At 35.6% G+C, this 57,671-nt stretch carries 59 protein-coding genes and 1 tRNA gene (1 of these 60 running past the window's edge); 37 read left to right on the top strand and 23 right to left on the bottom strand.

Annotated features, from left to right (window positions below; genetic code table 11):
* Positions 1-276, bottom strand: partial view of a porin gene (locus C8D70_RS10095; RefSeq protein ID WP_110367227.1) — the 5' end (the start) only. 1,104 nt of this gene lie to the left of the window's left edge; the window shows 276 of its 1,380 coding nt (coding positions 1-276); its start codon is at positions 274-276; its stop codon lies off the left edge, out of view.
* Positions 277-513: 237 nt separating this feature from the next.
* Positions 514-930: a helix-turn-helix domain-containing protein gene (locus tag C8D70_RS10090; RefSeq protein ID WP_110367226.1), complete on the bottom strand. Its 417-nt coding sequence runs from the start codon at positions 928-930 to the stop codon at positions 514-516.
* A gap of 160 nt (positions 931-1,090) precedes the next feature.
* Here C8D70_RS10090 and C8D70_RS10085 point away from each other — a divergent pair, with 160 nt between their 5' ends.
* The 8 genes from C8D70_RS10085 (at position 1,091) to argH (ending at position 10,150) form a co-directional block, all read left to right on the top strand.
* The gene (locus C8D70_RS10085; RefSeq protein WP_076594312.1) at positions 1,091-1,756 is read left to right on the top strand and encodes a GNAT family N-acetyltransferase; all 666 of its coding nucleotides are present in this window, start codon (positions 1,091-1,093) and stop codon (positions 1,754-1,756) included.
* Positions 1,728-2,924, top strand: coding sequence for an argininosuccinate synthase (gene argG, locus C8D70_RS10080; protein WP_110367225.1), 1,197 nt, complete (start codon positions 1,728-1,730; stop codon positions 2,922-2,924). Before C8D70_RS10085 ends, argG begins: the two co-directional genes overlap by 29 nt.
* Positions 2,925-2,976: 52 nt before the next feature.
* Positions 2,977-3,942: an N-acetyl-gamma-glutamyl-phosphate reductase gene (gene argC / locus C8D70_RS10075; RefSeq protein WP_110367224.1), complete on the top strand. Its 966-nt coding sequence runs from the start codon at positions 2,977-2,979 to the stop codon at positions 3,940-3,942.
* Positions 3,943-4,203: 261 nt separating this feature from the next.
* On the top strand, positions 4,204-5,343 hold the full coding sequence (locus tag C8D70_RS10070; RefSeq protein ID WP_110367223.1) for an aspartate aminotransferase family protein: 1,140 nt from the start codon (positions 4,204-4,206) through the stop codon (positions 5,341-5,343).
* A gap of 275 nt (positions 5,344-5,618) precedes the next feature.
* Entirely contained in the window at positions 5,619-6,575 is a 957-nt protein-coding gene (locus C8D70_RS10065; RefSeq protein ID WP_110367222.1) for an N-acetylornithine carbamoyltransferase, read from the top strand.
* Positions 6,576-6,643: 68 nt separating this feature from the next.
* Entirely contained in the window at positions 6,644-7,438 is a 795-nt protein-coding gene (gene argB, locus C8D70_RS10060) for an acetylglutamate kinase (protein WP_110367221.1), read from the top strand.
* Positions 7,413-8,495 (top strand): M20 family metallo-hydrolase, encoded by a 1,083-nt coding sequence (locus C8D70_RS10055; RefSeq protein ID WP_110367220.1) that lies wholly within the window; start codon positions 7,413-7,415, stop codon positions 8,493-8,495. The genes argB and C8D70_RS10055 overlap by 26 nt, the downstream gene beginning before the upstream one ends.
* A 350-nt stretch (positions 8,496-8,845) precedes the next feature.
* Positions 8,846-10,150 carry an argininosuccinate lyase gene (argH, locus tag C8D70_RS10050; RefSeq protein WP_110367219.1) on the top strand — a complete coding sequence of 435 codons (1,305 nt, stop codon included), beginning with the start codon at positions 8,846-8,848 and terminating at the stop codon, positions 10,148-10,150.
* A 396-nt stretch (positions 10,151-10,546) separates the two neighbouring features.
* Here the strand turns inward: argH and C8D70_RS10045 are convergent, their stop codons facing one another.
* Positions 10,547-11,008: an Lrp/AsnC family transcriptional regulator gene (locus C8D70_RS10045; RefSeq protein WP_089696583.1), complete on the bottom strand. Its 462-nt coding sequence runs from the start codon at positions 11,006-11,008 to the stop codon at positions 10,547-10,549.
* A 239-nt stretch (positions 11,009-11,247) separates the two neighbouring features.
* Between C8D70_RS10045 and C8D70_RS10040 the strand changes: the two genes are divergently transcribed.
* The 11 genes from C8D70_RS10040 (at position 11,248) to C8D70_RS09990 (ending at position 24,078) form a co-directional block, all read left to right on the top strand.
* The gene (locus C8D70_RS10040; protein ID WP_110367218.1) at positions 11,248-12,138 is read left to right on the top strand and encodes an aspartate carbamoyltransferase catalytic subunit; all 891 of its coding nucleotides are present in this window, start codon (positions 11,248-11,250) and stop codon (positions 12,136-12,138) included.
* Positions 12,139-12,294: 156 nt separating this feature from the next.
* Positions 12,295-13,377 (top strand): carbamoyl phosphate synthase small subunit, encoded by a 1,083-nt coding sequence (locus C8D70_RS10035; RefSeq protein WP_110367217.1) that lies wholly within the window; start codon positions 12,295-12,297, stop codon positions 13,375-13,377.
* A gap of 11 nt (positions 13,378-13,388) precedes the next feature.
* Positions 13,389-13,751 (top strand): four helix bundle protein, encoded by a 363-nt coding sequence (locus tag C8D70_RS10030; protein WP_110367216.1) that lies wholly within the window; start codon positions 13,389-13,391, stop codon positions 13,749-13,751.
* A 46-nt stretch (positions 13,752-13,797) separates the two neighbouring features.
* On the top strand, positions 13,798-16,977 hold the full coding sequence (gene carB / locus C8D70_RS10025) for a carbamoyl-phosphate synthase large subunit (RefSeq protein ID WP_110367215.1): 3,180 nt from the start codon (positions 13,798-13,800) through the stop codon (positions 16,975-16,977).
* A 121-nt stretch (positions 16,978-17,098) separates the two neighbouring features.
* Positions 17,099-18,481 carry a hypothetical protein gene (locus C8D70_RS10020; RefSeq protein WP_228408011.1) on the top strand — a complete coding sequence of 461 codons (1,383 nt, stop codon included), beginning with the start codon at positions 17,099-17,101 and terminating at the stop codon, positions 18,479-18,481.
* A gap of 276 nt (positions 18,482-18,757) precedes the next feature.
* The gene (locus tag C8D70_RS10015) at positions 18,758-19,951 is read left to right on the top strand and encodes a hypothetical protein (RefSeq protein WP_110367214.1); all 1,194 of its coding nucleotides are present in this window, start codon (positions 18,758-18,760) and stop codon (positions 19,949-19,951) included.
* Positions 19,952-19,981: 30 nt separating this feature from the next.
* Positions 19,982-20,425 (top strand): hypothetical protein, encoded by a 444-nt coding sequence (locus C8D70_RS10010; protein ID WP_076594325.1) that lies wholly within the window; start codon positions 19,982-19,984, stop codon positions 20,423-20,425.
* A gap of 261 nt (positions 20,426-20,686) precedes the next feature.
* On the top strand, positions 20,687-21,187 hold the full coding sequence (locus tag C8D70_RS10005; protein WP_110367213.1) for a hypothetical protein: 501 nt from the start codon (positions 20,687-20,689) through the stop codon (positions 21,185-21,187).
* A 395-nt stretch (positions 21,188-21,582) separates the two neighbouring features.
* Complete coding sequence (locus tag C8D70_RS10000) at positions 21,583-22,236, top strand: hypothetical protein (protein WP_146212874.1); 654 nt, start codon at positions 21,583-21,585, stop codon at positions 22,234-22,236.
* 20 nt (positions 22,237-22,256) lie between these two features.
* Positions 22,257-23,234 carry a polymorphic toxin type 23 domain-containing protein gene (locus C8D70_RS09995; RefSeq protein WP_110367211.1) on the top strand — a complete coding sequence of 326 codons (978 nt, stop codon included), beginning with the start codon at positions 22,257-22,259 and terminating at the stop codon, positions 23,232-23,234.
* Positions 23,224-24,078: a hypothetical protein gene (locus tag C8D70_RS09990; protein WP_110367210.1), complete on the top strand. Its 855-nt coding sequence runs from the start codon at positions 23,224-23,226 to the stop codon at positions 24,076-24,078. Before C8D70_RS09995 ends, C8D70_RS09990 begins: the two co-directional genes overlap by 11 nt.
* A 49-nt stretch (positions 24,079-24,127) precedes the next feature.
* Here the strand turns inward: C8D70_RS09990 and C8D70_RS09985 are convergent, their stop codons facing one another.
* Together C8D70_RS09985 and C8D70_RS09980 are read right to left on the bottom strand one after the other, a co-directional pair.
* On the bottom strand, positions 24,128-25,171 hold the full coding sequence (locus C8D70_RS09985; RefSeq protein ID WP_146212873.1) for a hypothetical protein: 1,044 nt from the start codon (positions 25,169-25,171) through the stop codon (positions 24,128-24,130).
* A gap of 3 nt (positions 25,172-25,174) precedes the next feature.
* The gene (locus tag C8D70_RS09980) at positions 25,175-26,029 is read right to left on the bottom strand and encodes a hypothetical protein (RefSeq protein ID WP_110367208.1); all 855 of its coding nucleotides are present in this window, start codon (positions 26,027-26,029) and stop codon (positions 25,175-25,177) included.
* A 69-nt stretch (positions 26,030-26,098) separates the two neighbouring features.
* Between C8D70_RS09980 and C8D70_RS09975 the strand changes: the two genes are divergently transcribed.
* From C8D70_RS09975 to C8D70_RS09950, 6 genes are all read left to right on the top strand, one after another.
* Complete coding sequence (locus tag C8D70_RS09975; RefSeq protein ID WP_110367207.1) at positions 26,099-26,617, top strand: Crp/Fnr family transcriptional regulator; 519 nt, start codon at positions 26,099-26,101, stop codon at positions 26,615-26,617.
* A gap of 52 nt (positions 26,618-26,669) precedes the next feature.
* Positions 26,670-27,206, top strand: coding sequence for a DinB family protein (locus C8D70_RS09970; RefSeq protein ID WP_110367206.1), 537 nt, complete (start codon positions 26,670-26,672; stop codon positions 27,204-27,206).
* A gap of 47 nt (positions 27,207-27,253) precedes the next feature.
* Positions 27,254-27,766 carry a methylated-DNA--[protein]-cysteine S-methyltransferase gene (locus tag C8D70_RS09965; RefSeq protein ID WP_076594529.1) on the top strand — a complete coding sequence of 171 codons (513 nt, stop codon included), beginning with the start codon at positions 27,254-27,256 and terminating at the stop codon, positions 27,764-27,766.
* 223 nt (positions 27,767-27,989) lie between these two features.
* Positions 27,990-28,592, top strand: coding sequence for a DUF2911 domain-containing protein (locus C8D70_RS09960; RefSeq protein WP_076594530.1), 603 nt, complete (start codon positions 27,990-27,992; stop codon positions 28,590-28,592).
* 3 nt (positions 28,593-28,595) lie between these two features.
* Positions 28,596-29,123, top strand: coding sequence for a GNAT family N-acetyltransferase (locus tag C8D70_RS09955; RefSeq protein WP_110367205.1), 528 nt, complete (start codon positions 28,596-28,598; stop codon positions 29,121-29,123).
* Entirely contained in the window at positions 29,120-29,491 is a 372-nt protein-coding gene (locus C8D70_RS09950) for a cupin domain-containing protein (RefSeq protein WP_110367204.1), read from the top strand. Before C8D70_RS09955 ends, C8D70_RS09950 begins: the two co-directional genes overlap by 4 nt.
* Before the next feature lie 53 nt (positions 29,492-29,544).
* Here the strand turns inward: C8D70_RS09950 and C8D70_RS09945 are convergent, their stop codons facing one another.
* The 3 genes from C8D70_RS09945 to C8D70_RS09935 form a co-directional block, all read right to left on the bottom strand.
* A complete protein-coding gene (locus tag C8D70_RS09945; protein WP_110367203.1) occupies positions 29,545-30,288 on the bottom strand; it encodes a dienelactone hydrolase family protein in 744 nt (247 codons plus the stop codon).
* Positions 30,289-30,351: 63 nt separating this feature from the next.
* Positions 30,352-30,963 carry an HAD family hydrolase gene (locus C8D70_RS09940; RefSeq protein WP_076594337.1) on the bottom strand — a complete coding sequence of 204 codons (612 nt, stop codon included), beginning with the start codon at positions 30,961-30,963 and terminating at the stop codon, positions 30,352-30,354.
* Between the two features lie 150 nt (positions 30,964-31,113).
* A complete protein-coding gene (locus C8D70_RS09935; RefSeq protein WP_110367202.1) occupies positions 31,114-31,545 on the bottom strand; it encodes a type I restriction enzyme HsdR N-terminal domain-containing protein in 432 nt (143 codons plus the stop codon).
* Positions 31,546-31,552: 7 nt separating this feature from the next.
* Here C8D70_RS09935 and holA point away from each other — a divergent pair, with 7 nt between their 5' ends.
* From holA to C8D70_RS09920, 3 genes are all read left to right on the top strand, one after another.
* Positions 31,553-32,590: a DNA polymerase III subunit delta gene (gene holA, locus C8D70_RS09930; RefSeq protein ID WP_076594339.1), complete on the top strand. Its 1,038-nt coding sequence runs from the start codon at positions 31,553-31,555 to the stop codon at positions 32,588-32,590.
* Between the two features lie 228 nt (positions 32,591-32,818).
* Positions 32,819-33,760: a thioredoxin-disulfide reductase gene (trxB, locus tag C8D70_RS09925; RefSeq protein WP_076594340.1), complete on the top strand. Its 942-nt coding sequence runs from the start codon at positions 32,819-32,821 to the stop codon at positions 33,758-33,760.
* A gap of 431 nt (positions 33,761-34,191) precedes the next feature.
* Positions 34,192-34,368 carry a glyceraldehyde-3-phosphate dehydrogenase gene (locus C8D70_RS09920; protein WP_228408010.1) on the top strand — a complete coding sequence of 59 codons (177 nt, stop codon included), beginning with the start codon at positions 34,192-34,194 and terminating at the stop codon, positions 34,366-34,368.
* 108 nt (positions 34,369-34,476) lie between these two features.
* Here C8D70_RS09920 and C8D70_RS09915 read toward each other — a convergent pair whose 3' ends face one another.
* Positions 34,477-34,848 (bottom strand): helix-turn-helix domain-containing protein, encoded by a 372-nt coding sequence (locus C8D70_RS09915; protein WP_317047791.1) that lies wholly within the window; start codon positions 34,846-34,848, stop codon positions 34,477-34,479.
* 156 nt (positions 34,849-35,004) lie between these two features.
* Here C8D70_RS09915 and C8D70_RS09910 point away from each other — a divergent pair, with 156 nt between their 5' ends.
* The 4 genes from C8D70_RS09910 to C8D70_RS09895 all read left to right on the top strand — a co-directional run bounded on the left by C8D70_RS09910 (position 35,005) and on the right by C8D70_RS09895 (position 37,974).
* On the top strand, positions 35,005-36,279 hold the full coding sequence (locus C8D70_RS09910) for an AbiH family protein (RefSeq protein ID WP_110367200.1): 1,275 nt from the start codon (positions 35,005-35,007) through the stop codon (positions 36,277-36,279).
* 163 nt (positions 36,280-36,442) lie between these two features.
* Positions 36,443-36,527: transfer RNA gene (locus C8D70_RS09905), tRNA-Ser, on the top strand.
* 323 nt (positions 36,528-36,850) lie between these two features.
* Positions 36,851-37,054: a bacteriocin-like protein gene (locus tag C8D70_RS09900; RefSeq protein ID WP_110367199.1), complete on the top strand. Its 204-nt coding sequence runs from the start codon at positions 36,851-36,853 to the stop codon at positions 37,052-37,054.
* 68 nt (positions 37,055-37,122) lie between these two features.
* Positions 37,123-37,974 carry a GLPGLI family protein gene (locus tag C8D70_RS09895; RefSeq protein WP_110367198.1) on the top strand — a complete coding sequence of 284 codons (852 nt, stop codon included), beginning with the start codon at positions 37,123-37,125 and terminating at the stop codon, positions 37,972-37,974.
* Between the two features lie 227 nt (positions 37,975-38,201).
* Here the strand turns inward: C8D70_RS09895 and C8D70_RS09890 are convergent, their stop codons facing one another.
* Both C8D70_RS09890 and C8D70_RS09885 read right to left on the bottom strand, forming a co-directional pair.
* A complete protein-coding gene (locus C8D70_RS09890; RefSeq protein WP_110367197.1) occupies positions 38,202-39,182 on the bottom strand; it encodes a sterol desaturase family protein in 981 nt (326 codons plus the stop codon).
* 11 nt (positions 39,183-39,193) lie between these two features.
* Positions 39,194-39,844: a lysoplasmalogenase gene (locus C8D70_RS09885; RefSeq protein ID WP_110367196.1), complete on the bottom strand. Its 651-nt coding sequence runs from the start codon at positions 39,842-39,844 to the stop codon at positions 39,194-39,196.
* 490 nt (positions 39,845-40,334) lie between these two features.
* Between C8D70_RS09885 and C8D70_RS09880 the strand changes: the two genes are divergently transcribed.
* Positions 40,335-40,787, top strand: a complete 453-nt coding sequence (locus C8D70_RS09880; protein ID WP_076594531.1) for an Hsp20/alpha crystallin family protein — start codon at positions 40,335-40,337, stop codon at positions 40,785-40,787.
* A 345-nt stretch (positions 40,788-41,132) separates the two neighbouring features.
* Here C8D70_RS09880 and arsB read toward each other — a convergent pair whose 3' ends face one another.
* From arsB to C8D70_RS09845, 7 genes are all read right to left on the bottom strand, one after another.
* Positions 41,133-42,167: an ACR3 family arsenite efflux transporter gene (gene arsB / locus C8D70_RS09875; protein WP_110367195.1), complete on the bottom strand. Its 1,035-nt coding sequence runs from the start codon at positions 42,165-42,167 to the stop codon at positions 41,133-41,135.
* 2 nt (positions 42,168-42,169) lie between these two features.
* The gene (locus C8D70_RS09870; RefSeq protein ID WP_110367194.1) at positions 42,170-42,781 is read right to left on the bottom strand and encodes a low molecular weight phosphatase family protein; all 612 of its coding nucleotides are present in this window, start codon (positions 42,779-42,781) and stop codon (positions 42,170-42,172) included.
* Between the two features lie 19 nt (positions 42,782-42,800).
* Entirely contained in the window at positions 42,801-43,274 is a 474-nt protein-coding gene (locus C8D70_RS09865) for a DUF6428 family protein (protein ID WP_110367193.1), read from the bottom strand.
* Between the two features lie 77 nt (positions 43,275-43,351).
* The gene (locus tag C8D70_RS09860) at positions 43,352-43,681 is read right to left on the bottom strand and encodes an ArsR/SmtB family transcription factor (RefSeq protein ID WP_076594360.1); all 330 of its coding nucleotides are present in this window, start codon (positions 43,679-43,681) and stop codon (positions 43,352-43,354) included.
* 182 nt (positions 43,682-43,863) lie between these two features.
* Complete coding sequence (locus tag C8D70_RS09855) at positions 43,864-44,805, bottom strand: 3',5'-cyclic-nucleotide phosphodiesterase (protein ID WP_110367192.1); 942 nt, start codon at positions 44,803-44,805, stop codon at positions 43,864-43,866.
* 126 nt (positions 44,806-44,931) lie between these two features.
* On the bottom strand, positions 44,932-46,053 hold the full coding sequence (locus C8D70_RS09850) for an agmatine/peptidylarginine deiminase (RefSeq protein WP_110367191.1): 1,122 nt from the start codon (positions 46,051-46,053) through the stop codon (positions 44,932-44,934).
* A gap of 69 nt (positions 46,054-46,122) precedes the next feature.
* Positions 46,123-46,947, bottom strand: coding sequence for a GyrI-like domain-containing protein (locus C8D70_RS09845; protein WP_110367190.1), 825 nt, complete (start codon positions 46,945-46,947; stop codon positions 46,123-46,125).
* A gap of 166 nt (positions 46,948-47,113) precedes the next feature.
* Here C8D70_RS09845 and C8D70_RS09840 point away from each other — a divergent pair, with 166 nt between their 5' ends.
* Positions 47,114-47,362, top strand: a complete 249-nt coding sequence (locus tag C8D70_RS09840; RefSeq protein WP_076594363.1) for a hypothetical protein — start codon at positions 47,114-47,116, stop codon at positions 47,360-47,362.
* A 1-nt stretch (position 47,363) separates the two neighbouring features.
* Positions 47,364-47,771: a YybH family protein gene (locus tag C8D70_RS09835; protein ID WP_110367189.1), complete on the top strand. Its 408-nt coding sequence runs from the start codon at positions 47,364-47,366 to the stop codon at positions 47,769-47,771.
* A 76-nt stretch (positions 47,772-47,847) separates the two neighbouring features.
* Here the strand turns inward: C8D70_RS09835 and C8D70_RS09830 are convergent, their stop codons facing one another.
* From C8D70_RS09830 to C8D70_RS09815, 4 genes are all read right to left on the bottom strand, one after another.
* Complete coding sequence (locus C8D70_RS09830) at positions 47,848-49,302, bottom strand: sigma 54-interacting transcriptional regulator (protein WP_110367188.1); 1,455 nt, start codon at positions 49,300-49,302, stop codon at positions 47,848-47,850.
* Positions 49,303-49,364: 62 nt separating this feature from the next.
* Positions 49,365-50,504: a vWA domain-containing protein gene (locus C8D70_RS09825; protein ID WP_076594366.1), complete on the bottom strand. Its 1,140-nt coding sequence runs from the start codon at positions 50,502-50,504 to the stop codon at positions 49,365-49,367.
* Between the two features lie 301 nt (positions 50,505-50,805).
* Positions 50,806-52,578 (bottom strand): flavin monoamine oxidase family protein, encoded by a 1,773-nt coding sequence (locus C8D70_RS09820; protein WP_076594367.1) that lies wholly within the window; start codon positions 52,576-52,578, stop codon positions 50,806-50,808.
* Positions 52,579-52,591: 13 nt separating this feature from the next.
* Positions 52,592-53,779 (bottom strand): FAD-dependent oxidoreductase, encoded by a 1,188-nt coding sequence (locus tag C8D70_RS09815; protein ID WP_110367187.1) that lies wholly within the window; start codon positions 53,777-53,779, stop codon positions 52,592-52,594.
* Positions 53,780-54,462: 683 nt separating this feature from the next.
* Here C8D70_RS09815 and C8D70_RS09810 point away from each other — a divergent pair.
* Entirely contained in the window at positions 54,463-56,199 is a 1,737-nt protein-coding gene (locus C8D70_RS09810; RefSeq protein ID WP_110367186.1) for a sensor histidine kinase, read from the top strand.
* Positions 56,177-56,830, top strand: coding sequence for a response regulator (locus C8D70_RS09805; protein ID WP_076594370.1), 654 nt, complete (start codon positions 56,177-56,179; stop codon positions 56,828-56,830). The genes C8D70_RS09810 and C8D70_RS09805 overlap by 23 nt, the downstream gene beginning before the upstream one ends.
* A gap of 661 nt (positions 56,831-57,491) precedes the next feature.
* Here C8D70_RS09805 and C8D70_RS09800 read toward each other — a convergent pair.
* Positions 57,492-57,671 (bottom strand): transposase (locus C8D70_RS09800; RefSeq protein WP_146212872.1); only part of this gene is annotated, 180 nt, incomplete at its 5' end.

Genomic DNA, 57,671 nt, shown 5'->3' with positions numbered 1-57,671 from the left:
AATCATATATCTTTTTGAGATCTGTGCATAGGCTAAAGCACGTAATCTTCTGTTTCCCAGACTCCATGAATTATCGGTGGGTTCACCGCCTACCATAGTTCCGGGGTTCATGGAAGTATTTCTTACCCAAAACTGGTCCCATAAAATAAATCTGACGAATTTATCACCGTTGGGGTTGAGGTTGAGTTTTAAGCCACTGCCATAATCAGGAGAACCTTGTGAGTATACGGAACTGCTGATTAAAGCTAATCCAATGAATGTAAGTAATTTTTTCATAAATTATCAATTTTTGGCGTTGTTTTTTGTGAATACCAAATTGTAATTAATAATTTATTTATGAAAATTTAATATATATTAGTGGTAATAGTATAGTTATTATTTTCCAAACTTTCGGACTTCAGGCTATGGAGTTTTAATATAAATGATTCAAGTGATTGATATTTAATGTTATATTAAATCTTGTACCTTGTATTTCGCATCCTGTAATCCGAAACCTCGCCTTATGCACTACGCTTACTTCTTAAACCGCTCCCATTTAATCAGCATATACTTATCTGCGAATTGGGTAATGATAATTCCTGAGTTTTTAATGTTTTCTTCCTGCGCGATATATTCAATGAGTTCGTTTTGCTTTAATATTTTATAAACAGGATGGAATTCAGAATGGGGAGGCCTTGTGATATTGTATTTTTTGATCCATGAACTTATGGTAACGTGTGAAACGCCGATAATTCTTTCAATTTCACGATAGCTTAGACCCTCCAGATAAAGCTGAAGTGCTTTGGTGACATAGTAATCGTCAATTTGTTTCCCCAGTTTTTTAACGGTAAAATAATATTGACAGTCTTTGCAGTGGAAGCGCTGTTTTTCATTGATGATGCCGCTTTTTACCACTTTGATGCTCTTACATTTTGGGCAGGTATTTTCCATAACTATATTATTTTAGCAAATATATAATAAATTAGCAAATATATATTTTTCAATAAAGATAATTTTACCTGTTTAAAATTTTAAAACAAAAAAAATATCTTTTTTATTTGGATTTAAAAGAAATTATATTTTAAATTTGCCAAAAAATTTAGATAAATAAATGGAAATAGAAATTTCCTCATGCGAACATCTAATGTATGTGAGTGAAATACAGCAGGAAATGTACGATTCTGCACAGCGTAGAGGAACGGGTATCGCAAAACGTTCTATAGAATATTTGAGTAAGAAGATTTCAGAGGGCAATGCTGTGGTAGCCACTGAAAACGGTGAGTGGGTAGGTTTCTGTTATATAGAGACCTGGTCACATGGGAAGTTTGTGGCTAATTCGGGGCTGATTGTGTCACCGAAATTCAGGAACGGGGGAGTGGCAACTCAGATCAAGCAGAAAGTTTTCCAGTTATCTAGAGACAAATATCCGGATGCGAAAGTATTTGGATTAACAACAGGTTTGGCAGTGATGAAAATTAATAGTGATTTGGGATATAAACCAGTGATCTATTCTGAACTGACTCAGGATGAAGAATTCTGGAACGGATGCAAGAACTGTGTGAACTATGAAATTTTAATGATGAAGGAACGCAAAAACTGTTTGTGTACAGCGATGCTGTTTGTTCCGGAAAACGATAAAAAAAAAGAGGAGGTAGTGAATAATCTGCCTGAAAATAAATATGATGGGATGATTCAGAAAGATTTTGATAAATTCCATGTGACCATTAATAAAAATAAAAAGAGTCCAGATGAAAAAGAAAGTCATCTTAGCGTTTAGCGGAGGTTTGGATACTTCCTACTGTGCTAAGTATCTTAGTGAAACACTAGGGTATGATGTGTATGCCGTTACTGTAAATACCGGAGGTTTTTCAAAAGAAGAGGAAAAAGAGTTGGAGAGAAAAGCCTTAAACCTTGGAGTAAAGGAATACAGGTGCGTAGACGCTCAGGAAGATTACTACAATTCATGTGTGAAGTATTTGATTTTCGGGAATGTGTTAAAAAATAATACTTATCCTTTATCTGTAAGTGCTGAGCGTACTATTCAGGCACAGGAAATTGCAAAATACGCCATTGAAGTACAGGCAGATGCTATTGCTCACGGAAGTACAGGAGCGGGAAATGATCAGGTTCGTTTTGATCTGATCTTCCAGGTGATGTGTCCGGATATTGAAATCATTACGCCCATTCGCGATATGGCTTTGTCCCGTGAAGAAGAAATTGAGTTTTTAAAAGATCACGGCTATGACATGGAATTCCAGAAGGCTCAGTATTCCGTAAATAAAGGGCTTTGGGGAACTTCTGTAGGAGGAAAGGAAACTTTAACGTCAAGAAATTACCTTCCGGAAGAAGCTTTTCCGTCTCAAATCAAAGAAACTCAGCCTTCAGAACTTGAGATTGAGTTTAAAAACGGAGAAGTGGTAGGAGTGAACGGAAAAAGCTTTGAACATTCTGTATATGCCATTCAAAAAATAGAAGAATTAGCTTCAGCGTATGGAATTGGCCGTGATATCCATGTGGGAGACACTATTGTTGGGATTAAAGGACGAGTGGGATTTGAAGCAGCTGCAGCATCAGTGATCATCAAAGCACATCATTTATTAGAAAAACATACGCTTTCAAAATATCAGCAAATGATGAAGTCGCAGTTATCCGACTGGTACGGAAACTGGCTTCATGAAGCACTTTTCTTAGATCCTGTGATGAGAAATATTGAGTCTTTCTTGGTAGATTCTCAGAAAACAGTAACGGGGAAGGTATTTGTAACCCTTCATCCATACAGATTTATTCTTAACGGAATTGAATCTGATCATGATCTGATGTCCGACAAATTCGGAAGCTATGGAGAAGCGAACAGAGCATGGACGGGAGAAGATGTAAAAGGATATACGAAGATTGTCAGCAACTCTTTAAATATATACCATCAGATTAATCAAAATATCAACTAGTTCCGAAGGGACGATGTAATGAAAGACAGAACAAAATGCTGTCAGAATCAAAATGAAGAAAACAGTAGGAATCATTGGTGCCAACGGTTATACAGGAAGTGAGCTGATACGCTTACTGGCTTTTCATCCCCATGTGACATTGAGTTTTTTATATAGCCGTTCAAATTCGGGAACAAAAATTTCAGATCTGTACCCGGATTTAACGACGGTTTGTGAAATGGTTTTGACTGATAAACCTGAAGATGTAGATATTCTTTTTCTGTGTCTTCCGCATAAAGAAAGTCAAAACTGGTTAACTCAGAATCCTGTCAAAGATGAAACGCTGGTGGTTGATCTCGGAAACGATTTCCGTTTAGAAGGAAGTTTCGGAAACAGAGATTTTATCTACGGATTGCCGGAAATCAATAAAAAACAACTGACGGGTGCGAAAAGTATTGCCAATCCAGGATGTTTTGCAACGGCGATTCAATTGGCTTTGCTGCCATTAGCAGAAAAAGGAATGTTACATGAAGTCTTTACTACAGGGATTACAGGTTCTACAGGAGCCGGACAGTCTTTGCAGGCAACCACTCATTTTACCTGGAGAAATGATAATGTTTCAGCTTATAAAACATTAACTCATCAGCATGTCGATGAGATTTTGCAGCAGCTGATTTCATTCAACAATAAAGAAGTAAACCTGAATTTTGTTCCATGGAGAGGAGATTTTGCAAGAGGAATTTTTACAAGTTCCACCATGAAGACAGATTGGGAGCTGGAGGAAATAGAAAAATTATATCAGGATTTTTATGCAGAGGAGCCTTTTGTTACCGTAAACAGGAAGGCGGTTGATTTAAAGCAGGTTGTCAATACCAATCGCTGTGTGATTCAGATCGAAAAGAGTGGGAATGTTGTCGTTATTCACTCAGCGATTGACAATTTGTTAAAAGGTGCTTCGGGACAGGCTATACAGAATATGAATCTGGCTATGAACTGGGACGAAAATGCAGGACTGAATTTGAAGCCAATAGCCTTCTAAATTGACAATAAATAATTGAGAATTTTAAACAAGAAGTAAATCCGACTTAGGAAAATGGAGCGTTAAGAAAATTAATTCTATGAACGTTAAGAAAATTCTACTGTTCGAAGTGCGAGGAAAATAAAGAACCGAAGAACCAATTTGGATTTCGCACAAGTTTTAGAATTTTTAGAGAATAGAACTAATTTTTAGCGGAAGTTTCCAGGTCTTGAACTTTTGTTTCTTTTGTTTCAAGACAAAAGAAAGATAAAAAAACAAAAAATGAATTTATTCAACGTATATCCATTATTCAACATCAATCCGGTAAAAGCTCAGGGATCATTTCTTTGGGATGATAAAGGGGAACAATATCTTGATTTTTACGGAGGTCATGCTGTGATTTCTATCGGGCATAACCATCTGCATTATCAGAATAAGCTTAAAGATCAGCTGGAAAAAATTTCCTTTTATTCTAATTCTGTTCAGAATGAATTACAGATTGAACTGGCAGAAAAGCTTGGAAAACTTTCAGGATATGAAGATTACAATCTTTTTTTATGTAATTCTGGGGCGGAAGCCAATGAAAATGCATTGAAGCTGGCTTCATTCCATAACGGGAAAAGCAAGGTGCTTTATTTCTCTGGTTCATTCCATGGAAGAACTTCAGCAGCGGTTTCAGTGACTGATAATCCTAAAATTGTAGCTCCTGTTAACTTTTCAGAAAGATTCATCAGATCAGAATGGAATGATGTACAACAGCTTGAAGAAACCTTTGAGAAATTTGGAAGTGAAATCTCTTCCGTTATCATTGAAGGAATTCAGGGAGTAGGAGGAATTATAATTCCAACACCGGAATTTTTATCTAAAATTAAAGAACTGTGCGGAAAATATGATACCGTTCTTATTTTGGATGAAGTGCAGTCCGGATACGGAAGAAGCGGATATTTCTTTGCCCATCAGGAATTTGGTGTAGAAGCGGATATTATTACGACTGCAAAAGGAATGGGGAACGGATTTCCTGTTGGTGGAGTTTTGATTCATCCTAAGTTTCAGGCGAGCAATGGTTTGCTGGGAACTACATTCGGAGGAAATCATCTTGCCTGCGCTGCTTCAATTGCTGTGCTGGACGTGATGAAAGATGAAAATCTTATCGAAAACGCTCAGAAGATGGGCGAATATATTGAAAATGAAATTAAAGATTTACCACATATTACATCCATCCGAAGGAAAGGATTGATGATCGGAATAGAACTCGACAGAGACTGTTCGGAAATAAGGAAAAGCTTATTGTCTGATCATCATATTTTCACAGGAAACTCGAATGATAAAACAGTATTAAGGATTCTTCCTGCACTCAATATCAAAAAAGAGGAAACGGATCTTTTCATCAATGCTTTGAAAGCAGTATTGAGAAATATCTAAGGGTTGAAGAACAAAGCTGCAAAAGGGTTAAAAAACTTAAAATAGTACACAATACCTGTCATTCTGAATGTAACGAAGTGGAGGGAAGAATCTCAGAATGACAAAACAACCGTCAATTGCTGAGTGAAACGTCCTTGCGAACGAAAAAAGCATCAGTGAAAAGCGTTCCGTTATTGCGTTGAAACTCTCAAAAATGTGTAAACAAAATCTTTAAAATCAATTCAAAATGAAATGGATATTCCATTTGTCCATTGAAAAAAAATAAAAAATACCAAATGAAAAAATTTACCTCTGTAAGTGATGTGGAAAACTTACAGGAAATCATAAAAAAAGCTTTACAGATAAAAGCAGATCCTCTTACCGAAACAGAAAAAGGAAAGGGAAAAACAATCGGACTTGTATTTTTAAACTCAAGTTTGAGAACCCGTCTGAGCAGTCAGATTGCGGCTCAAAATTTAGGGTTGAATGTTTTGACATTAAATGCAGCACAAGAAGCCTGGAATCTTGAATTTGCAGACGGAGCAGTAATGAACGGTGATACAGTGGAACATATCAAAGATGCGATTGAAGTGTTAAACCAATATTGTGATATCATCGCTGTGCGTTGTTTTGCAGGAATGAAAAGCAAAAAAGATGATGTGAATGAAAGTATCTTAAGCCAGTTTGAAAAGCATGCAAAAGTACCTGTTATTTCATTGGAATCTGCTACCCGCCATCCACTGCAAAGTTTAGCAGACTGTATCACCATTACAGAAAACTGGAAAAAAGACCATAAACCCAAAGTGGTATTGACCTGGGCACCGCATATCAAACCTATTGCTCATGCCGTTGGAAATTCTTTCGCAGAATGGATGCAGGAAATGGATGTGGAGTTGGTGATTACAAATCCTGAGGGATATGATTTAGATAAAAACTTCACAAAAGATGTGAAAGTAATTCATGATCAGGATGAAGCGTTGAAAGATGCAGATTTTATCTATGTAAAAAACTGGTCATCTTTTGATGACTATGCAGCAATGCCTGAAGTGAAAGGGGATTGGATGCTGACCAACGAAAAACTAGCCCGCACCAATGAGGCAAAAGTAATGCACTGCCTTCCGGTTCGCCGTAATGTAGAATTGAGTGATGAAGTAATGGATGGAGATTATTCTATCATCTATCAGCAGGCTAAAAACCGGATTTTCTCTGCACAGGCTGTGTTCAGTGAAATTTTAGATGAATTAAAAGCCTGAAATAATCCTTGTCAAGGTTTAAAACCTTGACAAGGATAGAAAAGAGTAAAGATCACAAAACGTTTACAATGAAAGAAAAGTTATACATCATAAAAATTGGCGGAGCTTTAATTGATGATGAGGAATTGTTAACCCAATTCTTAGAACAGTTTTCTGAAATCCAGGAAAAGAAAATCCTTGTTCATGGCGGCGGAAAGCTGGCGACAACGCTGGCTGATAAACTGGGGATCGAACAAAAGATGATCAACGGAAGGAGGATTACAGATAAAGAGACACTGGATATTGTAACGATGGTGTATGCGGGAGGAATCAATAAAAATATTGTTGAAAAGCTTCAGCAGAAAAAATGTAACGCTATAGGCTTTTCCGGAGCAGACGGAAATTTAATTAAAGCTAAGAAAAGAGAACATCCTGAAATCGATTTTGGATTTGTAGGGGATATCAGTAAGAAAAGTGTGAATAGGAAGCTGGTTTCAAAGCTCATGAAACTTAATCTTGTTCCTGTGTTTTCTGCGATTACCCACGACAGAAAAGGAAATCTCTTCAATACCAATGCAGATACCATTGCTTCTGTAATGGCGCAGGCTCTTTCGGAGAAATATGAAGTTGAATTGTTATACTGTTTTGATAAAGAAGGAGTCTTAGAAGATGTAAATGATCCTGAATCTGTTATTAAAAGTGTAACTGAAGAAGATTTTACCACACTAAAAGAAGAAGGAAAACTTCACAAAGGGATTTTACCCAAACTTGAAAATGCTCTTGGAGCTGTAAAAAATAATGTAGAGAAAGTGTTTCTGATCAAAGAAACAGAATTGAAAAACCATATAGAAAATCATCATGCAGGAACTGAAATCTGTTTATAATAAAGAAGAACTGTTGAATAACGCGGTCGGATTGCTTAAAAATTTGATTGAGATTCCTTCATTCAGTAAAGATGAGTTTAATACATCGGTAGAAATTGAAAATTTTTTCAAAAAACATCAGATTCCTGCCAAACGTTTTAAAAACAATATCTGGGCGGTGAACAAACACTTTGATGTTTTTAAGCCTTCCGTTTTACTGAATACACATCATGATACGGTAAAACCCAATAAAGCGTATACGCTGGATCCGTTTGTTCCTGTTGAAAAAGACGGCAAGATTTTCGGATTGGGAAGTAATGATGCCGGAGCTTCTCTGGTTTCTATGGCACAGGTTTTTTTACATTTTTATGATAAAGAGGATTTAAAATATAATTTAGTTATTGCTTTGACGGCAGAGGAGGAGATCTCAGGATTTAATGGAATTGAAGCTCTGTTTCCGCAGCTACCCAATGTAGAACTCGCCATTGTAGGAGAACCCACGCAGATGAATCTGGCGATTGCAGAAAAAGGACTTTTGGTGATTGATGGAGAAATGAAAGGGACTCCTTCTCATGCCGCTCATCCCAATCATGATAATTCAATTATAAAATGTATGCAGGATCTTCAGAATATTTTAGACTTTAAATTTCCGAAGGTTTCAGAATATCTGGGCGAAGTTAAAGTTACTTTATCAGGAATTCACGCAGGAGTACAGCATAATGTTGTTCCGGAGTCTTGTAATTTCACGTTGGATGTAAGGGTAACTGACGAATATTCTAATCAGGAAGCATTTGATATCATCCAGTCTCAGATGAAATCTACTTTAACGGCAAGATCATTCAGGCTGAATTCCTCAAAAATCGAAATGGATCACCCGTTCGTAAAAGCAGGAGTTGAAATCGGAAGGACAACTTACGGTTCACCAACCTCTTCAGATCAGGCAATTATTCCTTGTACATCAGTGAAAATTGGCCCTGGAGACAGTAGGCGCTCTCATACAGCAGATGAATTTATCTATATCCATGAAATAGAAGAAGGAATAGAAATTTACATCAGAATCTTAGAAAAAGTGTTATAAAGAAAGGAAGAATGAAGTGGGAAGCTGGAAGTTTGTTACAGTTTGTAATTCAATTCCGGTCTCCATCCTCAGGCTTCCAGCTCAATATATGTTTTGACCCCGCCCGGCAGGCACTTGAAGTTTAGTTTTTAATAAGATTTATGCAAAAAAGAAAATTAGAAATGAAAGCTTTACATAAGGAAATGTTTTTTTATAGTTAATAGTAATAAGGATTGCCTTGCCGGGCATGTCAAAACCAACAAATATTTTAAATCAAATATGATCATGAATCACTACCAGCGAATTTTTCTGGTAATATAACAGACAGAAGTGGTGATTTTATATGATTTAAAAAAAATAAACAATTACATATGAAAAAGATATGGCAGAAGGATGACCTTGCCACCAATATATTAGTCAATAATTTCACAGTCGGTAAAGATCTTGACTTTGATGAACGTTTAGCCAAATATGACGTGAAAGGTTCTGTGGCGCATTGTAAAATGCTGGCAGAAACCGGAATTATCACTCAGGAAGAATCGGAGCAGATGCTGTCTGTTTTATATCATATTTTAAATCAGATTGAGGATGGAACTTTTGAAATTGATAAAGATGCTGAGGATATCCATTCTCAGGTAGAAGCAATCCTGATTGAAGAATTAGGAGATACAGGAAAGAAAATCCATACGGCAAGATCAAGAAACGATCAGGTTTTACTGGATATCAAATTGTATTTATTGGATGAAATCCGTGAGATCACAGCCCTTACAGATGAGTTTTTCCAGATTTTAATTCAGCTGGCGGATCAGCATAAAAACGTTTTGCTTCCAGGATATACTCACTTGCAGATTGCAATGCCTTCCTCATTCGGATTGTGGTTTGGAGCATATGCAGAAGCGCTTTTGGATGATGTGGAAATGCTGTTTTCAGTAAAAAATATCATTAATAAAAATCCACTGGGATCAGCAGCTGGTTATGGTTCTTCATTTCCGATCAATCGTGAAAGTACCACTTATAATCTAGGCTTCCAGTCCATGAATTATAATTCTGTGTACGCTCAGATGACCCGTGGAAAGTCTGAAAAAATGCTGGCCATGTCCATGGCTACTTTAGCCGGAACACTTGGTAAATTTGCTTACGATGTGTGCCTGTATTTAAGCCAGAATTTTGACTTTATCAGCTTTCCGAAGGAATTTACTACAGGAAGCAGCATTATGCCTCATAAAAAGAATCCGGATATCTTTGAGCTGGTTCGTGCGCGATGCAACAGAATCCAGTCACTTCCGAATGAATTGATTCTATTGACAAGCAATCTGCCTTCAGGATATCACAGAGATGTACAGCTGACGAAAGAAATACTTTTCCCAGCGATAGATTCTTTAAAGGAATGTCTGGAGATATTAAGCTATACTTTACCAAATATTCAGGTAAAAGACGGAATTCTGGAAGATGAAAAGTACAAATATCTTTTCAGCGTAGAAAAGATCAATGAAGAAGTGAAAAACGGAAGCTCTTTCCGTGATGCTTATGTGAAAGTAGGGCAGGAGATCGAAAATAATAAGTTTGAATTTGAACTAGGAAACCTTGAACATACCCACCAGGGAAGTATTGGAAATCTTTGTCTGGATAAAATAGAATATCAGTTTAATAAACTGAAAAATAAATTATTGGGTTAGAATCTAAGTCATTAAGGTCAGCAAAAACTTAGGCAAAATCAGTGGAAATTCTAAAATTATTTTAGCCTGCTGTCTTTTCGTTGTGAAAGCCTTAATCTTAAATCTTATCTGCTTAAGTGACCTTAATGGCTTGATTTTACTCTGCTCTTTGAATTTGATGATTGATTTTGAAACTTTGAAACTATGATTATAGTTGAAAATTAAAATTGGCTGTATTAATTTTATCGGAGATAAAATCTTTGCACCTTAAAGCAAAAAGTATATGAATTTCTTTCGCGTCTTTGCGTTTTCCTAACAAGATATTAGAAATAAAATGTGCTGGTAAGCGCAAAGGCGCAAGAAAATCCTCGATTTTCAGCAAGAAGTTTAAATCAGTTTTGTTTAAAAATAGAAAGATTATTCCAGATCAATTTTAAATTTGGTAGATTTTTTTACCTCGTGAAGTACGATAGAACTGTGATATTGTCCGATATTGGGAATATTTGAAATAACATTAACAGCAAATTCGTTATAAGAATTGATGTCCTTGGCAATAATCTTCAACATATAGTCATACTCTCCGGAAAGACTGATGATTTCCTGTACTTCATCATAGTTTCCAATATGTTTCTCAAAAGTCTCCAATACTTTCTTGGATTGTTCCTTAAGACGGACGTTACAGTAGACCACAATATTTAAACCCAGTTTTTCACGGTTTAAAAGCCCGACATATTTCTGAATGATCCCCTGCTTCTCCAATTGTTTGATGCGTTCATAAGTAGGAGTAAAGGTAAGGCCTATCTTTTCGGAAATTTCCTTAACCGAAAGTGTGGAATCTTCCTGAATAATGCTGAGAATCATTTTGTCTTTTAAATCCATAAAATAAAGTTGTGGCTAACAAAAATATTAATTTTAAATGAGAATAAGGAAGTACTTAAGTTTTTAATTTATTTTAAACATAATTTTTGCCGGTTCATAAAATTGTTATATCTTTGCACCTAATGAATAAAAAAGCATTTATATCATTAGATTTACCGGGCGAGAGCGCCCTTTACGATATTTATTGTTATTAGCGAAGATTGTTGTCTTCGCTTTTTTTATGTCCAAAAATTAGAAATATGTTTACGATTACAGAACTAAGCACCGAGAGAATCAACAGTATACTGACAGAAGCGCTGGCTTTTGCAAACGGTAAAACTGCTAAAATTGAAGGAGAAGTTTTTTGCTCAAATCTTTTCTTCGAAGACAGTACAAGAACAAAAACAAGTTTTGATCTTGCAGAAAGAAAGCTGGGACTTCAGGTAGTTCCCTTTGATGCATCACACAGTTCGGTAAACAAAGGCGAAAGTCTTTATGACACCGTAAAGACTATTGAAAGTATAGGAGTAAACCTTGTGGTGATCCGTGATAAGAAAGACAGATACTTCGAGGAACTGAAAAATATTAATATTCCGGTGATCAACGGAGGAGATGGAACAGGAAACCACCCTTCACAATGTATGCTGGATCTGCTGACGATCTATCAGGAATTCGGAAAGTTTGAAGGATTGAAAGTAGGAATTGTAGGAGATGTAAAACACAGCCGGGTAGCGAACTCCAATGCGGAGGCTTTAAGAAGGTTAGGCGCTAAAGTATACTTCTCAGGACCGGAACAGTGGTTTGACGAAGGAGCCTTAATCAACGGGACTTATATGTCAGTAGATGAACTGATCGGCGAAGTGGATGTTTTAATGCTATTAAGAATCCAGCACGAAAGACACGATGCCGCAATGAGCTTCACCGCTTCAGAATACCATAAAAGATATGGACTGACCAAAGAAAGAGAAAAGGCCATGAAAAAAGAATCGATCATCATGCATCCGGCACCCATCAACAGAGGAGTGGAAATAGATTCAGATCTTGTAGAATGCGAAAGATCAAGAGTTTTCAAGCAAATGCAGAATGGTGTTTTCACAAGAATGGCCATTTTGAAAGAAGCATTGGAAACTAAAGGATATACTTTTAAATAAGAGCCAGGGCGAAAGTTAAAAGTTTAGAAGCCCCGTAGGGGCGGCCTGTTAATAGCAATGGGTGAAACCCATGAAAAAAAGGATGTAGACAATCCAAGCCCTGTAAGGGCGACCTGTTAATGACATATAATAAATAATAAGAGATAAAAGTTTAAAATGAAGAAAAAATTAATACTGGAGTCCGGTGAAGTGTTTCATGGAGAAGGTTTCGGAGCAGAATTGGAAACTGCAGGGGAAGTAGTTTTCAATACCGGAATGACAGGGTATCAGGAATTGATTTCTGACCCATCGTATTGCGGTCAGATAGTTTGTATGACCTATCCGCTTATCGGAAATTATGGTATTAACCGTGATGATTATGAAAGTATTGAGCCGGCAATCAAAGGGCTTATCGTAAAAGAACTTTGCGATCTTCCTTCCAATTTCCGTACTCAGATTACTTTAGACGAATTATTTAAAAAGAAAAACCTTTCAGGAATTTCAGGAATTGACACAAGAAGACTGACAAGAGTTCTTCGTAACCATGGAGTAGTAAAAGGAAAAATTGTAAATGCAGATACTGACGAAGCTGCAGTAGCTTCAGAATTGAAGGCAACGAGTTTCCCAATCAATCAGGTAGAGGAAGTTTCTACAAAAACACCTTATGCTAATCCAAACAGAGGTTTTAAAGTAGTATTGGTAGATTTCGGGGCAAAATTGGGAATTATCAGAGAACTGTCTCAAAGAAACTGTGATATCATTGTGGTTTCCCAGGATACTACAGCAGAAGAAATCCTGTTGATGGATCCGGACGGTATTATGCTTTCAAACGGTCCTGGTGATCCGGAAGATGTACCACATGCTTTAGATATGATCAGAGGATTATTAGGAAAAGTCCCAATCTTCGGAATCTGTTTGGGACACCAGCTGATTGGTCTTGCCTGTGGAGCGAAAACTTTCAAACTGAAATTCGGACACAGAGGAGGAAACCACCCGGTATTGGATCTGGAGAAAAATACAGTAGCTATTACTTCTCAAAACCACGGATACGCGGTAGATCAGGAAAGCTTAAAAGGAACAGATCTTATCGAAACGCACATCGCATTGAACGACAGAACAAATGAAGGGTTGAAACATAAAATTCACCCTTGCTTCTCAGTTCAGTATCACCCTGAAGCGAGCCCTGGCCCGGAAGATGCAAACTACCTGTTTGATGAGTTCATTGATTTAATGTACCAATTTAAAAATGTACCAGTTTAACAATAATTAAAATGATCAATTTCGAAAACAATCCTTTAATTGAAAAAACCGTTAAGTTCTCATTAGATATTATAGAGTTCTGTGAATTATTGGAAAGTAAAAAGAAATTTGTTATTGCTAAACAATTATTACGTTCTGGAACAAGTATTGGCGCAAATTCTTTTGAAGCACAAAATCCCTACAGTAAAAAAGATTTTGTGAATAAAATTAAAATTGCTGCTAAAGAGCTTGAAGAAACAAAATATTGGTTATATCTGTGTAAACATTCTCAAAGTTATCCATTTAATGAAAACTTGGAAACACAGATTATAGAAATTGGAAAAATTATTTATAAAATTTTAAGCACAAGTTTATCAAATGAAAACGGACAGTAACATTGTTACACTGTTAGATTGATAAATTGTTACATTTTAAACCCCTATGAAAAGAAACGATATAAAAACAATTTTAGTAATCGGTTCAGGACCTATCATCATCGGTCAGGCAGCTGAATTTGATTACGCAGGAACGCAGGCTTGTCTGTCTTTGAAGGAAGAAGGCTACAAGGTAATTTTGATCAACTCAAACCCTGCAACGATCATGACGGATGTGGAAATCGCTGATAAAGTATATATCGAGCCGATTTCATTACAGTTTGTAAGCCACATCATCAGAAAAGAACGTCCGGATGCATTATTACCAACTCTTGGAGGCCAGACAGGTCTTAACATGGCGGTAGAACTGGAGAAATCAGGAATTCTTGAAGAATGCAAAGTGGAAGTTTTGGGAACAAAGCTTTCTGCCATCAACAGAGCAGAAGACAGAGACCTTTTCCGTGAGCTGATGAGAGAACTGAACGAACCGGTTCCGGAATCTGATATCGTAAACACGGTAGAAGGAGCCCTTGCTTTCGCAGATGAAATCGGATATCCAGTAATTGTTCGTCCTGCATTTACCATGGGAGGAACCGGAGGTGGTATCGCTTCTACAGAGGTTGAATTGAAAGAGATTGCTGAATTGGGACTAAAACACAGTCCTGTTACACAGTGTCTTATTGAAAAATCAATCGCTGGTTTCAAAGAAATTGAATATGAAGTAATGCGTGATGCAAACGACAACGCCATTGTAGTTTGTAACATGGAAAATATAGACCCGGTAGGCGTTCACACAGGAGACTCTATCGTAGTAGCACCTTCTCAGACCCTTTCAGACAGAGAGTATCAGCTGCTGAGAAATGCTTCCCTGAAAATCATCAGAGCGTTGGGAATTGAAGGAGGATGTAACGTACAGTTAGCTTTAGATCCACATTCATTCGACTACTATATCATTGAGGTAAACCCTAGAGTATCCCGTTCATCAGCATTAGCAAGTAAAGCAACAGGGTATCCGATTGCAAAGATTGCTGCAAAGATTGCTGTAGGATTGACTCTGGATGAAATCATGAACCCGGTAACAGGAAAAACATACGCATGTTTTGAGCCGGCTCTTGACTACGTAGTAACAAAATTCCCAAGATTCCCATTCGATAAATTCGAAACAGCAGACAGAAGACTTTCCACTCAGATGAAAGCAACCGGTGAAGTAATGGCAATCGGAAGAAACCTTGAGGAATCTTTACAGAAAGCCATCCGTTCATTAGAAACAGGAATCAAACATTTAGGATTAAAAACCAAGCAGGCTCAGGCACTTACTGCTGAAGAAATTGAAAGACGAATCAGAGTATGCGACGATGAGAGATTATTCATCATCGGGGATGCTTTAAGAAGAGGATACGACTGGGAGCAAATCGTAGAATGGAGTAAAATAGACAAGTTCTTTATCTGGAAACTGAAAAAGTTAGTGGACTTCGAAAAAGTAATCGCTGCAAACAAATTCGATAAAGAAACATTAATTGAAGCTAAGAGACTAGGTTTCGCAGATATCAATATTGCTGTTCTTTGGGATGTAAAAGAGCGTGAGGTTTTCAACTTCAGAAAAGAAAACGGAATCATGCCGGTGTACAAAATGGTAGACACTTGCGCCGCTGAGTTTGAATCTGAAACCCCTTATTTCTACGGAACTTACGAAGAAGAAAACGAAAGTGTAGTTTCAGACAAAGAAAAAATCATTGTACTGGGTTCAGGACCAATCAGAATCGGACAGGGAGTCGAGTTTGACTACGCAACCGTTCACTCAGTATGGGCGATCAAAGAAATGGGTTATGAAGCGATTATCATCAACAACAACCCTGAAACAGTTTCTACAGATTTCTCTATCTCTGATAAACTATACTTCGAGCCGCTTACAGAAGAAGATGTAATGAACATCATCGAACTTGAAAAACCAAAAGGAGTAGTAGTACAGTTCGGAGGACAGACTGCCATTAACCTTGCAGATAAATTAGCCTCTCACGGAGTACAGATCTTAGGAACTTCACTGGAAGATCTTGACAGAGCTGAAAACAGAGACAAATTCGAAAAAGCACTTCAGGAACTGGGAATTCCTCAGCCAAAAGGAAGAACTTCCACTTCGAAAGAAGAAGCGATAAAAATTGCCAACGAAATCGGTTATCCGGTATTGGTACGTCCAAGCTACGTTCTTGGAGGTAGAGCGATGGAAATTGTATACGCAGAAGCAGAACTGGCCCACTACATGGAAAATGCAGTAGAAGCCAGCCCTGAACACCCTGTATTGGTAGACAAATACATGGTAGGAAAGGAAATTGAAGTAGATGCCATCTGTGACGGTGAAACAGTAGTGATTCCAGGAATTATGGAGCATATCGAAAGAGCGGGAGTTCACTCCGGAGACTCTATCGCGGTGTATCCTCCACAGAATATCTCTCAAAGCGAGATTGAGACTTTGGTAGACTATACACAGAGACTGGCAAAAGGATTAAAGGTTATTGGATTAATGAACATCCAGTACGTTCTTTTCGAAGGAAATGTTTATGTAATCGAAGTAAATCCACGTTCATCAAGAACAGTTCCTTTCTTGTCTAAAATCACAGAAGTGCCAATGGCAAACCTTGCAACAAAGGCTATCCTGGGACAAAAACTGAAAGATCTAGGGTACAAAAATGGTCTGGTTCCAAACAAAGAAGGCGTATTTGTAAAAGTACCGGTATTCTCTTTCTCTAAACTAACGAAAGTGGATATCTCTTTAGGCCCTGAAATGAAGTCTACAGGAGAAGTTATGGGGAAAGATACAACCCTTGAGAAAGCACTTTACAAAGGATTGGTTGCAGCAGGAAGAAAAGTTCCTATGCACGGATCTATCCTGTTCACAGTAGCAGATAAGCATAAAGATGAGGCAGCAGCTCTGGCAGCAAGATTCCATGAAGTAGGATTCAGAATCTGGGCTACAGAAGGTACTGCGAAATTCTTTGAAGAAAAAGGAATTCCTTGCAAAATCGGATACAAAATCGGAGAAGAAAGTGTAAATCTTATCGACCTGATCCAGAAAGGAAAAGTTCAGTATGTTGTAAATACCACTACAAAAGGTAAACAAGCTGAAAGAGACGGATTCCAGATCAGAAGAATGAGTGTGGAAAACGGTGTTCCTTGTTTAACGTCAATGGATACGGTAGAAGCAATTCTAAAAGTAATCGAAAGCATGAGCTTCAAAATGGAGACGATGTAATTCGATTAAAATAAATATTCAACCCTACAAGTTATCTTGTGGGGTTTTTGTTTTATTAAATTATTTGTACTGTATATTTAATTTGTATAAATTTAGAAAAATTCAAGAAAACTATATACAAATGAGATTACCTTCAAGATATGAGGATTTACAAGAAGCATATAAAGGACGTTTATTACCAAATAAAAGTCTTATTGATAAAATTAAGTCTGCTGTTAAATCAATCGAAATTAATGGTGGAATAAGATTTTTACCTGTGTATGGAGAAAGTGGTTCTGGAAAAAGTTCTGCCACAATAGAATTAAAAACTCATTTGCCTGAGACACATACTTTTTTATTAGAAAAACAGGAAATTTCAGATAAAGAAAAGCTAATTGATAGAATATTAAATGAATATAGATATAATTTAGGGAAAATTTTAATTCCAATAGTAGATCAATTTGAAGAAAATGTCGCGGGTAAAGAAAAAATACCTTCACAGTTTATTGAATATATAAGCCTGTTTGATAGAAATGAGTTAAAGGAGGTTCCTACAATTTTCATATGGCTGACTACAAGTAAAGATTTTCAAAGATTACTTACTACTGCAACATCTCGTAATAAGAGAATCTTGTTAGCTAGTGAATTTTTTATTGAGGGACCCGAGAAAAATTTATGGACAAGTATAATTAAAGATACCTTTTCTGTCCATAATCATGAAAAAGAATTGGCTGATTATCTTATAATTGATAATGATATTGATGAAATCGTTTTTGAATGTAATACTTTAGGTAGTGCAATTGAAAATGTAGGAAGTAAACTTGCCGAACAAATGGAAGATATTCAGGATTTATCACAGTTTACTGTAATTTTATTTTGGCCAGTATCTGATTCTGTCAGAAATCAAAGAGTAATGCAGTTTTCAAGACCTAGAGATGGCTACAAACTTGATTGGGAGGCTTTTTATAGAGAACTTTCTTCTGATGAAAAATCTCAGTTACCTTTAGAAGTATATAATCGAACTAGACTATACTTTGATATGCGTATTATACCATTTAGAGCTGCAGATTTACATAGACTATGTTCTAACTTAGATTCAAGTGAGATCATTTTAGGTAAGACATACTTGACGAGATTTAGAAATACGCATTTCTTTCATATTATTAGTGAAAACTGGGAAAACTACTCTTATAATCCAGTTAGAGAAAGAGAATCTGATAGAAGCAAAGAAGCAGGAGACTGGTATAAAAATATTACGACCCAGCCTACTAAAATTGGTAGAAGAATTGCTTTAATATTAAAAAGCCTTGGCTTAGAGGCTGTTCATGAAAAAGATATTTCTACAGAATTTAGTACAGTTAGGGCTGATGTTTTTATAAATACATCAAAAGTAAATTCTAAAAAATATATAATTGAGTTAAAAGTCTTTTCCGCTGAAAATACAATGCCGTCAACAATTAAAGATCAAATAAAAACTACTTTGAGGAAACATGCTCTTCTTGCTGGATTTATGAAAAAAAATTAAGAATATATATTAAAAATTATCTTAAAAGTAATTGAAAGCATGAGCTTCAAAATGGAGACGATGTAATTCGATTAAAATAAATATTCTAAACCTCATAGATTTTTGAAATCTATGAGGTTTTTTTATGCCCAAACCTAATAAAATAATACCACAAAAGGGTAATTGACATACGATTTCATACAGAGTACTTTTGGTACGTCATAACAAATGAAAGTTTGATAATACAACTTTCATTATATATAAAAACTCACTCATTAACCTCAAAAAACTATACAAATGGAACCTAATCAATGTACAAAGCTTCTGGAAGGTGGAATTTATACCACTTTGAATGTCGTAAAAACAGGTAATTTTCTTTATGATCTGAAGAAATATTATGAATCCGAAAAATTCAAAGATGATTTTAAAGCTAAGAAATTTTCATTTGGTTTTGAAGCAATTGATTCTACATCAATGGTTAAAAATGTCTTAAACCTTGGAGCTTCCGACGATGAAATTAATAATTTTCAGGAGAAGGTTAAATCACTGGAAACGATTACAGTCTCACAATCATTCTTTGATTCTTTTAGTTTACATACGCCCAATAAAGATGTTATTGAGGGATATGTGAAATGCTTAGAAGTTCAAAATAATAAAAAAGGATTATCAACAGTGGTTCAGGAAGGAGATGAAGGAATAACCATTTATATTTTCTATAACAAAATATCAAGTACGGATCCAAGCCCTGTTGTTGAAGATTATAAAATAACCAACGGGATAGAAATAAGCAAAAGCTTTAATAAAGGCGGTATCCTTGATGACAATAATTCAATTACTTTCAAAAGAAGCGACCCATCCAAAGATATTTTCTTTTTCTTAGACACAGATAAGGGACCTGTAAACTGTTTATTAAATGGGCTTCCTAGTGGATTTAACAAAGATTTTCCTGTAGGCACAATACTTTGCTCCTATTTAAGTTGGGAAGAATTTCAGGAAGTGACGAAAAATAATCTGACAAATCCTGATAAGAACTGGAATAGCAGATATTCAAAATGGGCACCTTGTGACGGAAGAAGAATTGATAGTACTTGTGGATTGGCACGCGCTGCACAAAATTTGAATAATGTCCCGGATTTAAGAGGTGTCTTTCTACGTGGAAATAATATATTTGATTCAAATGAAGCTGGAAATGGCATTCCTCCAGTTCCTCAATATCAAAAAGACCCTTCTGACAATAGGGTACGTGGTAGTATTCAGAAGGATGAGTTTAAGGAACATAATCATCAAATTGTACAACAAACTTTCGGAGGCGCAGTGACAACACCTCTGGCAGTTTCGGGAAATACTTCCGGAGCAGATGGAGATCTTGATGGCTCACAAATTGTTAGTGGTTATGATAGGACTACAGTTCCTTTAATTATTGCCAACGCAGGAGGAACAGAAAACCGGCCAAAAAATATGGCTATCAATTATTTTATAAGAATAAATTAATAACAAAAGCGATTAAAATTATTACTTCCAATGAGCATAAAGTCAATTACGATAGGATTTCTGTGTTGTATTTTGTTAGCAGTGCTTTCAGGATGTTCCTGGTTAACTGATTTTTATATTCAAAACCTGACCGACTCAAAAAAAATAATAAAGATCAATTACACTTATCCCATCTCAAAAGCAATGGATAATGAACCCGGCAGCATTGGATTTAATTATGAACATGGAATACTTTCACCACGGGCTTTTTATAAAATCAAAAATCCAAAGTCTCTTGAAAAAATAGAAGTGAGAGATTCTTCCATTGTCCTTGAGCTTTATCCCAATTCAACAACAAAAATTTACAAAAGCCATAATGGAAGCTGGAGATACAGGATTAAAAGTGTTGAGATTGATGGAACAATATTTTATCCTGAAAAACTGAAGGATAAAAGCAGGTATATCAGTAATCATTATGTGTATAAAATTAATTAGAAGTTAAAAGGATTTAATAAGAATAATCTGGAAATGATTTAGACCTGATAGATTTTTGAAGTCTATCAGGTTTTTTATTACGATAATAAAAACTGCTTAATGAAAACCTGAACGCAATTGATCAAGGAAAATAAGATAACTCCAAGTAATTATCAATCATTTTTATTATATCGGCTTAAAAATACATTTATGTTTACCGAATTATTTATAAATTAGAGCGTTAAAATTCTAATAAAAATTCCACCAAATCAAAATATAACCATGGCAGAATATTACGCAAAATCAAGCAATTCTTTATCTTTTGAGATTACAAGAGAAGAAAAATTAATTGGAAAACTTATCTATACTAGCTGGTTTAAATTTAATGCTGTTATTGAAATTGCCGATGGGCAAACTTATCAGGTGGAGCCAAAAGGTTTTTGGGGAACAACCATTGAGCTTAAAGATCATGAAAGAGTTCTTCTGAAATTCAGAATGAACTGGAACGGAGAAATTGTGGTGCAGACCTATTTTGACGGAGTGAAGAATGGTTATCTTTTCAAACACAGAGGTATTTTTAAAGAATCATTTGTTCTTACTGACCAGGGCGGCGTTGAGTTGATGATTATAAAGCCCCATCTGAAATGGACCTCTATGAATTACGAATATCAGATTACGATCTCTGATGCCTTTGAAACCTTTCCGGAGAAAGAAATTGTGTTAATTAATGCATTACACTGCGCCAATTACTATATGTCTATGATGGCTGCTGCAGTGATATAAAAGATAATGTAAATGCTTCTGACGAAGGAAGAATTTCATTAAAGATAATCAGAAAAATAAATTCAAATATAAGACACAGTCTGTATAGATTGAAATAATTCTAATGCATTAAATAGTTTTGTAATCCCTTAAGCTTTCACAAGTACCTTCATTTCATCGTACCGGCTGCAATTATCTCTTGTATCTGATAATCAGCAGATTTATTTTTTTATGCTTACCGTTGAACATAAAATCACCCTAAAGGGGGATGGTAAACATAAGGTTTTGTATCTAAATTTGTTAGATAAAGATACGGAAACTCATTGAATAGCTGATTGTAGAAATATTGTCATAATAAATTCAATCTGACTGAAAAAATACTAAATTAAAGAGATTAATCAACACAAATTATTACCATGAAAAGACAAACTCTGATAATGTGGATGTTACTTTTTATGTCCGCCTGTATGTTTTCACAAAAAATCCAGATTCGTTTAGATAATGATCGTTCTTTTTCATTTGATAACACTGTTTTTGACAAAAGCATTTATAAAAAAAATCTGGAAGAGGCTTTTATCATTGCAAACGCTGTTTTTAATTCAGTGGAATTTCAATCTTTATATACTGAAAAAAAATTTCCGGGCTGGAATAGATGCAAACCTGAAAAATGTAAGCCCTCAAAAAAAGATTCAACCAAAATTGCAGGTACCGCAATCTATTCAAGATTATATCAAAAAGATAAAGTTGATTGGATAGTCTACTTTAAAGAGAAACACAATTCGGCATTGGGATCTACTTGTCCTGATACAGGAGTAACGACAGCCTACTATAAAAATATTATTGATGATATGCCGGAATTACCCTTGTCCTATGCTATTGCTGTGAATCTGTGCCACGAATATATGCATCAGATTGGTTTTTGCCACCTTTCCAATAAATTTGATGAAGATGATAAAGAAACTCCTGATCAGGAAGGGTATAAAAATGATATTTCCTACAGAGTTGGCTGGGATGCTTATTATATCCTTAAAGAATGGCTGAAGACGGGTAAAAAAATAAATGGACTGTAGCATTTCAAAAACCAAATAGTATGAGAATATTGAAATATATACTGATCTTATTTCCTTCATTTGTGTTTTCACAAATGCTCGTTAATCAGACGGTTCTACCGAAGAATATTCAGATCGGGGTGGCTGCAAAAGCGATCATAGAATTTCAGTACGGCACTCCCAATATTCGGTTTGGTATAAGCACCGGAATTGGGTATATGGCTTTTAATTCATTGCTTCCCGCTCTGAATGCCGAATATACAATCAGTTACGGAGGTTTGAGTACGTATCAGGATACCATCAGGAAACGCTTTTCAAGTCAATTGACGGGTTCATTGTCATTAACCTCCGGCTTCAACAATGAATTCAGGAACAATTCTCTGGAATATATTGCAAACAGGAATAAACCGCTTTATTACTTTACTGACTTGACTCAGCCTTCATTACAGAATCCTTTTAATTCTTCATTTACTTTTGGAACCAACTGGGTTTATCATCTTTCTGCCAACATTCCAAAATGTAAACGTAGACAAAGAGTAGGGTTTTTAGGTTTTAAAATAGACAATTTTCAGTTCGGATATCTTAACGATGGCGGATGGCCAATTGCAAAAATTGGCTTGGGAGACAAAGAGGATAGATATTATACCGGTGGTGGATTTGTCAATATCAATTTACCCATGGATCGTAAAATCAATAATATTAATGCAGGTTTCTACAGGTTTACGGGATATTCAGAACTTGCTTTTGATACAGCGGATGAATTTCTTTTCGGATATGTGGATTATGCTGATCCAAAGCAGAAATATTTTAATCATGGTTTCTGGAATTTCGGGATAGGAAATGCGGAACACTGGAATGGATTTATAAGGCTTAATAACGTTTACAATTTATCCGAAGTTCAGAATATAATCCATTATCTCACAAAAAGCTCTTATCACCAGAACCAAAGACCTTTTTATATTTCAGCAGGCGGCTCATATATTATGTCTAATCTTAATCTGTCCAATCATGAAAAATAGTACATTCCTACTCCTCTTTCTGCTTTCTTTGTTGAGTTGTAAAAGTTTTTATAAACAAACCGAAAAAAAAGTTAAAAGATTAAGTGAGAACGAAGAGATCAGATTCAAAGAGCTCAGCTTATCCAATTTCAGGGTCTATACCCGCCAAGTGAGCAGATATTATACTAAGAAATCATTCTACGGAACCAATAATCCCAACAGATATTCAGAAGTAAAAACCAATGATGTATTATACTTGGATCCGGTGAAATATGAAAAACTGGAACAACAGTATCTATTTATTGATACGGTCAAAAATGATAATGGAGAAAGGAAGGTTATTTTCATAAGCACTATTCAGCCTTATAAAAGTAAAAAAAAGCTGAACTACGATTACCCTTTGTTTGATAAAGAAGAATATATCAATATTAACTTTTTTAATTTTTTTAAATTGGGTTATTTAGATGAACATCATTCAGTAATTACTTTTTATAAGGACTGCTGTCACAAAAGTTATTGGCATTTTAAAAGAAAAGAAGATGGTTCGATACAAATGCAGAGTATTGAATTTGATGAGGAGACAAGATTCGGCAGCGCCAATAAAGAATTCTTTTTAGATAAAAAAACATCTATGCCAATCGAATACAAGCCTTTACAGAATTTCAAGCTCATTATCAATAGTGACCTGATCAGCTCTCCGGAAGGCAAGTGCAGTACTGACATTGCAAAAGAAAATAAAATTTACTTTGATGAAATCAATAAGAGAATGTATTTTCACTTCAATACATATTTTGATTATGAAAATAAGTATAAATGGTTATATTTTAAAGGGGATAGGGTTCTTAATTACTGGATAGATAAATAAAAAGGTTTTGTGTAAAGAAAACCTTTTTATCACTTCACTGCTTCGCATATCAATGTCTGTTATCACAATTGATCGGGAAATCCTTCTCTTTTTGATCTAAAAAGCTAATAGAAGGACAGCCAAAAGACTGGGCAATGAATCCAAAAATAACAGGAGGTTTTCCTTTGAAAAGATGACCTGTATATTGGAAAATATTGGCTTCATCGGCGTCTATACCGTACAGAGGAAGAAATTCTCCACCATCACTTCCTTCAAGACTAAATGTCTTCTCCGCAATTTTTTCTTTACGATCATTAATGACAACCAGTTTACGATCTACAATATTTCCTTCTTGAAGATAGTCCTGCAGATAATAGGTCAGGTTCTCATATTGTGCCTGATAGGTTTTCCCCTGAGCTAATTTTGATTGGGTAAAATATTTTTTTGAAATAGCTGCATCAGCTTTTTGCCATTTCACAGCTTTCATTTTATTGTCTACGAAAGGATTTTTATTCCCAAAATAAGCGATGGCATTATTGTATCGGTCGTAGTCTGTGGTTTTTTGGTGAGTGGCTACCTGAAATCCCATCATATAAGAATCCGGATCTAAATCTTCATCATCTGAATAAGGACTTAAATAAGCTACAGCTTTTAATTGGCTGATCGGCATCCTTTGAAGTTTGTTAGAGCCATATTCATAAATATACAGAGAATCATTTTCCGTGAGCTGAATTCCGTTGAGCAGTTTTTTTCTGCTGGGTGCATCCAGTTCAAAATGCTGGCGTTCCTCATAGGTCATCTGCTTCTGGTTTTTCATAATAGCTGCAGGAATTGGCTGCTCTCCTTTATAGATGTCTGAAACAGAAATGAAAATATCCATATCAGTATTCTTTTCTGCGGATGAAATGATGGACAGACTGAAAATATTAAAATCGGTATAATTAATTTTCTCTTCAGTTTTTACCGTTTTTATAGAATCATTCGATGTTTTTATTTCTGTAGTCACTGTTTTTTTCTCTTCTTTCTTACAGCATACAACAGCCAATGGCAAAAGTAAAAGAGCAGCAACCGTTTTGGGTTTAATGATCTTTTTTAGCATTAAAGTATTTATCATATTCTAATTCATTTTATAATAAGGCTCTGAGAAATATTTGCTGGGTTTAATGTAAGCCATCTTTCTCTCAGCATCAAAGATCCAAATGAATCTGCGGAGCATATCGGCGCCCAGATAACTTACGTTTTGTGTTTTTAGTTCTCCGGAGAAATATCCTGCTGAAACATCTTTAAACACACTTTTTCCCAATTTAAAATAGGGAAGAACAGCTTGTTTGGTCGTTAAAGTTTTACCTTCAGAATTCTTTAGTGTTTTCTCTCCTGTTACCTTTAGCTTTTTCTCCAGATGTTTTTCTTCAGCAAACTCATTGCTGTAAAGAATGGCTCCGGAAAATCCGGATTGTAGAACAAAATAAGCCTCCTGCTGTTGATTTCCATCCAGGATATTATCTGCGGCCAGATAAAAGCTGTCATGATCCAGGATGATGTTAATAGGTTGGTAATCTTTTAGATCCGGCATTTTGTCATAGATCACAAACTGGTTGTTATCGTAATCTATTTTAAATGCTTTACCTTCAAAAATTCCGGTTCCGATTTTTCCGTCTGCCTCGTGACCCGTTAACTGATTGTCAAAAAAACGTGCATTCTTCTGAGTGATTTTTCCAATTTGTACGGTATTGTGGTCGCTGAGTTCTTCTTTGTTGAAAACAATATGATCTGCTTTCCGCTTACTGTCGGGAGAAATTGAATACTCTTTCATGGCGATCTGGAACATCAGATCCAAAGAATCCTTGTTGTTGACAAGGGTCTTGACAATGATATTATTGTGCTTTGTGATCCGGAAGGGTATGGTCTGCTGTGCTTTCATCCCATAAAATCCGGCAGAAAGCAGTATAAAAAGTACTGTTCTTTTAAGCATTATCAGTGATTAGTGTTTTAAAACTTTAAAATTACCTATTATCTTTGGAAAAGCAAATACTAAAATGAGATGGTTGAAAAATTGCTTCAAAGTGGAATCCATTGGGAAAAGAAAGAATTCAAGCGAAATGATTTCCTGAAGATTTCGGGCAGTGCAGATACCTCTATTTATTTTATTGAAAAAGGAAGTGTGCGGATCTTTATGATGGATGAAAATGAAGAAAGGATCATTCGTTTTGGATATACCGGAAATATTATTGTCAGTCTGGATTCCTTTTTATCAGGAAAACCTTCCGATCTTTATATTCAGGCGATTAAAAAAACAAAAGTAAAAATGGCTTCGAAAAAGGATTTTTATGAGTTTGTGCAATCAGATGAGAAACATATGAATTTCTGGATGAATATCCTGGAAGATCTCGTATTACAGCAGCTTGAAAGAGAAAAAGATCTGCTCATCAATGCGCCTGGTGAACGCTTTGAAAGGGTTTTAAAACGAAGTCCGAAGCTATTTCAGGAGGTTCCTAATAAATATATCGCTAATTATCTGAGAATGTCGCCGGAAACTTTGTCCAGACTTAAAAAATCTTGAGTTCAATCAAGATTTAAGAACATCCGGATCAGCATATTTGTATAAAAAAATAATGAAAATTTCAACCTCAGAATTACTGAATGAATTAACAATTAGGACAGAAGGGCATTTACACTTTGCTGAAATGTTGTCTGTAAAGCCGGAACATGATCTGAATTTCAGAACTTCAGCAGAAAGCTGGAGTACATTGGAATGTCTGGAACATCTTAACCGATACGGAGATTTTTATATTCCTGAAATCAGCCGGGCTGTTTCTTCTGCCGGAAAGTCTTCCCAATCCTATTTTAAACCCGGAATTCTTGGAAATTATTTTGCTAAAAGCATGCTTCCCAAAGAGAAACTGAATACAATGAAAACGCTTAAAGCCATGAATCCGATCCACAGCAATCTGGATAAAAGGGTAGTGGATATATTCATTAACCATCAGGGACAATTACTTGAGTTATTGGAAAAAGCACAATATGTTGATCTGGAAAAGACAAAAACCCATATCAGTATTTCAAAACTGATCAAACTGAAGCTTGGAGATACTTTCCGTTTTGTTATTTATCATAATGAAAGACATGTTGAACAGATAAAAAAAATTTAATGCATTAAAAAGAATATATGATTTCCAAAAAGCTTAATTTTAAACGAATGGAAATGATACACCAAAAAAACATATCCACCCCATTGGGAGAAATGATCGCCTGTGCTGTAGATCAGGGAATCTGTCTGCTTGAATTTACAGACCGGAAGAGTATTGAGAGACAGCTGACGGCTTTATCAAAGGCCTTAAAAGCAGAAATGGTAGAAAAGGAACATCGTCATTTTGTGCAGCTGGAAAAGGAATTGAAAGAATATTTTGAGGGAAAAAGAAGTCAATTTGATGTTCCGTTATTTACTACGGGAACAGAGTTTCAGGAGAAGGTCTGGCAGCTGCTGCGTGAAATTCCGATGGGTGAAATAAGAACCTATAAACAGCAGTCAGAAATATTAGGAAACCCTAAGGCAATACGTGCTGTAGGAACAGCCAACGGAATCAATAAAATTGCTATTTTAATTCCCTGCCATCGTGTGATAGGTTCAAACGGTGAGTTGGTAGGCTATGCCGGAGGAATCTGGAGAAAGCAAAAGCTGCTGGAGCTGGAAAAGGCTATTTTATTTTAGAACTATGAAAAACAATTTATTCTTATTTTGTTTTTCATTCCATCCAACTTATAAATGAGAAAACTATTAAGAAAAGTAAATTGTTCAATAGTTGATATTTTACTTTTTACAGGCACTTGGTTAAAAAATATCTTCATAGAAAAATATCGGTTAAAAAAAAATTAACGAAGTTTGTGAAAGCTGTTTTGTTTTGATTTTTGTAATTTTAAACAAAAATTTACACGTGAAAAAGTTAATAATAGCAGTTTGCATTTCAGTTTCAGCATTCAGTTTTGCTCAGGATTATTCTGTACCGGCGGCAAGTCCTCGCCAAAAAGTAGAGCAGCAGTTTTCAATGTCCAAAATCACCATTGATTATGGAAGACCGGGAGTGAAGGGGCGTAAGATCTTCGGAGAATTGGTTCCTTATGGCCAGGTTTGGAGAGCAGGAGCTAACTCTTCTACGAAAATTACCTTCGGACAAGCCGTTAACTTCGGTGGGAAAACAGTGCAGGCGGGAACATATGGATTATTTATCGTTCCTACAGAAAAAGAATGGAAAGTAATCCTGAATAAAGATTTTCAGCAATGGGGAGCTTATACATACGATCCTAAACAGGATGTAGTAGATGTTACTGTGCCTGTTAACAAGCTGGCTGACAAACAGGAGTGGTTTGAAATCACTTTAAATCCTACTGATGAAAATTCAGGTAACCTGGTAATCAAATGGGATATGGCTCAGGCAGAAGTTCCATTGAAACCATCAAAATTAGACACCGTAATCAAGATTTCCGACAAGTTGAAAGAAATCAAGAAAATAGAATCTGATTCTACTAAAAAGAGCTAAATAATGAATTTTTCTGTTCAGCCTGTTTTAGAGAATGAAGAGTTTCAATTAATCCCCTTACAGCAAGGGGATTTCGAATCTTTGTATGAAGTAGCTTCTGACCCGAAAGTATGGGAGCAACATCCCAACAAAGATCGTTACAAGAGAGAAGTTTTTGAAAACTTTTTCACGGGAGCTATGGAAAGTAAAGGTGCTTTCAAAATTATAGAGAAAGCAACCGGTGATGTATTGGGAAGCAGCCGTTATTATGATTTTGATGAAGGAGATAATCATATTTTCATCGGATATACTTTCTACGGAACAAAATCATGGGGAAAAGGTATTAATCCTCAGGTTAAAAAGCTGATGCTGGATTATATCTTCCAGTTTGTAGATAAGGTTCACTTCCATATCGGAAAAGAGAATTTCCGTTCGCAGACAGCTTTGGAAAGATTGGGGGGACAAAAAATAGCTGAAGAAGAAGTGGCTTATTTTGCAGAGCCTTCAAGAACCAATTTTGTTTATGAAATCAAAAAAGAACACTGGACATGAAGAAATATAAAATCCAACAATCACCATTTGTAGTGCCTACTACAGACGGAAAACTGATAGAAGAACATTGGGGAAACTCTACAGGGAATTCTAGTATTTCTATTGCCCATATGATAGCACCTCCGGATTGGAGTGAGCCTCACCAGACTCCTGAATTTGATGAGTTTACCTATATTATTTCAGGGAAAAAGCAATTTGAAATAGACGGAGAGATTGTTGTTCTTGAAAAAGGACAAAGCATCCTTATTGAAAAAGGAGCAAGAATCCGTTACAGCAATCCGTTTTCAGAATCTTGCGAATATCTTGCAATTTGTCTTCCTGCATTTTCTATGGAGCTGGTGCACAGGGAAGAAGAAGGAGTAGATTAACAGAATTTCAAAAATATAAAAAAGGCAAATCTACGGATTTGCCTTTTTTATATTTATTTTAAAATTTCTTTCAGGAACATAAGGGTGTGATTCCATGCTCTTTTGGCCATTGTTGGGTTGTAATCCGGTGATTTCGGATCTGTGAAAGTATGTTTGGAATGGGCATATGTGATAATCTGCCAGTCGGCATTTCCTTCATTCATTTCTTTGATGAGGTTGTTGTAATCATCAGGAGTTACACTTTTATCATCCGCAGGATTTTCAACAAGGATTTTAGCACTCAATGCTTCATTTTTTCGGCTTTGATCTCTGCCCAGACTTCCGTGGATAGAAACCACACCTGCTACCGGAAGATGTCCTCTTGCGGATTCTAAAGCTCCTGTACCTCCAAAACAATAACCAATAACAGCTACTTTATCAGAAACTGCTCCGTTTTTCTTCAGTTGTTCAAGAGCCAGCGAAATTCTTTTCTGGTATTCCTGAAAATTCTGTTTGTAATACCCTGAACTCTTTGCTGCAGATTCATTGTCAGTGGGAATTTTTCCTTCACCGTAGATATCCGCGATAAAAGCAATATACCCTTGCTTTTCAAGTTCAATGGCTGCTGTTTTAGCTTCTTCGTCAATACCTTTCCAGGCTGGAAGAATCAGTACTCCGGGCAGTTTTTTACCTGCATTGGAAGTGACGAGGCCATTCAGTTTCTGTGAACCGTCCTGATAGGAAACAGGTTTAAGTTTCTGGCTGAAAAGGTTTCCCGAAGCCGTAATCATTGCAGTTAATAAGATAGAACGTATCATAAGTAATGGTTTGTGAATTAGTAGGTTGTAAAACAGATTAAAAGTAAGAAAATATTTAAAGAATTAAACCTTTACTCCCAATTCATTCAGTTCTTTTGTTAAATCTGTATCCGGAAAAACCTGAATGGTAATGAATCCCAGCGATTTTGCCATTTTAATATTCTTTGTATTATCATCAATGAAAACCGATTCTTCAGCCTTGATATTGTATCTGTCTAACAGAACATGCCAGATTTCAGGATCTGGTTTGATCAGTTTTTCTGTTCCTGAAACTACAATTTTACCTTCAAAAATCTCGAAAAAATCATAGTTTTCCAGGGCGTAAGGGAAGGTTTCTTCGGACCAGTTGGTCAATCCAAATAGCTTATAATCTGTATTTTTAAGTTTTCTGAGAACTTCAACGTTTTGCGGAATATCGCTTTTCAGCATTACTGTCCAGTTGTCATAGAAAGCGCGGATTTCTTTTTCCCACTCAGGAAATTTCTTTACCTGAATTTCTGTTCCTTCGGCAAGGCTTCTTCCTCGGTCCTGTTCAATATTCCATTCATCCTGTGCGATATTTTCAAGGAAGTATTCCATTTTCTCGTCATCATTAAAATAATCTTTGAAATAATATCTCGGATTCCAGTCCATAAGTACTCCTCCGAAGTCGAATATGATATTTTTTATTTTCATAATACTTAATATTGTTGTGAATTACTGCTATTTTTATGAACCACCCCGTCAAAAAATTTTTTAAATTTTCGCCACCCCTCCAGAAGAGGGGAATGATCACGTCTTCAGTTGTAATCATTGTGAAAACGGAAATGATTTTGTATTTTTTATTTATTCCGGTCTGTAAAACTGGTACTGGCCGTCTTCATAATAAGCATTGATATGCTGAAGTCCGTTGGTCAGAATAATTTCCTTTGCTCCGATAACAGAATTGTATCTGGCGGTTTGCTCAAATGTTTTTTCCGTTAGTTTGATCTGCGGCGCTTTACATTCAATCAGAATGACGGGTTCTGTTTTTTCAGTAACCAGCAGATCAATTCTTTTGGTAAGACCATTCAGAACAATCTTTTTTTCGGTAATCAGAGCCGATGTGGAGTAGGATTTTACGATAAGATAATAATGTATCCAGTGCTGTCTGACCCATTCCTCAGGAGTGAGCAGAAGATAAGTTTTGCGAACCAAATCATAAATAAAAAACTTATCTTTGTCTTTCTTGAATTTAAAATCAAAAGTTTCCTGAAAATTCAGTTTTGGAAGTTCCATTAATAAGATGAAAGAATTAGATTTAATCCTCAAAAATATTAAAAATAAAGAAGTTTTACCTATTTATTTTTTCCACGGAGAAGAAGCTTACTTCATTGATGTTGCGGTAAAAGCCCTTGAACATAACTTTTTGGAAGAAGATGAAAAAGCTTTCAACCAAACCGTTACTTACGGAAAAGATACCTCTTACCAGGAAGTTCTTTCTCTGGCAAGACAGTTTCCGATGATGGGAGATAAGCAGGTGATTATTGTGAAAGAAGCTCAGGATTTACGATTCAATGAAGAGGAAAACAGAATTCTGGAATCTTACGTAGATAACCCTGTTCCTTCTACAGTTTTGGTTTTTGCTCATAAGCACAAGAAGCTGGATAGCAGAAAAAAGGCGGCCAAAGCCCTGGATAAAGCCAAAGCCCTCTTCCTGAGTGAATCTGTAAAGGAGAGCCATCTTCCGAAATGGATTTCGGATGAATGTGCAAAGCTTAAAATCAATACAGCTCCCAATATTTCTCATCTTCTGGCAGAATATCTGGGGAATGACCTTTCAAGAATTGCCAACGAACTGAACAAACTGAAGATGATTCTTAAAGAAGGAGAAATTCTTGACGGAACAATTGTTGAAAACCATATCGGAATCAGTAAAGAATACAATATTTTTGAGCTTCAGAAGGCTTTGGGAACTAAGAACGCCAATGCTGCTTTTAAAATTGCTCATTTTATGGGTAAAAATCCGAAGAATAATCCTTTTGTCATGATGCTGGCAAGCCTTTACAATTATTTTTCAAACGTTATTATTTATCAGACGATGGCAGGACAGTCTCCGCAGACGATTGCTTCACAGATGGGAGTGAATCCTTATTTTATCAAAGACTATGCAGAAAGTGCCAGGCTTTATCCTCTGAAACATGCCACTAGAGTCATCTCTATTCTCCGTGAATTCGATATGAAAGGAAAAGGACTGGGAGCCGTAAATATGGGAGAAGCTGAGCTGATCAGAGAACTGGTGTACAAGATCATCAATGTAGACAAGATTAAAATGAAGGTGTGAGGCGAGCGATGAGCTAGCGGGATGTAAGATGCGCAATTTGAGGTATGATGGTAAGAGAAATGAAAACAGAAATGTTAAATTTATACCAACCCGAACCTCGGAACAGCTACCATCGAAATTCAACATATCAGATATTGACAAGTATCATTAAAATAACTTTAAAAAGAAATTAAAAATTCCGAAATTAGCGGTCTAATTCAAATTAAATCTTTTCGAACAAAGCAAATTATGGAGCAAAACATTTTAGATTGTGTGATCGTTGGATCTGGGCCTTCTGGTTTCACAGCTGCTATCTACGCAGCAAGAGCAGACTTAAAACCTGAATTGTTTACAGGTTTGGAGCCGGGCGGACAATTAACTACAACTACGGAAGTGGATAACTTCCCAGGGTATCCAGCCGGGATTACAGGTCCTGAAATGATGATGGATCTGCAGAAACAGGCAGAAAGATTTGATACCAAAGTTCATTACGAAATGATCACTAAAGCTGAATTCTCCAGGGAAGCAGGCGGTGTTCACAAATTATATGCAGGAAACAAAGAGATCCTTGCCAGAACAGTAATTATCTCTACAGGAGCTACTGCAAAATATTTAGGGCTTGAAGATGAGAAAAAATATGCAGGCGGTGGTGTTTCAGCTTGTGCTACGTGTGACGGTTTCTTCTACAGAGGAAAAGACGTTGTGGTAGTAGGAGCAGGAGATACAGCGGCAGAAGAAGCTACTTACCTTGCAAAACTGTGTAAGAAAGTAACATTGTTGGTGAGAAAAGATGTTTTCAGAGCTTCAAAAGCAATGGTTCACAGAGTGGAAAGTACTCCGAATATTGAAGTGAAATTTCACCATGAATTAATCGGGATTGAAGGAGAAAACAGCCTTGTAGAAAGAGCGGTAATCATCAATAACCAGACTCAGGAGAAATCTACAGTAGATGTGGAAGGGATTTTTATCGCAATCGGTCACAAACCGAATACGGATATCTTCGTTGGCCAGGTAGATCTTGATGAGAACGGATATATCGTAACTGAAAAAGGTTCTACAAGAACCAATCTTCCTGGAGTATTTGCGGCAGGAGATGTTCAGGATCATATTTACAGACAGGCTATTACAGCTGCAGGAAGCGGATGTATGGCGGCAATGGATGCAGAGAAATATTTAGCTGAATTACACTAACCTTATTCAGCTTATACAATACAAAGCGTGCCCGATGGGTGCGCTTTTTTGTTTATTTATGGATTCTTTTTTAACACAACGTATTTTATTATTAATTTTTTGTCAGGTAATCGCAAAGAAGTCAATTTTTTCTAATCCTATCTATAGTTTTTAAGGCACAAGAACATTTCGACTTCGCTCAATATGAGATTTTCAGCAAAGAGTATACGGTATCAATTTTATCAGAGATAAAATCCTGGTGCCTTAAAAGGGTCTTCATATTTCTATTTCTTGCGCCTTTGCACTTTCCAGCAGTATCCATCAAAAATTTAATCAGAATGGTGAAACAACTAACAAAACATTGACATATTTGTGAAACGGCAAAACGATCCTGAATTTGCATTCCATTAGAATTGTAAAATTCCTAAATTTGGCTTCTAATTAAAAACAAAATGGAAACAAAAATCATAAAAGTTACACATGTTACCGGAACCTACATTATTGAAGTTCCCAATGGAGCGCTTAATGATATGAAAACCCAATTGGACAAATGCCTTAACGATGAACAGGCTGCTATTGTAGTAAAGGGAGAAGATGGAGACCAGTTTGTATATCCGTCTGATTTTTAAAAAACAGCTTCATTTCTATTGTTGATCGGTAATAAGCAGCCTTTCACAGATATAAAATAAAAACGGCTTCCAACGGAAGCCACTTTTTATCCTTTATGTAGGGAGAGACTATCTCTTTTTGTATTTTGCATTTTCTGCTTTTAAAGTCTCTATCTGCTCTTTCAGAAGATTAATGTATTCCTGCTGGTTTTCTAAAAGATAATTTGGAACATTACAATTATAGATGCCAGACTGATGAAATGAACTAGTATCATTAAATGTTATGTTTTCATTTTTTTGTACAACATTCGGTTCTTTCTCTTCCTTAATATCTTCTACAGAAACCTCCAAAGCTTTGGCCAGTTTTTCCCATTCGTCATCAAATATTCTGACATCTCCACTTTCTTTTCTGCTGTAGTTGGAGACATCTGTGGCAAGAAGATCCGCAATCTGCTGTTGCGTATAGCCTTTCTGTTTTCTTAATGTTCTTAGTTTTTCCATTGTTATAGGATACCTGTGTTTTTACAAATGTAGTGAAAAAATAATACTATAGAATCAAGATAATTTCTATGTGGGATGGAATTACTAAATTTTCCTATAATTTATATTTTATAAAGAAAAGAATTATATTTGAGAGAAACCAAGAAAGAAAATTAAATGAATAGATTAATCATTGTAGGAAATGGGTTTGACCTTGCACATGGATTGCCCACATCATATTCTTCATTTTTAAATTTTATTTGGCAGGAATTCCATCAAACAACAACTAACCCATTATTTATGGAATTATTTGAAATTGACGAGATGCACTTGTCTACAAACGGACTGAGTTATCAAGACTATAAAGATTTTTGTAGTAAAATGAAATTTAATTATAGGAGTAGTAACTATATGTTTAAAGATTCTCATTATGGTTCTACAAGTTTTAACCTTTTTTATAGAAACACTTTATCTTTTGATGAAGATTATAAAAAAGTATTTTCCTTTAAGAATAAATTTTTTGAATTAATAACAGTTAGACAGGCAATTAATTGGGTAGACATTGAAAACTCTTATTACCAAGTTTTGATATCATTAATTACAGGCGAAGGAAAATATATGCATATAGGCACTGTTAAACAGCTAAACGAAGAATTCACTTCAATAAAAAATCTTTTAGAATATTATTTAACTGAAAAAATTGAAAAAAAATATCAGCTTAGTACTTCTTATTCTCATTGTGAATCTATTTTAAGTTTATTTGAATATAAGTTTAAAAATTTGAAATCACAATATAATGAGGATAATCCATTTTATTTAGAATTCCCACCCGACTACAGAAAAAAACTCGAAGATTTTGATTATTTATTTTCAGAAGGATACATCGATAAATCAAATAGCGCTTATGAAAATCTCTTTTTGGATTTCAACTATACTTCCAATGTAGAAAACTATGTTACTAATTTAAATTTTAAAAATTCAAGATTTTTTGGTGAATCTTCACATATACAAATTCATGGTCAATTAAATGATGTTATTAATCCAATTAATTTTGGTTTTGGAGATGAGATGGATGATCATTATAAGTTTTTGGAAAATACAAATGATAATGATTTTCTTGAAAACATTAAATCTTTTATGTATTTGAATAATTCTAATTATAGAAAATTATTAAACTGGATTGAAGCTGATGATTATCAAATATATATTATGGGGCATTCTTGCGGACTTTCAGATAGGACATTATTGAATACTTTATTTGAACATAATAATTGTAAATCTATAAAGATTTTTTATTATAAGGGAAAAGATGGATCAGACAATTTTAAAGAATTATCTCAAAATATATCAAGACATTTCAATAAAAAATCATTGATGAGACAAAAGGTTGTCGATAAAACACTATCATTACCTTTGCCACAAAATGTAAGGTATGATAAAAAGACTATTTAGACAGGATAATTTTTATTTATATATTATTTTCTATAAAAAATAATTCCCCTGATTCCTAGTCTATTATTAAGTTTTGTTAAAATTTGTGTGGGAAAAGTTTTGCAGAAATTAAAAATCGTTCTATATTTGCACCACTGAAAACAACGGTATAGCCGGAGTTTAGGGAGAGTTGGCAGAGTGGTCGATTGCGGCAGTCTTGAAAACTGTTGACTGTAACAGGTCCGGGGGTTCGAATCCCTCACTCTCCGCTTAGGGAGACGTTTATTTTTTTAACGTCTCCTTTTTTTGTGCCCTAAATTGCTTGATTTCCGGGCGGCAAAGGGAGGGGCTTCTTATTCATATAGGTAGCTAAACTACATATAAAAAGCTGGTACAACTTTTAAAAAGGGTCTTCACATTCTTGATAAAATCAAAGTTCTATCAATATAATTTTAAATCACATATCTGTAAATCATAATAACGCACAAGTTGGCATAAATCATTTATTGACAACTGGTTAACATGATGAAATTTTTCTCTTTAGAATGATTTATATTGTTATATTAGCTATCTAATTTAAAATATTACAAAAATGAAAAAATTAAAAAAATTATCTCGAGAAAACCTTAAAACAGTAAAAGGAGGGCAAGTTTGGTATGCAGAAACTTCTTGTGGTGTACAAGCCACTACAACTCAGGATTGGACTGCTGAACAAGCAAATGCTTGGATGGAAGCTCTTGAAAAAAACTATTGTAAGCCAGCAACACATAGTGGTCCTAGTCAAAACTTAGCTTAATTAATCTAAATTTATGCACTTATGGTAGATAACTTCCACTATAAGTGCAATTTTTAATAAAAATCCCTATGTATAAACATAAAAGGTTACTTCAACTATTCATTTTACTTTATAGTATTTTATTTTATGCTCAGCCATACAAACAAGATTCTTTGCATGGTGATTTTACTTATCAGCTAAAAGCTAAATTTGATACTCGAACTGATAATAGACATGAAGAACTGTTTTCATTGCAAATAGGAGATAATCGTTCTTTTTTCGTTAGTACTCAATCACTGAAAGGAGATTCAGTTATGGCAAATTCAAGAACATCTACAACTAATGCCGATGGAAGTGTAACTCTTAGTTTCAAAAAGGGGGTAGTGATTCCAAAAACAAATTTATCCTTTACAATAATACAATCAAATGAAAATATACAATATTTCAGATTAGTTGGAATGTCATTACTTACCTATAAAGAACCAATAATAAGGAATTGGAAACTTATTAATGAAACACAAGTAATTAACACAATTAATTGTAAAAAAGCAGAAGTTACATTTAAAGGAAGAAATTGGATTGCATGGTATTCTCCCGAAATACCTTTACCTTATGGTCCTTACAAATTTAGTGGATTGCCTGGATTAATAATTAAGATAACAGATGATAAAGGAGATTATAGTTTTGAGCTTGTAAAATCTGTATCTGATTCTAAATTAAAACGAAAGCTAGTTAATGTTAGGAAAAGTAGTTATACTGATGCAATAGAAACAACACAATCAAAACTTAAACAAGCATTAAGGAATGCAGATGCCAATGCTGCTGCTGTACTTGCAAGCTATGGAACCACAATCACAAAGGGACAGGATATGGTAAGACAAAGAGAAAAAGATAGAGAGGAAAATTTAAAGTATGAAAATCCAATAGAGCTACCAGAATAATTAAGATTAAAATCCAATCTGCTCTGTTTTTAATAACTAATTGACAATCATGTGGTTAATATGTAAAACAGTGGCTTTATGTTATTACGAAGTATTTCAAGATAAAAAATTCCCTCCAAATTGTTGAGGGAATTACTTTGTCTAACAAGTTGTAGAAGGTTTATGCCTGTTTCTGAATTAATAAAGAGTTTTTATCAGTAATTTGCACTTTTCATGCAAGACAACCATCAATTCATCTTTTCTTCTAATTCCCGCTTCAAAGTAGAAATCCGCTCATCTTTATCCTTATGATGCCAGCCCGGAGCATTGAATATATACCCCAGTTTCGCTTTCCATGTAGGTGCATTCCGGACATCCTTTATCATATTTCCAAACTCATCAAAGACGATATGAAAAACATTATAAGTATGGATGTTATGATAGATTCCGTAATCCGTCGTTTTCTTTTCTTCCGCTTTGTACGTGCCGAAAAGATGATCCCAAATCATCAAAATACCTCCATAGTTATTATCTAAATCCTCAATTTTTCGGGAATGATGCACCCGATGGTTGGATGGAGAATTGAATACTTTATCGAACCACCCTAATTTTCCAATAGCATTGGTATGCGGCCAAAACTGAAAAATCAAATTAAACTGATGCATCATAGCGATCATAATAGGATGAAAACCAATGATGATAAAAGGGATATACCAAATGTCCCGATATATGATTTCAAACCATCCCTGACGCAATGCAATAGCAAGACTCAAATGAGTAGCCGAGTGATGATTGACATGACCTGTCCAAAATAATCTGATTTTATGACTCAACCGATGATGCCAGTAAAAGCCAAAATCCTGAACAATCATAACCAATAACCAAAGCCACCAGTGATCTGCATGCCATTTTAAAGTGAAGAATTTATTGAAATCTTTGATCCCGAAAATATCAGTAAGCCTAAAATGATTGTAAATCCAAAAAAAGTAGGATAATGAAATAGCTTTCATCCCAAAGTCTAACATTACTGCCCCTATCCCCAATCCTATACTCGATACATTATCTTTGATGAGTCTTTTTGTGAATACTTTTTGAGGAATCTGATACAAAAATATCTCCCCTAATATCAACAAGATAAACACAGGAATAAAATAAGTAACAGGATCAGTAAAATCCGATGGACAGAATAGGCCAATACTATGAAAAAAACGGTTATCTTTTCTTTTCATAAGTCTTGGTTTTATCGAATAATTCTGTTCTTTTTTTCAATACCAACCACTCCCAACACCAACATCAATTGGGCTAAAACATAAGTGATCATCACAACAAGTTCTTTCCCAATACTATGCTGTACGAACATATTAATGGCCAATACGGAATCTGATATTATAAACAAAACAGCTCCCAGGATTAATAATGAAGAATACGTACTGATACTAAAATACAGCATCGTAGCAATGGTAATTCCGTAAATCACCACGGGGATCTTCATTTCGTTTAAATAAGGATATATATAGTAAATAAATGAGCCTAAATATAGAAGAACAAAGGGAAGCCAACTCCATACATTTTTCTTTTTAATCTTTAAAAAATAAATGATGTAACAAATATGAGCCAACAAAAAGCTTCCCAAACCGGGCATAAATCCCCATCCAAATAACAAAAACACATCACCCAAAAAGCTCAAAATTAATCCAGATAAAAACCATTGGTTGATCCGAAATACATTTTGTTTAGAATAAGTAAAATACAACCAGATAATAATAGGTAATAACAGTGGCTTGGTAAAAAATCTCCAAGAACTATTATCCATAGCAATAAATACTAAATCAAATCCAAAAACAATGGCAAGAAGGACTAATAACAATTTGATATTGACAGATTTCTTCATTGTATTATTTTATTACAATTTTTTAAATATCTTTTTTCTTGTTACAATATGGATATATCTCAGGTATGCACCAAGTCATTCTATATTTGACACTTAGCTCAGATTGTTAAATTACAGATAAAATTAAGATAAAATACTTTTGAATTGTAAAAATGCAATGCATTACACTTTAGTTTGTTTTATATTTTAGAAATAGACTATTATTAGAAATATTATTTAAGTTATACAGGATAGTCATATCTTTTCCAAAGTAATTTTCGAATTTTTTGGAAAATTCTTCATCCCTGAACTTTAGGATTGTATGACTACTATTAAAAGTGGTGAATATTCTAAGGATCAGGATTTTGTGTCACCAATGCTGAAAAAATGACATAAAACCGGAAAAAATTTCATACTCAATCAAATGGTATTTTTTTTGTAATTTTTTACATACAGCTGGCCAGCTGACGTGTTTTTTAATGATTGTTAAACTTAATTAAAAATGATTGCAATGAATAATCTAATAAGAAGAAACGGAAACAGCAATTTGGGCTTTTCAAATGTCTTTGATGATTTTTTTGGTCGTGAACTTTTTAACTGGGGCAATAACAATTACTCATCTACCAGTACAACCGTACCATCGGTAAATATAAAGGAGAACGGAGAGGCTTATGAAGTTCAGGTCGCAGCACCAGGCATGAATAAAAATGATTTTCAGATCAGGCTGGATGGTAACCTGCTTACTATTTCATCAGTGAAGGAAGATCGTAAAGAGACAAAAGATGAAAATTTCACAAGAAGAGAATTCAGTTACCAATCTTTCCAGAGAAGTTTTGAGCTTCCAAAAGATGTTGTGGATCAGGATAATATTAATGCAAAATATGAAAATGGGCTTTTAATGTTAACCATCCCGAAAAAGGAAGATGCGAAACAGAAACCACCAAGAATGATTGAAATATCATAGAAATAACTACAAAATTGGCTGCCAAAACAGTAGCCAATTTTTTTATAATTTTTGAAAATACAGATTAACTTAAGAGGCTGTCCGAAAAGTTTGGACAGCCTCAATTTTTGCTGATTTTATTTGTAACCCAATATAGGAGGAGTATATAAATATCCGAATCTCTGAAAGTGCTATTGACTTTTCTTAAAAAAAGGTTTCAGATTCAATTTTTTATACCATTTGAACAATGAGAAGAACAGTTCTGCTGTGAATGAAATTTAATCAGAGAGGTTACTTTGAAAATTTTTCTATTAGAATCAATGCCATAAAAACATCACAAAAAACAAACATGCTTTTTTATTAAGATTACTCATGATACCATTTCCTTTTCAATAGTACACTCGCTTTTACCAGAAGTATTAATACCGGAACTTCTACCAAAGGACCAATTACTCCTACAAATGCCTGCGGTGAATGAATTCCAAAGACCGAAATTGCAACAGCAATGGCCAGTTCAAAATTGTTTCCGGTAGCGGTAAAGGCTATAGACGCATTTTTATCATAAGGGATTTTCAATGTTTTGTTGATGATAAAACTTACAAAAAACATCAAAACAAAATAGATAACCAATGGGACAGCCACTGTAATTACATCCATTGGTAATTCCAGTATTTTAGAGCCTTTTAAGCTAAACATCAGTACGATGGTAAATAATAAAGCGTACAGTGTAACAGGAGATATCTTAGGCACAAATTTTCTGTTGTACCAGTCTGCACCTTTTGATTTTATCAGAAAATACCGTGTGAGAAAGCCTGCCAGAAAAGGAATTCCCAGATAAATCAATACGCTTTCTGTAATGTCTTTCATGGAAACATTTACATTAAAACTTGCGATACCCAGTTGATAAGGAAGTACATTGATAAACAGCCATACCAGAAAGCTATAAGTAAATACCTGAAAGATACTGTTTAAAGCAACCAGCAAAGCTGCATATTCTCTGTTACCTTTAGCGAGATCATTCCAGACAATCACCATGGCAATACATCTGGCCAGGCCGATGAGGATCAAACCTGCCATATAATCAACTTGATGTCTTAAAAACAGGATGGCAAGACCAAACATCAGAACCGGACCAATGATCCAGTTGAGCAATAAGGAAATTCCGATTACTTTTTTATCTTTAAAAACCAATGGCAGGAGAGAGTAGTCAACCTTAGCCAATGGCGGATACATCATTAAAATGAGTCCAATAGCCAGAGGAATATTAGTAGTGCCAACCGACTGTGAATTGATAAGAGTAGGAATAGACGGGAAAAAATGTCCCAAAGCAATCCCTATACCCATCGCAAGAAAAATCCATAAGGTAAGATAACGGTCAGGAAATTGTAATCTGGGCTGCATGATTATCTTTTGATTTTAGAAAAAACATAAAACATTTCTTGTGCAATTTGTAAGCTTCTTTCAGTATATATTGCTCCCTGTTCCGGTGTGTTATCTGAAATCTTAGGATCTTCAAATGTGATCGGAATTCTTTTTTCTGCACCGGGAATAAAAGGACATCCGCCATCTGCCTGCGAACAGGTCATAATTGCGGCAAAACCGGATACAGGATTGAACGGACTGTCGTATTTTTTTGAAAAAACTATCAATGGAAGGCTGTTGTCATCATATTTTATTGCAAATACTGGGTTGGCTGTAGCAGCAATGCTGAAAACCGAAAAGCCCTGTTCTGCTAAAACTTCTGCGATCTTAGGAAATAATGCTGTTGTTTCCGTTCCTCCCGAATAGCAGTGAACTTCCGGAATCGCAAAGAAAGAAGCGGCTGCCTGTGCCCATATCTGTGCCAGATGGCTTCGGCGGGAATTGTGAGTACAGATAAAGTTCAGATTGACCTCTTTGCCGTTATCTGTTTTTTGCTGAATAAAGCGGATCAATGGCTGCAGAATCTCTTTTCTAGCGGTATCTGTATTTTCCCATTTCAGAGATTGAACCGTGTTTACTAATTCTTGATACATGATATTTTAATAGAATTAATTAGCAGCATCCTGATCCCGGAGTGCAGGCTGATGTAGAGTTTACGGATAATTCAGACAGATTTTTCTTTTGTTTTTCAGCAGGAATTCCGCAGGCTTCCTGGGCAAGGCAGGCTGTTGTTTTGTTTTTCAGAACGAAATTTTTTCCGTTAAATTCAAGATCATATTTTCCAATCGTTTCTCCCTGATATTCAACTTCAATTTCCGAGTCTTCTATTCCAAGTTTTTCTTCGGAAAGCTGAATGATATGAAGTAATTTTCCCGGTTTCAGACGGTGTTCGTAATCATCCGCATTCCATAGCTGGAAGCTGACTGTTTTTTCATTTCTAATTACTCCGCCGCAATCGATAAATTTTTTTATAATCTGCCCCACTTCTGTTACATGGAAATGTTCAGGAACAAAACTTCCGTTTTCTAATTGAAATTCAACATTTTCCAGTGCAGGTAGAATTTCTTTGATTTCTGATAGTCTCATAATAGATTAAAATTGAGTGTTATAATTTTTTAATGTTATATTGCAATATTACGATGTATTTATTTAAAAAAATGCCTTTAACAGCATTGTTTTATAGTAACATCCTGATTAAAAAACAGGTTGAATTCATTCTGAAACTGTTTCCAGGTATTTTCATTAATACAGTAACAAATTGACTTTCCTTCAATTGAACCCTTAATAATTTCAATATTCTTCAGCTCTTTTAAATGCTGCGAAATGGTGGCCTGAGCCAATCCGAGTTCTTCAACGAGATCATTACAGATACATGCTTTTTGATTAATGATGTACTGTAAAATTGCGATTCTCGCCGGATGTCCCAAAACTTTAAGAAGAGAAGCCAGCTTATTTTGTTCTTCTGTATAAATTTCTGTTTTAGTAACTCCCATTGTTTTATTTTTATATTGCAATATTACGATGATAAATTAATATAACCATGAAAAAACTTGTTAATTTCAGATGTATAGAATTAAGTTATTGAATTTTAGTGCTTTAAAATCATTCTGTCATGAATGTAACGTTGAAAATAAAAAAGATGAAGCGGAAGCAGACTTCATCTTTTGGCTTGTTGTTATGGCACACTAATCTTTTTACCCTGTTCCGGGAAGATATAATTTATTTTTAAAGGATTGTTTTTCAATAATTCCTTTTTGATGAGTTCAGGATTATCACCTGTAGGTTTTCTATGGGTAACTACGACATTGAGACCTTCAAGGCTGCTTTGTCCTGTCTTTTCTTTGAGTTTGCTCAATTCCTCAATCAGCAGATTAGGAGTAAGATGTCCGAAAAGCAGATGTTCCGGCTGGCTGTTGGGAAAAGAGACTTCAATTAATATCGTATTGAGCTGTCTTTTTTTAACAAGAGGAGCTATTGTATTCCAAAGGTGATCCAGACGGTCAGATTTTTCTATACGGTCTGCACCCGTATCTCCCAGATAAAGCAGATAATGACTATCTCTTCTTACCAATGCAGCACTGCTTTTATACGGATTTACATGGCTTAGTTCATAGCCTGTGATGAAAAAAGGTGTTTTAGGTGCGGGAATTTCGGTTCCTTCCTGAAGTTCATTGTAATGGTATTTTCCAAGGATGGGTTTTTGTCCCTGATCTGCAAAATTGATCCAGGTATCTGTGATAAAATAATGATTCTGTAAAATCTGAATCACAGGAGCTATAGCAAAAATATCTTTCTTGGAATCTGCCGGAGAATTGATGATAAGGCCTGATAAATGATCCAGATGACCGTGTGATACAAAATATCCCTTTATCTGATCTTTCAGAACTGTTTCTGCTGATCCCTGAAGACTTTTCAGTTCAATTGCTTTTCGGATTCCTGCATTTACGGTACCCGCATCAAGGCAGAGAAAGGCATTGTCTTTCGGAGTGCCTACCAGATAGGATGATAAATTGTCTTCCTGCTCACCACCATATATTCCTAAGGGAATGACATCAAAATTTTGTGCCTGGCAAACAATATTCAGAAGAACCAATAAAGAAAGTGCTGTTTTTTTCATAATACGTATAATAGAAAACCATCTTTTTCGGGATGGATAAAGCAAATTTACGTTATTTTCTGAGGATTGAAGCCCTGTATCTGTAAAGCCTGCGGAAAATGAGCAGGCTTTATTTTGACTGTTATTTTACTGAGGTTGCTGCTGGGTTACACAATGAACCATTCCTCCATTGGCGAATAAGTTACGGCAATCGATTCCAACTACCTGTTTGCCAGGATACAGCTGCTGGATGATATGGTTGGCAACCGCATCATTCGGATCATTATAATTAGGAACCAGTACACGGTTATTGGCAATATAATAATTGATGTAAGAGGCACGACCTACATTTTTTCCGTAAGTAGTAATGACATCATTTCTTGTTAAAGGCACTTTTACAAACTGATAAGCCGCTCCGGTTTTTGTGGTAGCATCATACAGTTTATCAATATCTCCATTGGAAACCTGCCAGTAGGAAAGATCATCGGGAGTCATTGTAATAATGGTAGATGAATTGGCAAATCGGGCAAACCCGTCAATATGCATGTCTGTGATATCAAGGCCGGCTTTTCCGTTCAACCAGATAAATTTGGTTACTCCGAGATTTTTAGTAAATATAGCTTCTGCCTGTTGTTGGGTCATTCCAGGATTTCTGTTATTATTCAGGATAGAGCTTTTGCAGGCCATCAAAACTCCGTTTCCGTCAATTTCCACACTTCCTCCTTCATTGATCATCACTGAGTTAAGATTGATTTTTGGAATGTTTGTATCTGCTGATATTTTAGAAGGAATTGCATTACATTTGCTGTAATCTGCCTTGTTTCCCCAGCCGTTAAACCCCCAATCCTGAATAAATAACTGTCCGTTCTGATCTTTTACGTAAATAGGGCCGTTATCTCTTACCCAGAAATCATCCGTTGGATAAATTTTGAAGTTGATGTTGCTAAGAGGAACTCCTGCAGTGTTGAGCAGCCCTGTAATACGATTCTTTTCTGTATTGTTATAAGCAATAATGTGAACTTTTTCACTTTTTACAAGCTCTCTGGTCATTGCTATCCAGGTGGCATCCAGACGGTTTCTGTAGGTAGTTCCATATTGATACTGGTGTGGCCACTGAAGCCAGGTTCCTTCATGGGGAGCTGATTCTTCAGGCATTTTGTAAACAGTTGTTTCCGGATTTACCATACCCGGTATTTCTGTTAATTCCGCTGATGAGCAGGATAATAGAAGAAGAGGTAATAATGGGAACATAATTTTCTTTTTTTGCATAACTGATCTATTTTTAACAGAGCAAAATTAGATCGATTGTTTTTCTTAAAGTTGTCCCAAATTGACAACTTACTTCAAAGGTAATAAAATATAGGTCAGCTGCTTTTCCTGATCATCTTCGTTTTCAGCATGCCTTTCATACTTTTCGATGATAGGAGTGTGTGAAAACTCAAGACCTGAATTAAAAATCCAGCGGGAATAGATCTTCGTATAGGTGTCGTCTATTGTTTCGTAGCTTCCGGAATGGGTAAAGCGGGCGTATTTGCCTCCGAATATCATTTTTGAAGGAAGCTTTTTATCTCCGGATTGAACAGACGAACAAGCGTCATACCGGCAGCTGATTTCAGTTTTTATTAAAGGTTCATCGGCTATAACTCCGAAATATTCTGCTCCTGAGCCAGGGAAATCATTCTCCATGAATTTTTCCCACAGCATTTCAATTTCTTCATTGTTATAATAGGTGTTAATGCTCTGGTAATATACCTGCACAGGCTTCAGATATACAATTTCGGGTTCCAGCAGGACTTCTGAGGCAATAGGGATGATGGCATCTCCACAAAGGAGCTGTTCTTTACTTTGTCTTGCAGCTTTAGGGGAGATCCCAAAATGTTGTTTAAAGGCTTTGGAAAAGGAAGCGATATTGGCAAAACCCACTTCAATGGCAATGGAGGTGAGATTTTCCTGGGTATAAAGAATACGTTTATAGGCATTTTCTACTTTTAATCTTTGCTGGAAAGCACCTATTGTTTCTCCGCAGCTGTATTTGAAAATACGCTGGATATTCCGGTAAGAATAATGTGAAATATCTTCCAGTTCCTTTACAGAAACAGGGTGGTCATAATTCTTTTCCATGAAATTGATAACTCTGTAAATACAATTCAGGTGGTCTTCCATAAGCTTTAGTATTTTTAGAAATACAGGGGCTGAAATAAAGTACAAATAAAAGAAATAATAAAATGTCTTAGCAATATTGTATTTTAGCTTTCGGTAAAAATAAATCTGTAAAGGATCATTTTTACCATTTTAAAAACAAAATACAACCAAAAACTAGAAATAAACCATGGAAAAAGGATTTTCACAATTAACCGACCATGAATTATTAGAAAAGAAAAAAGAAATGAAATCCAATAACATTCTCAATGCTGTACTCCTGGGATTAATGGTAGGTATTTCGGTTTATAGTACCATAACTGGCGGTTTCGGATTTCTGACGGTTTTGCCATTATTTTTTGTAGGTTCTATTGTTAGCCGCCGGAATAAAAATAAGAAACAATTGGAAGAAGAATTAAACTCCAGAAATTTAAAATAACATGCAGGACTTTGACAGAAAAACAGAAACAGGTGCTGTAGCCTATTTCCGTCACTGTATAAAAAACGGAGATGCTGCAGGTGCATTAAGCTGTTTTCATCCTGATGCCGTTTATATTGACAGAGATGGGCGGGAGCTGAGAGGACTTGAGCAGATAGCATTGGCGATGCATGAAATTTGCTGTTTAAAAATGGATATTCAGGGTGAAACTCCACATATAACTGTTGTGAATGATCTTGCCATGTGGCAGGATCAATGGGAAATGACGGGAAATGCTCCTGATGGGCATCCTATTCATATGACCGGCAATACTTCCTGTATCATGAAGAGAAATGAAGAAGGAGAGTGGCTATGGCTGGTTGACAATCCTTTTGGTTCTGCAGTACTTAAAAATGATAACCTGGTATAAAAATGATCTTGTTTCTTAAAAAATAAAAAACCTTCAGATCAACTGAAGGTTTTATTTGAATATTATTTACTGGTTTTTAGTTACGTAAGAATTGCCCGATTCCCGGAGAATCAAAAGTGAATGCATTCTGATTTTCAGATTTATCAATTTTATTGCTGATGGTTAATGCCCATAATACAAGTTCTTTGCAGAAATTCTGATCTTCTTTGCTCAATTCAGAGGCATTTTCTTCCACTACATTTGTCAAAGGTTCTATTTGATCAAGTTTAGCATAGAATTCTTCATCCGTATCATTGTAGTTGAGTTCTAAATGATTTTTGTTGAACCATCTGATCAGGTCAGTGTATGGTGTTTTGATCCCTTCTTTTTCCAGTTTTGAAATACGCGGGAAGAGGCTTTCAAATTGGGTCATTACGGCTTTGTCAATTAATATTTTGGCAACATAATCTGCTCCTTCCTGTTCGCCTTCATATACCAGCTCGATCTTTCCTGTGATGGATGGAATGATCGACATAAAATCAAGCAGACGTACAGTAGTTCTTTCTGCACCGGATTCAATTAAACGTAATTTGGCTGCTGCCATTAAATTTTCCATAGCACTGATGGTAAGACGTGCACTGACACCGCTTTTCGCGTCTACATATTCGCTGATACGGGCCGCAAAAGCAACTTCTTCCAAAAGGTCTTTCGCCAGATCAGGAATCTGGATCTGTGCTTTATCTTCAGCCGAAATCAATGCTTCCTGTTCTGTAATCTTTCTGGCAAGAGCTATTGTTTTTGGATAATGGGTGAAAATCTGAGATCCGATTCTGTCTTTCAGTGGAGTTACAATACTTCCTCTGTTGGTATAATCTTCCGGATTAGCGGTAAAAACGAACTGAATATCCAGCGGCATTCTCAGCTGGAATCCACGGATCTGGATATCTCCTTCCTGTAAAATATTAAACAGGGAAACCTGAATTCTGGCCTGCAGATCCGGTAATTCATTCAAAACAAAAATAGAACGGTTCGCACGCGGAATCATTCCGTAGTGTAAAACACGTTCATCGGAATAGGGCAGTTTTAAGGTAGCTGCTTTAATAGGATCTATATCACCAATTAAGTCAGCCACATTCACATCGGGAGTAGCCAGTTTTTCGTAGAAACGGTGAGAACGGTGCACCCAGGAAATTGGGGTTTCATCACCCAGTTCAGCAATCAGATCTCTGGCAAATTTTGAAATAGGATGAAAAGGACTGTCATTAATTTCTGATCCCTTTACGATGGGTAAATATTCATCCAGCAGATTAACCATGCTTCTTGCAATTCTGGTTTTTGCCTGTCCGCGCAGTCCTAGTAAATTGATGTGGTGGCCGGCAAGAATGGCTTTTTTCAATTGGGGAACTACGGTGTCTTCATAACCCCAAAGTCCTTCAAATACAGGTTCTTTAGCTTTAATCCTGGCAATTAAATTGGCCTGGATTTCCTCATTAATCGTTTTATGAGTATAACCAGAGTCTTTTAATTCTTTAAATGTAATATCGTTTTTCATTTCTTGTAATACTTTATCGGGTAAGATTTTATTGTAATGCTTTAAAGTCTGAAATCTGACCTTTATATTCTTCTTATTCTGTTTTTTTCGTAATCTTCAAAAATCATTTGTCCTAAACCAGATAGTCCGGTGAGGAATGCTTTTCCTTTGTTCTGGGCTGTAAATTCTTCCACAAACTGACGGAGGTAAGGATCCTGTGCAATCATAAATGTCGTGATCGGAATTTTCAGTTTTCTTGCCTGTGCTGCTCTGTTGAAACATTGGTTAACAATTTTTTCATCCAAGCCGAAACTGTTCATATAAAACTCACCGCTGGGTAGCTGAATACAGCTTGGTTTTCCATCGGTGATCATAAAAATCTGTTTGTTGGTATTTCTTTTTCTGCGAAGGATATCCATGGCCAGCTCAAGTCCGGCTACCGTATTGGTGTGATAAGGGCCTACTTTCAGATAGGGAAGATCTTTAATCTTAATGGGCCATGCCTCATTTCCAAAAACAATGATATCAATGGAATCTTTCGGATATTTTCTTTTAATCAATTCCACGAGTGCCATCGCTACTTTTTTGGCTGGAGTAATCCGGTCTTCACCATATAAAATCATAGAGTGGCTGATGTCGATCATTAGAACAGTACTCATTTGAGCCTTATGTTTTGTCTCTTCTACGATGAGGTCTTCTTCTGTAAGGCGCAGATCTGAAATTCCGTTGTTGATCTGTGCATTTTTCAGGCTTTCCGTCATATTCACGGCAGCAAGGTCGTCTCCATACTGGAAGGAACGGTTTTCGCCATCACGCTCATCTCCAATTCCTGTTTTGTTGGTACGGTGATTTCCCGCTCCGTTTTTCTTCAGTTTTCCGAAAATCTGATCCAGCGCATATTCACGAAGGGCAGCTTCCAGTTTAGGCGTTAATATATTTTTCCCTTTTCCACTTCCCGTATTGCCTTCTTCAGGATCTTTTTCTTTGATATAACCACGTTTTTTCAGGTCTTCTTCAAAATCCTGAAGGGTATATTCATCACTGAAAATATCATATTCCTGGTCAAGCATATCCAGCCAATCGAAGGCTTCTTCAATATCTCCGGAGGTGTGGGTGAGCAAATCTTTAAAAACATCAAAGACCCGGTCAAAATGTGATAATTCTTCCGGCACATGTTTACTGAATATAAATCCTTTTCCGGGATTAAAATTTTTATCTGTCATAAGATGATAAAGAGATTTTGCAGTTATTGGGTTTTGAATATTTCAGATAATATGATAATATAATGAATTGTCTGAAGTATTCTTTAATTCGTTTCAAACCGAAAAGTTAGGAAAATATCATCTCAAGATTCCCTTAGAAAAATAGAAAATACTAATGATTGTGATATGGAATAAGAATATAATGCTTATCAGATTGTACAGATTATAAATCAAAAAACTCTCATATCCCTAAATGTGATAAAGCTCCGAAATACTCCGGAGCTTTATCTATACACATCATCTTATCATTATGTATTCTAGATTACCATCCTAAATAATATTCAGGATCTAACCAGTATGGCCAGTCTAATTTAAAATGGGTCTGAAGCATTTTTTCCGCTTCACAGAAAGCACCTTCCACCCAGCCCTGCTGATCAGAATAGGCTTCCCCAATAATATGAATCTGTTCATCCACCAATGGTTTTCTCATATAAGGCATCACATCTTTTACGGAGAAACCTGCTTTCCAGGCATGATATCCTGCGCCGTAGGGATCATCTGTCCAGTCTCTGAAATAGGTTACATAAGGTTCCGGAATATCTATACCATGCAGTTCTCTAAGCTGGTTCATCAATTCATTCACCATTAATTCTGTAGCCTGAACATCGTCAAACTTATGCAATTCTTCCAATGATGCAGATCTTGCAGCTCTTACTTTAAACAGAACTTTATCATCAGATAGGGCTTTCCAGAATGTTTCTGTTTCCATATCACCGTAACTTCCCAATAACATTGAATTTTTGGTTTCAGTATCAGTACCGAAATAATAGCACTGTCTCATCGGTAAATCTGTAATTGAATGCCCGGAATCAATTCCCAGTTCTCTCCACCATGGGCGTTCAAAGCCCATAAGGATTTTAAAGGCAGGCTCCATGATGATAGAACGGATGTTTTTGTTCAGTTTCTGATGCCTGTTAGCGTCAAAGAAGAAATTATTCTGATCCAGAAGTTCAAGTGATTTTCTTGGCATACCCAATACGATTGAATTAGCGTACACTTTCCATGTTTCGTTGCTTTGTATATTCAGGAAGGTTAATTCGTATTTATGAGTAGCGGTCAAATGATGATCTTTGGTAAAAGTAATCAGTTTGTTTTCAGACCAGATGCGTGCTCCTTCATACTCCATATACGTGTTGGCTACTGCATAGGCAATGCTGTCGTAACCTTCCTCAATGGTTTTGTAAGTTGTGTCTGCAGAAAAGTCTCCTACCATATAAGGAAATGCTTCGGCAGAGTTCCAGTTGATTGTGTTAGAGTAGTATCCTCCGGCATTTGCTAAGAATTCGTAGCCTTCCTGGGAGACCTGATCTTTGATTAAGTTCCAGAAACCGATATCATTTACCAGACGTTTGTCATAGGGAGAACCCGGGAAATTGTAAACCATTCTTGGTTTTATTGCATCCCAGTCGCGGCTGGTCAGTTTGAAAGTAAAATCATAGCCATTAGGATCTGCAATAATCAGGTCTTTATAGGTGGCAGCTACCCATGGATCAGCCATTAGAACATTATAGATAATTTTATTGAATAACTGATCGGAGCTGAATCCTTCATCATTTTCATTGAGATAATAGCGTGTAATCAGTTTGTTATCATGTTTCTGTTCTTCTGTCCATGCATTCTGTTTGAAACGTTCTTTCCGGATGTACATCAGAAGCTTTTCAGGTTCTCCCATATGAAACGGGATAGGGGTCATTTTATCTTTCAGAACAGGCGTTCTTTTGCTCAGATCTGCTTCTTTCAACGGGTAACCTTCTATGAGTGTTGTTACAATTTCCTGAGAGGTGAGATAGCGCATTCCCCCAAGTTCTCCCCAGAAATTCATTCCCGGCATAATTACAGATTCCAGTCTTCCGCCTAATCTGTCGCTCATGTCGAAGATCTGTACTTCGTGACCTTTATACTTATTGTCTGTTACCAAACGAAAAGCAGTGTATAGTCCGGAAGTTCCGGCACCTATAATGGCTACTTCTATCTTCAGATCAGGCTGCATGCCCGGATAGAGCGGTGTATTTTTATTGACGTTTTCTTGATTCATGATGTTATAATTTTTAAAGTGCTAAGAAATATTTATATCCTAATCGGAATGGAGTAATATCAAAATCAGTATGTCCGTCTAATGCAAGATCCGACATAATTTTTCCTAAGAAAGGGGTGAATTTGGCAGCCCATCCTGTAGCATACACCACAATGTTTTTATGGTTGGGCACATAAGACGGGGCAAAATCAATCAGCAGTTCTTTATTGGGAATTGTACTTAAAGCGATAAGGCATGTTGAAGTATATTCAGGAATGATGCTTAGCCCGGTCATATGATTTTCAATCCATTGGGAAGTGTAGACCAGTTCCTGGGGATTGGGAATTAATGTTCTGTCGCTTGGCTCATCCAAAGGTTTGATCACAAAATCAGGTGCTACACGGATGTATTCCGGATGATCCCATTCCACGGAAGGAAAGCCGTAGAACTGATTGCCATTGTCTCCCGTTGCATTCTGAAATACAAACCACGTTGGATACTGTATAGAAGGATCTGTTTTTTTAAAATAAGCAGAAGACATATTCCAGTAAGTGGCTTCTATTTTAAAATCAAGCAAGTTGATCACACTGTTGATATAAGGTCCGGGAATGATGGCCAGTTTTTTAGCGATATAAATTCCATTGGGAGTGGTTAGCTCAAAAAGATCACCGTTTTGTTTAATCTCAAGTACTGGAGAATCTTCTCTGAGTTCTACGGTTTCTTCTTTCTGGCAAAGGTCTAAAAGTGTTTCAATAGTCGCCTTAAAATTGATGCTGGCACCATCCGGCTGAAAGAGTCCGGTGTAATTATCGGGCAGGTTTTTGAAATGATACTGCTCTTCGATTTCTTTTGAAGTTAAAGTAGTATAAGGAACTCCTAAAGCTTTTAAAGCTTTTTCTGCTTCAGCAATATTCCCTTCGGTGGAATGAACTTCAGGGTCACCAAACCACAGTGTTCCTACTTTATCAAGCAGCTGGGTATCTGTTTTTTTCTGCAGCTCGTCCCAATAAGGCTGTGCATCCAGAGCCATTTGTACCATATATTCATCAGGATAAGGAATACGGAACTGGCGTGATACTCCTGCAGAACTTCCCAGCTGATTGACAAAGGTATATTGTTCCAGTACTAAAGTCTTAGCCTGACGCTGGCCAAGATGATAAGCTGTAGCAAGTCCTATTGCTCCTCCGCCAATGACGATTACGTCGTAGTTTTCTGTAATCATAGGTTATTTGTTTTAATTTTTATAATTGTATTGGAGGAAACCCCAAAGTAAAGACATCAATATGGAGGAATGTACCATCATTAATGATCTTCACTATTTTCGGAATTTTGTCCACTACAATAGTTTAAGTGTAAAGATGAATCTTTCGGTACAGGTTAATATTCTGGTTTTCCATTGAATATTGTTACTATTAATAAGCATTTCAAATTAACAAAGAAGAGAGTATAAGTTCTTAGAGTGTAAACAACCAATTATTGCATTGGGTAGAAATACGGAATAATAGAAAATCCATACACAGAAGGCTGTTTCAATAATCATTAAGAGTATAAAGAATAAATGATCTATGGATTTTCCCGGTCATTTTTTAACTTAATATGTATTATTTGGAATAAAATATGCAGGAAAAGAATATTTTACTGAGCCTCAACTTTTGCAATTGCTCTAAAAAAAAAGATTTACATAAATAAAACTGAATGGTTACAAGGCTTTTTAATAGTAAAAAAAAATAAATTCTATGGGTTTAATCAAATATTCATTATTATAAGAAGACAAAAATTACTTTAACTTTGTCAATTGAATGATATATGATTATTATGAAATTATTGAAAATAATGGTATATTGTTAAAAGCTAATATCTAATGGACTTACGTCATCAGGAAATTAATTTAACTGATAAACAAATATGAAAAATAAATTCTTAAATTTTAAATTGAGAAAACTTGTTCATTACTCATTGATCCTTTGTATCTTACTGATACAGATCATTATTGCCATATTTTTCTACAATGAATTTGTCAACGGAAAGAAGCTGAAATTTATTAAAGATCAGCTTGAGGAAAGCCGTGCATTGGGAGGCTTAACTGATAATTCCAGGAAAGATTTCATGGATGCACAGAATCATCTTCAAAAATATATGGCCACTCAGGATAAGAATGATTTACAGCTCTATTTCAAGTCGTTGAGAAAACTTAAGACTAATTTTGATAAAATTGGTGAATACGAAAATACAAGTCCCAGATTGAAAAAAAATCTGGCCCTCCGTAGCCAGGATACTTTAAAAGCTGCGAAACTGAAGACATTAATAGATTCAGTGTACCAGACTTCTCTGAATCCACCAACAAAAATTGAGGATAAGCAATATGAGCCGGCTAAGTATAAAAATGATTTTGAAGATTTCAAGATTCAAACCCGTACTTATGCAGATACTGTAAAAAAGAAAGGCTTTTTCGGACGTTTAAAAGATGCCGTAACAGGAAAAGTAGATGTTCAGAAGGAGAGTACTGTGATCACAATGACTAATAATAAAACCATAGATCTTTCTCAGGTAAAATCCAAAATGGACAATACGATAAAATCTATAGACAAACATTATGCTGCCGAAGTAAAGAAGGTTCAGCTGCTTGCAGCCATTAGTCAGAAGAATAATTTACAGTTTTACAGCAATTTCAGTAAGCTGTTGGTGTATAGTAATAACTTAATAGAAGTGTATGAAAATGCCATCAGGGATTTTAAATCTGAATTGGAAAGAGAGTATAATGAACAGAGCTCCAATAATAACAGGATAAGGACTTATCTGGTATTGGGACTGATGATTCTGATGTTTATTGTTTCTATCCTGATCATGTATTTTACAAGAATGGCATTTGTCTACGAACAAAAACTGGATACTGCCAATAAAGAAATTAAGAAGAACCTTAATTTCAAGAACAGGATTCTGGGAATGTTAAGCCATGACTTGAGATCCCCTTTGAAAATCATCAATATTTTCATAGATAAAATCCACAGAACTACTGAAGATGAAACGATAAAGGATTATCTTAAATCAATTAAGTTTACCAACAGCACTTTGCTTCTCCAATCTAACCAGATTCTGGAATATACCAAAAATGAAAATGCTGAAAAAGAGCTTATACAGTCCGTTTTCAATCTTAAAGATGAAATCAGTTCTATTGTCAAAGTGATTACTCCGTATCTGGAAACGAGAAACAACAGATTTATGGTCACTGACAGAATTCCTGATCATTTAGTAGTATATTCGGATAATATCAGAATCAATCAGATTTTTATGAATATTCTGGGAAATGCCAATAAGTTCACAGAAAACGGGCAGATTGATCTTGTAATGGCTACAGAGCCTCTTGGAGAAAATAAAATTTCCCTGATTACAACAGTAGGAGATACCGGAGTAGGAATATCAGAATCTGATCTTGGTAAAATTTTTGACCCCTATTATCAGGGTATGGTGTCTGATGAAGTTGATAATCTGGGAGCAGGACTTGGACTTAATCTGGTAAAAGAAATTGTAGAACTTTTCGATGGTGATATATCCGTTGAAAGTAAATTACATAAAGGAACCAAAGTGACATTCAGGATCAATTTAAATCTTAATAATAATAATGGAAACACCAGTTCAAAATAAAGAGATTATATTCCTTCTGGCAGACGATCACAGCATTGTACGCCAGGGAATGGAGATTGTTATCAGTGATATTGTTCCTAATGCTAAAGTGTATCAGACTTCATCTTTACATCAGGTATTGGAACTTATAGAATCAAAAGGAATCGAGATGGCTGTCATTGATGCCCATTTCCCGGACGGAAACAGTCTTCATATTTTACCACAGATGAAAAGGGTAAATCCTGATCTTAAAATTTTGATTTTTACAGGACTTGAAGAAGAGCTGCATGGCCTTAAATTCGTCAAAGCCGGTGCTGATGGTTACCTGAGTAAGCTGTGTGAAGAGGAAGAAGTAAGAGAAGCAATTACAACCTTTATTGAAAAGGGTGAATATTTTTCTACTCTTTTACGAAACCTATTGATACAGCTTGTTTCCAACCCTGATCTGATAAGTCCGCTCAACAGTTTAACCAAAAGAGAACTGCAGATTGCAGAACTGTATGCTGAAGGATATGGAAATCTTGAAATTTCAAACAGCCTGAATATCAAACAGAACACAGTAAGCACCATCAAAAAAAATATCTTTGAAAAACTCAAGATTGAAAATATGGTTGAGCTTGTTGACCTTGTCAAAACCCATCATAAACTTTAATGTTTTAAGGTAATCACCACTTCAGAGAATCAGAATATTATATTTCATCGATAAATATCTATAAACTGATCGATATGTATCGATGGGGTTTATAGAAGATTTTATTTGGGAATGTTGTTCCTTTGTACTGTGAAATTTAAGTAATAAAAAAGCAACTGAGAAATGCTTTTAAACCTCTGAAGTTTCATACACAAAAACAACAAATGATCATAACTATACAAATAATAAATGGTAGTTATAGAAACACAAATGATGAAAAAAATTAAATAAACACAGATGAAATTAAAGAAGTGTAAGAATAACCTTAAACGGCCTTCTTAAAAAAGCCAAATGATCAGAAAAAAACACAAACACATATAGTGAGGTTCAGTTGATAGGTTACATTACAAACACAAAAAGGAGGCATAATGCTTCCTTTTTGTGTTTTTGGATGAGAATAAAAGATGTCGGGGAGAAAAAGATTTAGCGGTACTGATCCGGAATGCTTCTTTTTATCAGTATTACCACACAGTTGTAAGCAAAACCATTGAGTTCCTCGCACAGTAAGATTGACTTTAAAAAAATTGGAATAAAACTTCGCTGCTGGCCAGTAAGGTTTTATTTTTATGATAAAGTTGTTTAACTTTACAAAGCTTAGGGGATCAAGCGCAAAATTTGGGGGCTAGGCAAAAAGTTTAGCTAATCTGAATAAGAAGAATGCTTTGTCTTTTACACCTCTGAGCTGCATTCTGAAGTTTTTTATTTTCGCATTGAAGGATTCAGCAGCAGCATTGGTGCTTCTTTGATGAAAATAGTTTAAAATATCCCTGTAATGATTCATTATTGTTTTTCTTAAGGTAGA

Source organism: Chryseobacterium sp. CBTAP 102, from assembly GCF_003201365.1.
Lineage (GTDB): Bacteria > Bacteroidota > Bacteroidia > Flavobacteriales > Weeksellaceae > Chryseobacterium > Chryseobacterium candidae.
This window is presented reverse-complemented; position numbering and strand designations above follow the sequence as displayed.

Excerpts from the sequence above, each read along its gene's own strand:
- C8D70_RS10090 (WP_110367226.1), bottom strand. The coding sequence starts at position 930 with ATGGAAAATACCTGCCCAAAATGTAAGAGCATCAAAGTGGTAAAAAGC.
- C8D70_RS10085 (WP_076594312.1), top strand. The coding sequence starts at position 1,091 with ATGGAAATAGAAATTTCCTCATGCGAACATCTAATGTATGTGAGTGAA.
- argG (WP_110367225.1), top strand. The coding sequence starts at position 1,728 with ATGAAAAAGAAAGTCATCTTAGCGTTTAGCGGAGGTTTGGATACTTCC.
- argC (WP_110367224.1), top strand. The coding sequence starts at position 2,977 with ATGAAGAAAACAGTAGGAATCATTGGTGCCAACGGTTATACAGGAAGT.
- C8D70_RS10070 (WP_110367223.1), top strand. The coding sequence starts at position 4,204 with ATGAATTTATTCAACGTATATCCATTATTCAACATCAATCCGGTAAAA.
- C8D70_RS10065 (WP_110367222.1), top strand. The coding sequence starts at position 5,619 with ATGAAAAAATTTACCTCTGTAAGTGATGTGGAAAACTTACAGGAAATC.
- argB (WP_110367221.1), top strand. The coding sequence starts at position 6,644 with ATGAAAGAAAAGTTATACATCATAAAAATTGGCGGAGCTTTAATTGAT.
- C8D70_RS10055 (WP_110367220.1), top strand. The coding sequence starts at position 7,413 with ATGCAGGAACTGAAATCTGTTTATAATAAAGAAGAACTGTTGAATAAC.
- argH (WP_110367219.1), top strand. The coding sequence starts at position 8,846 with ATGAAAAAGATATGGCAGAAGGATGACCTTGCCACCAATATATTAGTC.
- C8D70_RS10045 (WP_089696583.1), bottom strand. The coding sequence starts at position 11,008 with ATGGATTTAAAAGACAAAATGATTCTCAGCATTATTCAGGAAGATTCC.
- C8D70_RS10040 (WP_110367218.1), top strand. The coding sequence starts at position 11,248 with ATGTTTACGATTACAGAACTAAGCACCGAGAGAATCAACAGTATACTG.
- C8D70_RS10035 (WP_110367217.1), top strand. The coding sequence starts at position 12,295 with ATGAAGAAAAAATTAATACTGGAGTCCGGTGAAGTGTTTCATGGAGAA.
- C8D70_RS10030 (WP_110367216.1), top strand. The coding sequence starts at position 13,389 with ATGATCAATTTCGAAAACAATCCTTTAATTGAAAAAACCGTTAAGTTC.
- carB (WP_110367215.1), top strand. The coding sequence starts at position 13,798 with ATGAAAAGAAACGATATAAAAACAATTTTAGTAATCGGTTCAGGACCT.
- C8D70_RS10020 (WP_228408011.1), top strand. The coding sequence starts at position 17,099 with ATGAGATTACCTTCAAGATATGAGGATTTACAAGAAGCATATAAAGGA.
- C8D70_RS10015 (WP_110367214.1), top strand. The coding sequence starts at position 18,758 with ATGGAACCTAATCAATGTACAAAGCTTCTGGAAGGTGGAATTTATACC.
- C8D70_RS10010 (WP_076594325.1), top strand. The coding sequence starts at position 19,982 with ATGAGCATAAAGTCAATTACGATAGGATTTCTGTGTTGTATTTTGTTA.
- C8D70_RS10005 (WP_110367213.1), top strand. The coding sequence starts at position 20,687 with ATGGCAGAATATTACGCAAAATCAAGCAATTCTTTATCTTTTGAGATT.
- C8D70_RS10000 (WP_146212874.1), top strand. The coding sequence starts at position 21,583 with ATGAAAAGACAAACTCTGATAATGTGGATGTTACTTTTTATGTCCGCC.
- C8D70_RS09995 (WP_110367211.1), top strand. The coding sequence starts at position 22,257 with ATGAGAATATTGAAATATATACTGATCTTATTTCCTTCATTTGTGTTT.
- C8D70_RS09990 (WP_110367210.1), top strand. The coding sequence starts at position 23,224 with ATGAAAAATAGTACATTCCTACTCCTCTTTCTGCTTTCTTTGTTGAGT.
- C8D70_RS09985 (WP_146212873.1), bottom strand. The coding sequence starts at position 25,171 with ATGATAAATACTTTAATGCTAAAAAAGATCATTAAACCCAAAACGGTT.
- C8D70_RS09980 (WP_110367208.1), bottom strand. The coding sequence starts at position 26,029 with ATGCTTAAAAGAACAGTACTTTTTATACTGCTTTCTGCCGGATTTTAT.
- C8D70_RS09975 (WP_110367207.1), top strand. The coding sequence starts at position 26,099 with ATGGTTGAAAAATTGCTTCAAAGTGGAATCCATTGGGAAAAGAAAGAA.
- C8D70_RS09970 (WP_110367206.1), top strand. The coding sequence starts at position 26,670 with ATGAAAATTTCAACCTCAGAATTACTGAATGAATTAACAATTAGGACA.
- C8D70_RS09965 (WP_076594529.1), top strand. The coding sequence starts at position 27,254 with ATGGAAATGATACACCAAAAAAACATATCCACCCCATTGGGAGAAATG.
- C8D70_RS09955 (WP_110367205.1), top strand. The coding sequence starts at position 28,596 with ATGAATTTTTCTGTTCAGCCTGTTTTAGAGAATGAAGAGTTTCAATTA.
- C8D70_RS09950 (WP_110367204.1), top strand. The coding sequence starts at position 29,120 with ATGAAGAAATATAAAATCCAACAATCACCATTTGTAGTGCCTACTACA.
- C8D70_RS09945 (WP_110367203.1), bottom strand. The coding sequence starts at position 30,288 with ATGATACGTTCTATCTTATTAACTGCAATGATTACGGCTTCGGGAAAC.
- C8D70_RS09940 (WP_076594337.1), bottom strand. The coding sequence starts at position 30,963 with ATGAAAATAAAAAATATCATATTCGACTTCGGAGGAGTACTTATGGAC.
- C8D70_RS09935 (WP_110367202.1), bottom strand. The coding sequence starts at position 31,545 with ATGGAACTTCCAAAACTGAATTTTCAGGAAACTTTTGATTTTAAATTC.
- holA (WP_076594339.1), top strand. The coding sequence starts at position 31,553 with ATGAAAGAATTAGATTTAATCCTCAAAAATATTAAAAATAAAGAAGTT.
- trxB (WP_076594340.1), top strand. The coding sequence starts at position 32,819 with ATGGAGCAAAACATTTTAGATTGTGTGATCGTTGGATCTGGGCCTTCT.
- C8D70_RS09920 (WP_228408010.1), top strand. The coding sequence starts at position 34,192 with ATGGAAACAAAAATCATAAAAGTTACACATGTTACCGGAACCTACATT.
- C8D70_RS09915 (WP_317047791.1), bottom strand. The coding sequence starts at position 34,848 with ATGGAAAAACTAAGAACATTAAGAAAACAGAAAGGCTATACGCAACAG.
- C8D70_RS09910 (WP_110367200.1), top strand. The coding sequence starts at position 35,005 with ATGAATAGATTAATCATTGTAGGAAATGGGTTTGACCTTGCACATGGA.
- C8D70_RS09900 (WP_110367199.1), top strand. The coding sequence starts at position 36,851 with ATGAAAAAATTAAAAAAATTATCTCGAGAAAACCTTAAAACAGTAAAA.
- C8D70_RS09895 (WP_110367198.1), top strand. The coding sequence starts at position 37,123 with ATGTATAAACATAAAAGGTTACTTCAACTATTCATTTTACTTTATAGT.
- C8D70_RS09890 (WP_110367197.1), bottom strand. The coding sequence starts at position 39,182 with ATGAAAAGAAAAGATAACCGTTTTTTTCATAGTATTGGCCTATTCTGT.
- C8D70_RS09885 (WP_110367196.1), bottom strand. The coding sequence starts at position 39,844 with ATGAAGAAATCTGTCAATATCAAATTGTTATTAGTCCTTCTTGCCATT.
- C8D70_RS09880 (WP_076594531.1), top strand. The coding sequence starts at position 40,335 with ATGAATAATCTAATAAGAAGAAACGGAAACAGCAATTTGGGCTTTTCA.
- arsB (WP_110367195.1), bottom strand. The coding sequence starts at position 42,167 with ATGCAGCCCAGATTACAATTTCCTGACCGTTATCTTACCTTATGGATT.
- C8D70_RS09870 (WP_110367194.1), bottom strand. The coding sequence starts at position 42,781 with ATGTATCAAGAATTAGTAAACACGGTTCAATCTCTGAAATGGGAAAAT.
- C8D70_RS09865 (WP_110367193.1), bottom strand. The coding sequence starts at position 43,274 with ATGAGACTATCAGAAATCAAAGAAATTCTACCTGCACTGGAAAATGTT.
- C8D70_RS09860 (WP_076594360.1), bottom strand. The coding sequence starts at position 43,681 with ATGGGAGTTACTAAAACAGAAATTTATACAGAAGAACAAAATAAGCTG.
- C8D70_RS09855 (WP_110367192.1), bottom strand. The coding sequence starts at position 44,805 with ATGAAAAAAACAGCACTTTCTTTATTGGTTCTTCTGAATATTGTTTGC.
- C8D70_RS09850 (WP_110367191.1), bottom strand. The coding sequence starts at position 46,053 with ATGCAAAAAAAGAAAATTATGTTCCCATTATTACCTCTTCTTCTATTA.
- C8D70_RS09845 (WP_110367190.1), bottom strand. The coding sequence starts at position 46,947 with ATGGAAGACCACCTGAATTGTATTTACAGAGTTATCAATTTCATGGAA.
- C8D70_RS09840 (WP_076594363.1), top strand. The coding sequence starts at position 47,114 with ATGGAAAAAGGATTTTCACAATTAACCGACCATGAATTATTAGAAAAG.
- C8D70_RS09835 (WP_110367189.1), top strand. The coding sequence starts at position 47,364 with ATGCAGGACTTTGACAGAAAAACAGAAACAGGTGCTGTAGCCTATTTC.
- C8D70_RS09830 (WP_110367188.1), bottom strand. The coding sequence starts at position 49,302 with ATGAAAAACGATATTACATTTAAAGAATTAAAAGACTCTGGTTATACT.
- C8D70_RS09825 (WP_076594366.1), bottom strand. The coding sequence starts at position 50,504 with ATGACAGATAAAAATTTTAATCCCGGAAAAGGATTTATATTCAGTAAA.
- C8D70_RS09820 (WP_076594367.1), bottom strand. The coding sequence starts at position 52,578 with ATGAATCAAGAAAACGTCAATAAAAATACACCGCTCTATCCGGGCATG.
- C8D70_RS09815 (WP_110367187.1), bottom strand. The coding sequence starts at position 53,779 with ATGATTACAGAAAACTACGACGTAATCGTCATTGGCGGAGGAGCAATA.
- C8D70_RS09810 (WP_110367186.1), top strand. The coding sequence starts at position 54,463 with ATGAAAAATAAATTCTTAAATTTTAAATTGAGAAAACTTGTTCATTAC.
- C8D70_RS09805 (WP_076594370.1), top strand. The coding sequence starts at position 56,177 with ATGGAAACACCAGTTCAAAATAAAGAGATTATATTCCTTCTGGCAGAC.